This window comes from Dactylosporangium sp. NBC_01737 (assembly GCF_035963215.1).
Lineage (GTDB): Bacteria > Actinomycetota > Actinomycetes > Mycobacteriales > Micromonosporaceae > Dactylosporangium.
The window spans coordinates 5,257,609-5,315,279 of the sequence record NZ_CP109153.1; the positions used below are offsets into that span (position 1 = coordinate 5,257,609).

A 57,671-nucleotide genomic window follows, 5' to 3' on the forward strand; every position below is an offset into this window, starting at 1 on the left:
GAGGCCGTCCGGTCCAGCCGCTGCCCGTGGTCGAGGTAGGCCAGCGCCGTGCAGGCGAGCTCCCGATGGAACTCGTCGGCCGGTCGCAACGCGGCGAGCAGGGTGCCGCTGAGCACCGCGGCGAGGCCTGGTTGCAGTGTCAGCGCGGTCTCGCCGGCGAGGCCGGCAACGGTGTGCACCCCGCGCCGGCCGAACCTGCGCGCCGCCCCCAGTGCGGCGACGCACAGCCCGTGGGCGGCGCCGGCCTCGGCGAGCGGCACAGCCGGGGAGACCACCACCAGGACCTCCGGGTCAACCGACCCCACACCCGCTGCCGCGCCCGTGCCCGAGGGCGATGCCGGCGCCGGGGGGCGGGAGGTCAGGCCGGCGAGGCGGCCGTCCACGGTGCCGAACAGGCCGCCGCGGGCCGACCAGTGCTGTTCCAGGGCGCGGGCGTGGGCCGGGTCGGACACGTCGGCCACCAGGCAGTGATACCGGCCGCCGGGGTGCAGGCGGAAGCGTCCCAGGTCGCCGGTGGGGTCGCCGCGCAGCAGGCTGCGGAGCAGGGCGGTGCGCTCGTCCCGGCCGCCGCGGGCCAGTTCCAGCTCCGCGGTCCGGTAGCCGGCGATGACGTGACGTTCCAGGGCGCCGGCGTACCGGTCGAACTCCAGCGCCGCGGAGAGCAGGACCTCGTCGCGGATGCCGGCGGCCCGGCCGCGGCCGACGGCGATCTCGAACGCGCGGGTGCGGCCGGCCTGCACGGCGCTGAGCAGGGCACTGAGCGGCACGCCCTGCGCGGCCCGGTCCGCGCCGAGGCGGGTGGCCTCGGTGAAGTCGTGCGCGCTGGGGTCGGTGAGGCGCTCGAACGCGGCGAGCCCGGCCGTCAGCAGCAGCGCGATGTGGCGGCGGTTCTCCTCGGCGGGGAGCCGGGCCACCTCCGCCGAGACCGACCGGGCCGCCTCGACGAGGTCGTCGACGACGCGGGGGTCGCCGGCCAGGTCCCGCAGCAACGGCACCAGCGACATCGGCTCCGCCTCCCAGGTGCGTTTGTGGGCGGCGCACAACGCCCGGGCCGGGCGTTGCACCCGGACACCTATCGATGGATGTGCGCCCCGGCTTTTCTGTTACCGCAAGGTAACATCGCTTCCGCCGTCAGGAGAGCCCCGTGACACTCCAGCGAGCCCGCCGCGCGCTCGTCGCCGGTCTCGTCGTCGCCGCCACCCTCGTCCCCGTCGCCGGTGCCGTACCCGCCGCCGCCACCACCCTCCAGCAGGTGATGTTCGTCGGCAACAACTGGGACGGCACCGTCGACGTCATCGCGCCCAGTGGCGGATACGCCGCCCTGGGCCGCATCAACGTGGTGCCCGACCGGACCCAGCGCCTCTGGGAGATCTACCTCAACCCGGTCAAGCTCGCCTTCTACCTCGGCGTCCAGCAGGGCCCCGGCGAGGGCCACGACCAGCTCGTCGACGACATGTACACCACGCCGGACGGCTCCGCGCTCGTGGTGTCCCGGCCCAGCTTCGCCGACGTGGTCGCGATCGACCTGCGCACCGGCGCGCTGCGGTGGCGCTTCCCGGTGTCGGGGTTCCGCGCCGACCACATGGCCGTCTCGCCGGACGGCACCCGGGTCGCCGTGTCGGCCTCCACGTCCAACACGGTGCACGTGCTGGACATCGCCACCGGCCGGCAGGCCGGTTCGTTCGGCACCGGCGACAAGCCGCACGAGAACGTGTACACCGCCGGCGGCCGGTACCTGTGGAACATGTCGATCGGCGAAGTAAACACCGCCCTGGACGACCCGTGGCTGGACTGGACGAAGGGCGACCGGCACATCACGGTCGTGGACACCGCGACGTTCCGGACGGCCAAGGTGATCGACATGCGCCAGCGCCTGGACGCGTTCGGCCGGTCCGACCTGTCCGACGCGGTGCGGCCCGCCGTGTTCACCCCCGACGAGTCGACGCTGTACTTCCAGGTGTCGTTCTTCAACGGCCTCGTCGAGTACGACGTGGCCGCCGACCGGATCACCCGGGTCGCGACGCTGCCGAAGAACCCGGCCACCAGCGAGGACCGCACCACGTGGGTGAACGACTCCCGCCACCACGGCCTGTCGATGAGCCCGGACGGCACCAGAGTGTGCGTGGCCGGCACAATGGACGACTACGCCACCGTCGTCGACCGCGCGAGCCTCACCCCTGCCGCCCTCGTGCCGGCGAGCAAGCCCTACTGGGCGACGGTCAGCGCCGACGGCCGTGACTGCGTGATCTCTGAGTCGGGCGCGGACCGGGTCACCGCGATCAGCTTCGCGACCGGGCTGAAGGTGGCCACGGTCGCGGTCGGCGACCACCCGCAGCGGATCCGCCTCGGCCGGATCGCCACCGGCTGGACTGCGCCCCACTGAGCCACCCCACGTCAAGCCGTGCCGCGCCGCGCGGTGCTGCGCGGCACCGCGCCGGGCCGTGCCGGGCCGTGCCGGGCCGTGCCGGGCCGTGCCGTGCCGGGCCGTGCCGGGCCGTGCCGGGCCGTGCCGTGCCGGGCCGTGCCGGGCCGTGCCGTGCCGGACCGTGCCGGGCCGTGCCGGACCGTGCCGGACCGTGCCGGACCGTGCCGCGCCGCGCCGCGCCGCGCCGCGCGGTGCTGCGCGGCACCGCACCGCGCCGGGCCGTGCCGGGGCCGTGCCGGGCCGTGCCGTGCCGCGCCGGGCCGTGCCGTGCCGGGCCGCGCCGGGCCGCGAGAACCGTGCCGGACCGCGCCGCGCCGCGCCGCGCCGCGCCGGACCGTGCCGGGCCGTGCCGGGCCGCGCCGTGCCGGGCCGTGCCGCGCCGCGCCGCGTCGGACCGTGCCGGGCCGTGCCGGGCCGCGCCGGGCCGTGCCGGGCCGTGCCGTGCCGGGCCGCGCCGCGCCGTGCCGCGCTGAGCCGGACCGCACTGGACCGGACCGGACCGCGCTGTGCCGGGCCGTGCTGCGTTGTGCCGGATCGCGCCGGGCAGTGCCCGCTGACATTGACAGCCGTCAGGAACGGCGGCTACCGTCACGGCTTAGGAATGCGCTTTCCTAAGGCGTGTACACCCCGACAGTGACCACTACCCGGTTGCTGGCATGCCGGAGTGGCGCATGGACCCGCCGCCGTCCCCTGCGGTCGCGCCGCCCTGCCCGGGTGCGTGCGGCCGTGGTCCTTCATGGCAAGAGAGGTCCGCAATGGACACACGATCGCCCTCACGCCGCAGGTGGTGGTCCGCCGGCGCCGCCGCGGCGCTGGCCGTCACCGGCGCCGTCGTCCTCGCACAGACGGCCGACGCCGCCACCGCGTTCAGCGCCGACTTCGAGGACGGCAGCATCAGTGGCTGGTCCAAGTCGGGCGGCACCTGGGCCGTGGCCACCGACGGCTCGCGCGTGGCGAACCAGTCCAACACCGGCAGCGAGAACGCCCGGCTCTTCAACGCCGCCAACTCCCTCACCGACTACACCGTCCAGGCCAGGGTGAAGCCGCTGAACCTCGGATCCGCAAGCACCGCCGGCTTCGCCGCACTGCTGGCCCGGGCCGGCAGCGCGACGAAGTACTACCGCCTGGCGCTGCTGCCCGGCAACCGCGTCCAGTTGCAGGCCGTCAACGGCGGCACCGTCACCGTGCTCGGCGGGGTGTCCCGCACGGTGGCGACCGGCACCTGGTACACCCTGGCGATCGAGGTCAGCGGCAGCACCGTGCGCGGCACCGTCGACGGCGCGACCGTCGCCACCGCGACCAGCACGGTGTCGGCGGCCGGGCGGATCGGGCTGCAGACGTCGTACGCGTCGGCGTCCTTCGACGACGTCAGCGTCACCACCGGCGGCACCACGCCGCCCAGCCCGAGCCCGTCGAGCCCGAGCCCCACCCCGAGCACGCCGCCGACGGGCACGCCCGGCAACGGCGCCGGACTCACCGGGTTCGCCACCCTGACCGGCTACGGCCGGGCCGGCACCAACGGCGGCAGCGGCGGGCCCACCGTCACCGTCACCACCTACGCGCAGCTCGCCGCCGCCGTCGCCGACGACGCGCCGAGGATCGTGCGGGTGTCCGGCACCATCACCGGTACCGGCGCCGACATGCTCGACGTCGGCTCCAACAAGACGATCATCGGGGCCGGCGCCACCGCCACGATCAGCGGCTTCGGCTTCGACGTCAACGGCTGGGGGCCCGAGGAGGTCGCCTGGGGCGGCGACCTGTGCGACCCGGCGGAAAAGGACAGCTTCACCCACGTGCAGAACGTCATCATCCGCAACCTGACGTTCCGCGCGTCCGCCGACGACTCGGTCAACGTGCAGTGCTACTCCCACCACGTGTGGGTCGACCACAACACGTTCCACCCCGCGGGTGACGGGTCCGTGGACGTGAAGCGCGGTTCGGACCTGGTGACCGTGTCGTACAACCGGTTCGTCGGCACCGACAAGACGATGCTGCTCGGGCACTCCGACGGCAACGGCGCCCAGGACAGCGGCTACCTGCACGTCACCTACCACCACAACTGGATGGACGGCTCCAACACCCGCCACCCGCGGGTCCGGTTCGGCTACGCCCACGTGTACGCCAACTACGTCGACGTCACCGACTACTTCCTCGGCCTCGGCGTCGGCGGCCAGATCTACGCCGAGGCCAACTACGTCAAGGGCGCCAAGACCATCACCCAGGACTTCGGCGACACCCGCCTGACGTGGACGGCGAGCAACTTCTACGACCCCGCCACCATCACCCGGGCGAACGACAGCGGCAAGACGCAGGATGACTGGCTGCGGGCCGACGGTTCGGTCGCTCCGCCGCCGTACAGCGTCGCGGCGGGCTCGGCGTCGGCCACCCCACCGGCCGCCGGCGCCGGCACCACCGGCGCGGACACCGTGCCGTAGGCCACCCACCGGCCGCCGCCGTGCCGGAGGTCAGCCAACTGGCTGCCGTGCCGTAGGCCACGTCGTGCGGGCCCGCCCGGAGCGCGGGCGGGCCCGTACTGTCGGCAGCATGATCGACCGCAACGACGTCCTGGTGCTCGGCGGCGCCGGGGTCGACACCGTCGTGTCCGTGCCGAGCCTGCCGCTGCCGTTCGCCGACAGCTATCTTGTGCCGGCGATCCGGACCCGCGCCGGGCAGACCGGCGACGGTGTCGCCCTCGGCCTGCACGCGCTCGGCCTGCGCACCCACCACCTCGACGTGCTCGGCGACGACCCCGAGGGCGTGCTCGTCCGCGACCTGCACGAGCGGCACGGCGTGCCGTTCACCGCGGTGCCGACGCCCGCCGGCACCAAACGGGCGGTGAACCTCGTCGACCCCGCCGGCCGGCGGTTGTCGCTGTACGACGGCAGCCGCCAGGACGACACGGCCCGTTTCCCGGACGCGCTGCTGCGGGACCTCGCCGGCGCGGGCCGGCACGTGCACGTGTCGATCACCGACCCGTGCCAGCACGCCGCCGGGGTCCTCGCCGGGCTGCCGGTGACCGTGTCGACCGACCTGCACGACTGGGACGGCGTCAACGGCTACCACGAGCAGTTCGCACGCGGCGCCGACCTGGTGTTCATGTCCGCGGCGGCGCTGCCGGACGTGCCGGCCACGCTGCGCCGCGTCCTGGCGATGGGCCGCCCCCGCCTCGCCGTCGCCACCGCGGGCGCCGCCGGCGCGTACGTGCTCACCCGCGACGCGCCGGACGTGCTGCACGTGCCGGTCGCCGCGCTGCCCGCGCCGGCCGTGGACTCCAACGGCGCCGGCGACGCGTTCGTCTCCGGCTTCCTGTTCGGCTTCCTGGCCGGCGAGCCCGCACCCGCGTGCGCCCGGTACGGCACGGTCGCCGGGGCACACGCCTGCACGGTGCCCAGTACCCGCGTCGACCCGATCAGCCGCGCGGACCTGCTGCTGCGCGCCTGACGGGAAGCTTGACAGCGCGGGACCGCCCGACTTCGATGAGCGGACGGAACCGGACAGGGGGCGGGGTCAGCGGTGGAGCTCGGCGTCGACCTCGGCACGTCCAGCACCGTGGCGTTCCTGCGCCGCGGCGGCGGGCCGCCCGAGCCGGTCCTCTTCGACGGCGCGCCGCTGCTGCCGTCCGCGGTCTACGCCGATGACAGCGGCACCCTGCTCGTCGGCCGCGACGCCGTGTACGCCGCCCGCGCCCGGCCGGAACGTTTCGAAGGCAACCCGAAACGCCGCATCGACGACGGCATCGTGCTGCTCGGCGCGGAGGTGAGCGTCGAGGCGCTCCTCGGCGCGCTGCTGCGCCGCGTCGTGACCGAGGCGCAGCGCATCGGCGGCACGGCCGTCACCGGCGCCACCGTCTGCCACCCCGCCGCGTGGGGACCCGGCCGCCGGGCCACGCTGCTGCGGGCCGCCGCCGGCGCCGGGCTCGACGGGCCGGTGCGGCTGGTGCCCGAGCCGGTCGCGGCCGCGGCGTTCCATCTGCGCCGGCATGCACCCGGTCCGGCCGATCTCCTGGTGTACGACCTGGGCGCCGGCACGTTCGACGTCGCCGTCGTGCGCCACGCCCCGCCCGCGATCGGTGGCTCCGGCGGCGGGCGCATGGAGGTGCTGTGCAGCGCCGGGCTCGACGAGACCGGCGGGCAGGACGTCGACGCCGCGATCGTCGACCTGCTGCGCCGCCGCTCCGGAGCCCCCGAGCTGTGGGCGCGGCTGGACAACCCCGTCACCGTCGCCGACCGGGCCGCCCGCCGGCAGCTGTGGGACGACGTGCGCAACGCCAAGGAGATGCTGTCGCGGACCAGTTCGGCGCTGCTGTACCTGCCGCTGCTGGACACCGACCAGATCGTGACCCGCGAGGAGCTGGAGGCCCTGGCGGCGCCGCTCATCCAGCGTACGGTCACCGCGGTCGCCGCCACCCTCGCCGAGTGCCCGGTGCCGCTGCGCCCCCTCGGCGCCGTCATCCTCGTCGGCGGGGCGAGCCGGATGCCGCTCGTCGCGACGATGCTGCACCGCGCCCTCGGCATCGCGCCGACGATCATCGACCAGCCGGAGCTGGTGGTGGCCGCCGGCTGCATCGACCCGATGGTGACCGGCCTCGCGCCCGCCGCCCCGCCGCCGGCCGGGCAGCGGCCGATCGGCTGGACCGGCCCCGTGCCGATCTCCGGCGGCGGCGACACCTCCGGCGCCGTGCCGTTCTCCCCGGCGGCGCAGCACTCCCCGCCCGTGCCGCAGTTCCCGCCGGCGGCGAACGCCGCACCGTGGCCCGCGCCGCAACAACCGGCGCTGCAGCCAGCAGGGCCAGCGCAGCAGTTCCCGCCGGCGGCGAACGCCGCACCGTGGCCCGCGCCGCAACATCCGGCGTCGCAGCCGGCAGGGCCCGTGCCGCAGTTCCCGCCCGCAGCAGTTCCCGCCGGCGGCGAACGCCGCACCGTGGCCCGCGCCGCAACAACCGGCGCCGCAGCCGGCAGGGCCCGCGCAGCAGTTCCCGCCCGCGGCGAACGCCGCGCCGCAGCCGGGGTGCAGCAGCCGGCCGGGGCGGTGCCGCCACCCGCATGGCATCCGGTCCAGCAGCCGCCCGCCCAGCAGCCGCCCGCCCAGCAGCCGCCCGCCCAGCAGCCGCCCGCCCAGCAGGCGCCCGCCCAGCAGGCGCCCGCCCAGCACCCCTGGGGACATCCGCCACAGGCGCCGCCCGGCTGGCGGCCCGGCCCGCCGCCGCAGCAGTGGCAACCACCTCCGCCGCCGCAACAGCCGCAGCCGTGGCAGCAGCCGGTGCAGTGGCAGCGGCCGGGTGGGCAGGCGGTGTGGGTACCGCCGCCGGACGAGGACCGCACGGCGCTGATCAATGTCGAACTGCTCGAGCTCGCCACCCCGCGGCTGCAGGGCGTGACGCTGCGCGGTGAGCTGCGCGGCGGCTACGACGTGGTCGAGCACGTGTTCCCCGCCGACGCCGACGGCCGGCTGCTGGTCTTCGCCGACACGACGGCCCTCGCGCGGTACGCGGCCGCGGACGGCTCCGACCGCCTCATCGCGACGCCGCCGTGGCAGGTGCGCACCGACGGCGCCGACGAGCTGCGCTTCGACCTGGAGCTGCTGGTCGAGCACCTCAGCGGCCCGCCGCAGCGGTGGCTGCCGAGCTTCGTCTGCCGGTGCCGGGACCTGTGCGCGCAGCTCGCCGTCTACCTGGAGCTCGACGGCGTCGAGGACCTGCTCGGCGAGCACTCCACCATCGACCAGGTCGACGACGTGCTGCGCCGGCACCTCGGCGACGCCACCGCGGGCCGCGCCGCGCAGCGCCGCCTCGCGCGCATCGACCAGGCGCAGCTCGTGGAGGACTGGACCGACCTCATCGCCGCCATCGAGGCGGGCACGGTCACCGTCGCGTAGCTGTCAAGCCCTTTCGAAAGCTTCCGAAAACAGTTCCCGGGGCGGGAACCGGCGGTTATCAACAGAGCGCACCAGATCCGTCGAAGTCTATCGACGGCGCTCCCGCCATCCCCGCTCAGGAGGGCACGTGAAGCATGTGCACAGACGTCTTGCCGCCGTCGCGGCGGCCGCGGTGCTCGCCGCGGTCGGGGCCGCCGCGATGAACATCCCCGTCTCGCAGGCCGCCGCGAACTGCGCCAACGGGTACGTCGCCCTGACTTACGACGACGGCCCGACGTCCAGCACCGGTGCGCTGCTGTCGGCGCTGCAGTCCGCCGGGGCGCGGGCCACGTTCTTCAACATCGGCCAGCGGGCGCAGGCGAACCCGTCGCAGGTCCGGGCGCAGCAGACGGCGGGGATGTGGATCGGCAACCACAGCTGGACCCATCCGCACCTCACCCAGCTCGGCACCAGCCAGATCACGTCCGAGCTGACGCAGACCCAGCAGGCGATCCAGCAGGCCACCGGCACCGCGCCGAGGCTGTTCCGCCCGCCGTACGGCGAGACCAACGCCAACCTGCGCGCCGTGGAGTCGCAGCTCGGCCTCACGGAGGTCCTGTGGAGCGTCGACTCGCAGGACTGGAACGGCGCGAGCACCGCCCAGATCGTGCAGGCCGCCTCGAACCTGCAGGCCGGCGGCGTGATCCTCATGCACGACGGCTACAGCACCACCATCAACGCGATCCCGCAGATCGTCGCGAACCTCAACAGCCGCGGCCTGTGCCCCGGCATGATCTCCACCGCCACCGGGCGTGCCGTCGCCCCGGACGGCACCCAGACCCCGCCGCCGAGTGGTGGGACGACCCCGCCGCCCGGCGGCGGCACCAGCACCTGCACCGCCACCTACACCCAGACCCAGCGCTGGGGTGACCGGTTCAACGGCCAGGTCACCATCCGCGCCGGCAGCACCGCCATCACCAGCTGGACGGCGACCGTCACGGTCGGCTCCGGGCAGCGGGTCTCCGCCACCTGGAACGGCAGTCCCAGCTGGGACTCCAGCGGCAACGTCATGACGATGCGACCGAGCGGCAACGGCAGCCTCCCCGCCGGGGGCAGCACCACGTTCGGTTTCACGGTCATGGTCACCAACGGCAACTTCGCCGCCCCCGCCACCACCTGCCGTACCCCCTGACGAAACGGAGCACGGATGAGATTCCGGAGATTGATCAACGCGAGTGTCCTTGCCGTCGTGGCGGTGGGCTCGCTGAGCACCGTGGCCGCGTCGGCGCACGACGCGCGGCCGTCGAAGCCGCAGGACCAGAGCCTGCGGGCCCTCGCCGCCAAGCACGGGCTGTACTTCGGCACCGCGGTCGACCCGGCCGCCTACGCCGCCGACTCGACGTACAAGACGATGGTCGACTCGCAGTTCTCGACCGTCACCGCCGAGAACGCGATGAAGTGGGAGAGCCTCGAGCCGACCCGCGGCACGTACAACTGGGGCCCGGCCGACGCGCTCATCGACAACGCCGTGCGCAACCGGCAGCTGGTGCGCGGTCACGTGCTGGTCTGGCACAGCCAGCTGCCGGGCTGGCTCAACGACGGCATCAACGACGGCACCATCGACGGGCCGCAGCTGCGGGCGCTGCTCAAGAAGCACATCACCGACGTGGTGACGCACTTCAAGGGCCGGATCTGGCAGTGGGACGTGGTGAACGAGGCGGTCAGCGACCCCTGGGAGACGCCGAGCGCCATCCACCTCGGCGGTAACGCCGGGTCGTTCAAGCAGAAGTTCGCCGACCTGCTCGGCCCCGGGTACCTCGCCGACGCGTTCCGCACCGCCCGCGCCGCCGACCCGAAGGCGCTGCTGTTCTACAACGACTACAACGTCGAGGCGTTCGGCGACGGTGGCGCCGGCGACAAGACGCAGTTCGTCTACAACATGATCAAGCAGTTGCGGGCGGACGGCGTGCCGATCGACGGCTTCGGCAGCCAGGGGCACCTTGCCACGCAGTACGGCAACTACGACGTCTTCCAGGTCGCCGACGCCCTGCAGCGCTTCACCGACCTGGGTCTCGCGGCCGCCCTCACCGAGGTCGACGCGCGCAGCCTGATGAAGAACGCCGACGACCCGACCCTCGCCGCGAACGGCGCCGACGTCAACGCCAGGGACCAGGCGGCGGCGTACAACTACCACGTGCTGCTGCAGGCGTGCCTGCTGAACCGGCACTGCCTGTCGTTCACGGTGTGGGGCTTCACCGACAAGTACTCGTGGATCCCGAACTGGTTCAAGAACCCGCCGGAGGGTGCCGGCTGCCTCTGGGACGCCGCGTACAACCCGAAGAAGTCGCTGCGCACCGTGCAGGGCGACCTGGCCGCGGCCGGCCCGCCCCTGGTCGGCAACCGCATCCCGCAGGCGCCACGGCAGCTGCCGAGGCGCTGACGCCGAGCCCCCTGTCCGGCATCGCGGCGGCGGTGCCGGACAGGGTTCGGAGAGCGCTCTCTCAAGTTTGTCTTAGACTTTGATGAAGTCGCCGCCCCCAGGTTGACGGTGCGGTCACCCATCGGCGAGCTTGAGCGCATGAAGCTCCAACGCCGCACCCTGGCGATCCTCGTGACGGCCGCCACCGTCGCCGCGCTCGGCGTGCTCGGGCTGACCAGCGCCCTCGCGGCCACCGCCGGCCCGATCACCGGCATCGCCGGCAAGTGCGTCGACGTGGCCGGCGCCAACTCCGCCAACGGCACCGCCGTGCAGCTGTGGACGTGCAACGGCACCGGCGCGCAGCAGTGGACCGTCGAGTCCGACGGCAGCGTCCGGGCGCTGGGCAAGTGCCTCGACGTGACCGGTGCGTCCACCGCCGACGGGGCGAAGGTCCAGCTGTACGCCTGCAACGGCACCGGCGCGCAACGCTGGACGGCCGGCGGCGGGCGGCTGGTCAACCCCGGCTCCGGCAAGTGCCTCGACGCCAGCGGCAACAGCTCCGCCGACGGCACCCGCCTGCAGATCTGGGCGTGCACCGGCGGCGCCAACCAGGCATGGAAGCTGCCCTCCTCGTCGGCGTCCCCGTCGCCGTCCGCCTCGCAGCCGCCCACCTCGTTGCCGGCCGCCAAGAAGAAGGGCGTCAGCACCTGGTCGTTCCCGGGGCTGTCCTCGGCCGTCACGAACGTCGGCGCCGGCTGGTACTACAACTGGTCACCCAGCAACGACAGCATGCCCGCCGGCGCGGAGTTCGTACCGATGATCTGGGGCGCCGCCTCGGTCACCGACGCGACCCTGGCCAAGGCGAAGAGCGAGGGCACCGTGCTGCTCGGCTTCAACGAGCCGGACCTCGCCGGGCAGGCCAACATGAGCGTCGAGCAGGCGCTGAGCCTGTGGCCGCGGCTCGAGGCGACCGGCATGCGCCTGGGCAGCCCGGCCGTCGCCTACGGCGGCAACACCCCCGGCGGGTGGCTCGACCGGTTCATGACCGGCGCCCGCCAGCAGCAGCGGCGGGTCGACTTCATCACGCTGCACTGGTACGGCTCCGACTTCAGCGCCGCCGCGGCGGGGCAGTTCGCGGGCTACCTCAAGGCCGTCCACGACCGGTACAACCTGCCGATCTGGGTCACCGAGTACGGCCTGATGAACTTCACCGGCACGCCGAAGTACCCGAGCACGGCGCAGATCACCGCGTTCATCACCGCGACGACGACGCAGATGCAGGCCACGTCCTGGATCGAGCGCTATGCGTGGTTCTCGCTGCCCGCGGTCGGGGACTCCCTGCCGTACGGGCTGTACAAGGACGGCTCGACGCCGACGCCGGCCGGTGAGGCGTACCGCGCCGCCGGCTGACGGCTGCCTGGTGGCGGCGCTCACTCGTCCATGGCGGTGAGCGCCGCCTCGAGGGCCTGCTCGGCGGGGACCTTGAGGTCGGGGATCACGCCGGTGCCCTCCCAGTTCCCGCCGGTGACCGAGTCCACCACGTACGCCCGGGGCACGTGCGCCAGGACCGTCGGCGCGAGGCGGATCGGCAGCACATGGTCGGCGGCGCCGGGCGTGACCTCGCCCACCACGTACGCCCGCTCGCGGGCCTGCAGGTGATAGGCCAGGGCCTCGCCCGACGAGAACGTGCTGCGGCTGATCAGGACGCAGGCGTCCGCACGCAGCGCGCTGCCCCTGGCCCGGTCCGGCGTCCACCACTGCCGGCGCCACTCCCGGTCGACCACCTCCGACAGCTGGACCGCCTCGTCGCCCAGCAGCCACCCGGCGATCAGCGCGACCGTCGCCGGGTCGCCGCCGCCGTTGGCGCGCAGGTCGAGCACGATGCGCCGGGCGTCGCGGGCGTGCGTGAACGCGGCATCGACGTACGGCCGGGCCAGACCCACCTCGTCCAGCCCGTCGATGCGGATCAGGGCGGTGCCGTCGGCGAACCGGCGCGACTGCGACACCGACGCCGCGCGGGCCCGCACGGTCGCCGGGTCCTGCGGCGGCCACTGCCCGGCGTCGGTGTCCGCCGGTGCGGTGCCGTCCGGTTCGAAGATCAGTGCCACGTGCCGGGACACCCGCCAGGCGAGGCGCTCGACCTCGGCGCACAGCTCGGCGGTGACCGGACGGTCGTCCGCGGCGAAGCGGGCCAGCACGCCGGTGAGCGAGTCCCGCCGGTCGCCGGCGGGCATGAGCCGCTCCAGCCAGGCGGTGAGCCGGACGGTGACGTCACGCACGGTGGTCATCGTCCGACCGTAGAGCAACCCCGCCCCCGCCGGGTGTGAGGAGCCGTACGCCGTCGGCGAACCCAGACGGGTGATCCGAGAAAATCTGGTACGCCGGAACTAGATTTTCGTGGCGGTGCAGGGTAGCGTTTTGGGGGTCAAGAGAGACAGCAAACCACGCTGACGCATCCGCCCCCTCCGAGGGCGAAGGGACAGAGCCGCGCGACTGGTGCGACTCCGTTCGGCACCGATAGTGAAAGTGACGAGAGGAAGGGGAGGGCTCACACCGTTGGATCGCCCGCTGACGACCGTTGCACGAGGTCGGGCGAGCACCGCAGTGTCCATCGAACGAGAGGTGGTCTTCGGTCTGATAGATGCGATCCCCGTATGTGGCGCTGAACGTGGCGTCCGCTGCGGACATGACAATCCGGCATTCGTGCTGGTAGATGGTGTATAGACCCAAAACCCTGGGCCCCGGCGCACAAGCGCCGGGGCCCTCGACGTGGAGGTGACGTGGCACAACCTGACCACCCGCTGGACGACGACGATTTTCCCGCGTACACCATGGGTCGCGCCGCGGCGATCATCGGCGTCTCGCACGACTTCCTCCGCCGGCTCGGCGAGCTGAAGCTGATCACCCCGCTGCGTTCGCCCGGGGGGCACCGGCGGTATTCCAAGTACCAGCTGCGGCTGGCGATCCGGGCCCGCGAGCTGTGCGACCAGGGCACTCCCCTCGACGCGGCGTGCCGGATCATCATCCTTGAGGACCAGCTCGAAGAGGCGCTCCGCATCAACCGGGAGCGCCTGACGGAGATCGACTGACGGTGTCCGTTCCTGTGCCGCCGCCGCGGCGGCGCAGGGCAGCCCGTGCATGGGAGGCGGTCGATCGGGCCGCGGCGTACGCTGCGGTCGTGTACCGGCTCGCCATCGACCTCGGCACCTCCAACACGGTGGCGGTGCTGCGCGACGAGGACGGCCGGATCCGGCCCGTGCTGTTCGACGGCCGGGAGCAGCTGCCGTCGGCGGTCCACGCCGGCACCGGCGGTGCCCTGGTCGCCGGTCCCGACGCCGAGCGCCTCGCGCGCGCCGACCCGGCCGCGTTCGAACCCAACCCGAAGCGCCGCGTCGACGACGGCACCGTCCTGCTCGGCCGGCACACCGTGGACGTCGCCGACGTGCTCGCCGCGGTCCTGAGCGCGGTCGCCTCCCGCCTCCCCGCCTCCCCGGCCGAGGGTTGCGTGGTGCTGACCGTGCCCGCGGGGTGGGGCTCGCCGCGGCGGGAGGTCCTCGCCGGCGCCGCCGAGCGGGCGGGGCTCGGCGCGGTGGAGTTCCTCAGCGAACCCGTCGCGGCCGCCGCGTACTTCACCGCGACGCTTCCCCAGGACCTGCCACCGGGCGCGGCGCTGCTCGTCGTCGACCTCGGCGCCGGCACCGCAGACCTCGCCGTCGTCCGCGGCGGGCGGGTGGTCGCGCAGGGCGGCCTGGACGTCGGTGGCCTCGACGTCGACGCGGCCCTGGTCGGCGTCCTCGGCGACGTGGTGTCCGCGACCGAGCCCGAGGTGTGGCACCGTCTGGCGGCCCCGGCGACCGCCGCGGACCGCCGGGACCGGCTCCTGCTGTGGCAGGAGGTCAGGGCCGCCAAGGAGAGCCTGTCCCGGCTCAGCGTCGCGCCCGTGCACGTCCCCGGCTGCCGCAGCGACCCGCACCTGACCCGCGAGGAGCTGGAGGCCGCGGCCGCACCGCTGCTCGCGCGCATCGCCGACCTCGCCGCCGCCCTGACCGGCCACCAGCCCGTCGGCCTGCCCGCCGCCGGTGTGGTCGCAGACCCGGCCGGCACGGGCGGCAGCCTCGCCGCGTCCGGCGTGGGACCCGCCGCGCCCGCCCAGGGGTTCACCGCACCCGACGGTGGTTTCGCCGCACCCGCAGGCGAGCCCGCCGCGGTCGCCGGAGAGGCAGCCGGGCACGCCGGGGGCTGGCCGCGGTCTTTCTCGTCGGCGGGGGGAGCCGGCTGCCGCTGCTCGCCCGGCTCCTGCACGCCCGTCTCGGCATCGCGCCCACCACCGTCGAGCGTCCCGAGACCGTCGTCGCCGAAGGGCGCTGCACGCCACGGCGGCCGCGGCGCCGGAGGCCACCGGCGAGCCGGCAGAAGCGCCGGCGGACGTGCCGGGCGCCGCGGGGGGCGTACCGCGGCGGATGCCGTTGCGGCGGCGGTGGCGCAGTCCCGCGACGGTGCTGCTGGTACTGCTGTGTTTCGCGTTGCCGTTCGCGACCGTGTCGTGCGGGCTGCCCGACGGCTACGGCAGGGCGCAGCCCGGAGGGACGAGCGAGTACACAGGGTTCGACCTCGCGTCCGGCGGCGCGCCCGCCGTGCGGGAGGACCAGCTGCGCCCGCCCGGGCAGCGGCGTCCCGACCGGCTCGACCCGCAGCCGGCGCACGTCGCCGCGCTGCTGCTGCTCGCCGCGGTCCTCGGGGCCGTGGCGATCGGCAGCGACCGGCGCCGCCGGATGGTGACCGCCGCGCTCGGCGGGCTGGCGGCGCTCGTGCTCGTCGCCGGGCAGGTGCTCGTCCTGGACCGGCTCGCCGCCGCCGTCGTCGAGCAGAGCCGCCTGCCGGCCGGGAAGACCGCCGGTGACATGGTCGGCACCGGGCCCGGCTTCTGGCTGGCCGTCACGCTGCTGGGCCTGCTGACCGCCGCGAACGTGGCCGCGCTGGCACCGGCGAGGCGGCGGTCACTCAGTGGCCGCCGAACGGGTGGATGAGGCGGCTCATCCGCCGCTGCGAGCGGACCTGGTCCAGGTAGCCCTCCCACGACGCCGACCACGCCGGGCCGAACGCCGCGATGAGCTCGCCGACCCGCTGCAGCTGCCGGCTCGACGCGCGGGTCACCCAGCGCAGCACGGGCGCGGACAGGACCGGGCGCAGGCCGCGGCTCTCGGCGTTGTGCATGAGGTGGTACGCGATGACCGCGTGCCGCTCGTCGCCCGGCTTGCGCAGCAGCTCGCTGAGCACGGTGACGTAGTGCTCGACGATGCCGGGGTGGCGGCGCAGCACCGCGAGCAGCTCCCGCGGCGGCGCGCTGCGGGTCAGGGCCGCGACGACCGCGGTGGCGCGCAGCGTGACGAGCCGGGCAGGTAGTTCCTCGATCTCGTGCAGCAGCGCGACGGTCGGGCCCTGACCGCCGGGCGGTCCCGCGGTGAGCCGCTGCACCACCGTGCGCAGGACCCGGTCGTCGGCAAGGAGCTGGAACAGCAGGCGGTGCCGGGGTACCAGACGGGCGTCGACGAGCAGGTGCCCGATCTCGACGCCCTCGTCGGTGAGGGGTGCGTCGCCGACGAGCCGGCCGATGAGGGCGTCCAGGACCGCCGGGGGCAGCACGACCCCTTCCGGCGCGAGCCGCTTGACGAGGCGCAGCTCGGCGGCGGCCGGCGGGGTGCGGCCCCACAGCGCCGCCGCGGTCGACATGAACCGGTCCGGGTCGCGGCCCGCCGCGGTCAGCCGGCCCTCGACGAGCCCGGCGCGGTCCTCGCCGTGCAGGACCGCGGCCGCGAGGACCGCCTCGGCGAGCGCCGGATCCACGGCGTCGATGCGCGGCAGCAGCCACCGCCACCAGCCGTCGCCGACGTCGCGCCGCCGCCCGGGACGGCCTTGACCCGGCGGGTCAGTTCGTCGACGAGCGCCTGCGCGAGGCGGTCGCCGCACGGCCAGCGGTCCGGGTCGTAGCCGGCGGCGGGGTGGTCGGCCCAGAACTCGACGAGGTCGCGTCCCCGGTCGGCGAGGTCGGCCGGCTGGACGGCCATGCCGTAGCGGGACGCCACCCGCAGCAGCGCCTCGAACCCCTCCGGGGCCGGCCCGGCGTTGAGGGCGGCGAGCACGATGCGCCGGGCCGCGCTCGAGTCCCCGGCCGTCCACTCGCCGGCGGGCAGCGCGGGCGGCACGCGGTCGCTGACCTCGGCGCGCAACGCGGCGGCGTCGGCCTCGCCGCGCACCAGCGCGAGCCGGACGGCGGCCGCCTGCCCTGGAGGAGGTCGTCGCAGCCGGCGGCGTCCAGCAGCTCCAGGACCGGCACCGGCCATACCCTGACCGACCCGGTGAACGTCTCGGCGATCTGCCCGGCGTACGTGCCGCGCAGATCCGCGGGGCCGGTGCGCAGCCACCCGGCGACCGCCTCGGCGTGGCGCTGGTCGGGGTCCCGGCGCAGGACGGCGGCCAGGCCGAGCGCGGCGGCGGCCTCCGGGGGCTCCAGCCCGCAGTCCGCGGCGACGTCGAGGGCGGCGACCACGTCCCGCGGGTCCTGCTCGAGGAACAGCCCGACCCACCGCAGGGCGTGCGCGGTCGGGGCGGTGTCGGTGAACGCGCCGGTCGGCAGGTCGAACACGGCGTAGCCGGCGCGCTCGGCCGCGTCGGCGGTGAGGCCGGCGACGTCGTCGGGGTGCACGCCGACCACCGGGACGCCGGCGGTGGCGGGGTCACCGGCGAAGACCTTGAAACCGAGGGCGAGCGCCCGGGCCCGGGGCAGCAGCAGCGTCCCGGCGACCAGCCACTCGACGATCCGCGGGGCCTGCGCGCCGACGATGACCACCCGGGGGCCGTCCGGCAGGCCGGCCCGCTCCAGCGCCGACACCAGCGCGAGGAGCATCGCGGCGCCGCCCGGCTGGCTCAGGACGCACTCGCGGACCAGCGACGGGGTGAGGGTGGTCGTCAGGGCCTCGCGGGCCACCGGGTCGCCGGGGCGCCGGCCGCCGAGGCCCAGAACAGGGCGCCGAACAGCTGCGCCGGGCGCAGCGACCCGTAGTCGCCGGGGTCGCCGGTGACGATGCCGTGGGTGACGTGGCTGCCGTGGCCGGCGTCCCGCCCGACCGTGGTCGCGTAGGAGCCGCCGGTGGGCAGGTGCGCGAACGACGCCGGTGGCGGTCCCTCGGCGGCCGCCGCCGGCGGCTCGTACAGCAGGAACGTGCGCACGGCGGGTGCCGCCGCGGCCCGTGGGGGGCGGCTCGCCGTGTGGATGCGGGTCTCGATCCGGGGCGTGCCCGTGCCCGTGGCAGCGGGCCGCTCGTGACGCGCGTCGTCGTGCATGCCGTCGCTCCCATCCTGGCCGGACCCTGTCCCCGGCGTTCTCTGACGGACCGGTCCGTCGGGGGAGCACCCGGAACAGGGCGGCGGGGGAGCGCGCAGCCTCAGCGGTCCTCGACGATGGCGAGGACCGCGACCACGATGCGGGAGATCCTGTCCTGGTCGCGCAGGAGTCGCCCGACGTGCTCGCCGTCGGCGTCGCTCAGGTGCGCCGCGCCGTCCATGGCCGGTGCGGCGCCGTCGCCGAACGCGACGTTGATGACCTCGGCGACCACGGTGCGCGGGTCCTCGCCGGCGAGCAGCCGGGTCCGCATCGCGGTCATCGCCAGGTGCGCCAGCTCCCGCATGTACAGGTCGTCGCGCTCGCCCGCGTCGACCAGGCTCAGCGCGGGGGTGAGCGCGCTGTCGCCGGGGTTCTCCAGCGAGAACCGGGGCACCGGCACGTGCTTGTGGCCGAGCGGGCCCTCGACGTACCGCTCGTACCACTCCCGCTTCGCCCGCATGACCCGCAGCACCGTCTCGATGTCGTGGCGGACGTCGCCGGCGGCCGGGTCCCAGTCGCCGGTGAACCGGCAGCGCAGCGCCGTCCAGCTGTCGACCGGCCACACCTGTGAGCCCGCGGTCGCGGGGTTGCCGGCCCAGTTGAGCATCTGCACGGCGAGGTGGACCAGCCAGCGGTCGCCGCCGAGCCCGTCGACCAGCCACTTCGGGGCGCGGGGGCGCTGCAGGGCGCCGACCTCGCCGCGGCGGCGGCGGTGCCCGTTGACGGTCGCGGAGTTGATGAGCCCGCAGATCCAGGCGTCGAGATTGTCGATGGGGGCCGTTGCCCTGCGTACCACGTCGTGGACGACTGCCTCGACGTCGTCGTGGAAGCGGTCCAGGCAGTCGTCGGCGAGGTGCCGCACCGAGACGGCGCACGCCGGGTGTCCGCGGCGGCGCTCCAGGCCCTGCGTCAGCCCCGTGTAGACGACCGGGTACACGACGGAGTAGGTGCCGCCGGTCAGTCGCAGCCGCTGCGGCTCGTCGGCGTTGGCGACGGTCGTCGCGAGCGTCCCGAGCCTGGCCAGGCTGCGGACCTCGTCTGCGGCCGTCGGACTGCGTCGAGGCATGACGATTCCCTTTCAACAGTTTTCGATGCTGTGTGACGCGGGCATGTTGAGCACGGATGACGCGTCGAATCGCCTTGTTGAACGCTCCTGCCAGTCTGGCAGTGCAGAAACCAAAGGGAACGGGACTATCCGGCGAATCGCGGGTCGATCAGACCGATGTGGATCGACTTTCCGGGTCGAGTCTCCCGTCGATCCGGTACGGGGAACGTAACGGTTCGCCGTCCAGCGTTCGTGAACGAACGACCCTGCGAGGACGATCGCGGTGGTTTTGTCGGCCTATGCGCCCAGCCCCGGCCGCATCGAGCGATGCCATGAACCGGCACGCCGCTGGCCAATATCTGGCCAGTTCCGGCAACGCCGGATCGGATTCAATACAATCGTCAAACATCAATGTATTGACCATCCGGCGCCCGCCGGGGGTCCGCCCCGGTGCGCCGGCGACGTACGCGAATGCGGCGCGGGGCCGGGCCCGCCGCGGCAACCGTCCGTCAGGAACCGCCGGGCCGTGCGTCCACGCCCCATGGCCCAAGCGTGGAGGTCGACGTCATGCACAGTCCCACCCGGCCGGACACGCCCGGCGCCGCCGCCCGGCGGCCGCTCCCGACGACAGTCGCCCGTCCGGGCGCGGGTCTGGGAGCATAGGGTCATGGCCACTCCGCCCACCGACCCGCCGGCTGACCGGATCACCGAGCTGCTGCACCGGGAGCTGCGCACCGCGCGGTCGGCCGCGATGGAGGAGGGGTCCAGCCCCGACGAGATCACCGCGGACCTGACCGAACGGGTCCGCAGGCTGCGCCGCCTCAACGACGCCGGCTGGCGTCCCGGGGCCGCCGAGCCGGACGATCCCGGCACCGACGACGACCCCGCCGCATCCTGATCGCACGGATGCGGGCCTGTCCGTCAGGTACGTCTACAGGCAGTGCCGAGGGGGAGCCCGCCGCGGCCCCGCATCTGGCCGGATGCGGGTCCGCGGTTCCCCGGTCCCGCGGCGGCGCCGGGACCGCTCGCGCGGGGGTTCCCAGCGAATTCAGAGCAACGTCCGCGGGCCCGCGCCGAGCGCGGCGCACCGGCCCGCCCGCCCCGGCGGGGCCGGTGCTGACCTGCGACGACGCGCGGCGCGGCGGGTCCCGGCAGGCCCGGCCCGCCCGAGACGTTGATCAGGAGCTTGGGGTCGACCACTACACTCGCACATGAATTTCCGGTGCAACGGTCAGCTCCTGTCGTCAGCGGCTGCGCTGATCTGCGACGCTTTTCGCGGCAGTCGGCACGTCCATGGCGGCCTTTTGCGAGGTCCGGGGCAGTTCGGACCGTATTTACAGCCGCGGGGGTCCCCCGCATACCGAGTTGGAGGAGTTCGTGGGAGTCAGCCTCAGCAAGGGCGGCAACGTCAGCCTCACCAAGCAGGCGCCTGGTCTGACGGCCGTCACCGTCGGTCTGGGCTGGGATGTCCGGACCACGACCGGGGCCGAATTCGACCTGGACGCGAGCGCGATCGTCTGCGGCGAGTCGGGCAAGGCAATCTCAGACCAGCACTTCGTGTTCTTCAACAACCTGGCGTCGCCGGACGGCACGGTCAAGCACCTCGGCGACAACACGACCGGTGAGGGCGAGGGCGACGACGAGCAGGTCAACGTCGACCTGGCGGGCACCGCCGCCGACGTGACCAAGATCGCCTTCCTGGTGTCGATCTACGACGCGGAGGCCCGCAGCCAGTCCTTCGGGCAGGTGTCCAACGCCTACATCCGGGTCGTCGACCAGGCCACCGGCGCGGAGCTCACGCGCTACGACCTGTCTGAGGACGCCTCGACCGAGACCGCCATGGTGTTCGGTGAGCTCTACCGCAACGGCGGCGAGTGGAAGTTCCGCGCCGTCGGCCAGGGCTACGCCTCCGGGCTCGCCGGCATCGCCCGCGACTTCGGCGTCAACGTCTGAAACACACTGTTCACCGTTCGGTGCGGTGACGCTTTGTATTCGCCGTGTTGACTGATGTGCCCGGACGAGGTCCGGTTTCTTACACGAATCCGGCTCACGTTTGTCGGCTCAGTACCATCGCCGCGGGTCGCCCTTCCATACGGATGGACGGCCCGCGGTCCCGTACCCACCGGAAAACTACCAGCCGCAACCACAGCCTCACCCAGACTGTCGGAGGGCGTCCGTGCTCATACGCACCTTTCTCTCGTCCATCGTGCTCACGGTGGTCGCGCTCGTCGCGGCCCTGTGGCTCGGCGGACCCACGGCGCTGCTCCTGACCGCGGTCCTCATCGTCCTGGAGGTCTCGCTCTCCTTCGACAACGCGGTCATCAACGCCGGCGTGCTGCAGCGGATGTCCAGGTTCTGGCAGCGGATCTTCCTCACCGTCGGCGTCGCGATCGCCGTGTTCGGCATGCGGCTGGTCTTCCCGATCCTGCTCGTCACCTTCACCACCGGCCTCGGGCCGGTCGAGACGTTCCAGCTCGCGCTGGACAAGCCGGAGGACTACCGGGTCGCGCTGGAGGCCGCGCACCCGTCGATCGCCGCGTTCGGTGGCGTCTTCCTGCTCATGATCTTCCTCGACTTCGTCTTCGAGGAGCGTGACCTGCGCTGGCTGGGCCCGGTCGAGTCGCTGCTGGCGAAGGCCGGCCGGATCGGCCACGCCTCGGTCGTGGTCACGCTCGGCGCGCTGCTCGTCGTCGCGGAGACCCTGGCCGAGCACCCGCTGACCGTCATCTCCGCCGGCGTGATCGGCGTCGTGGTGTATCTGGTGGTGAAGGGGCTCGGCGACTTTTTCGAAACGGTCGGCGGCGGCACCGCGGTGCAGGCGGTCGGGCGCGCCGCGTTCTTCCTGTTCCTGTACCTGGAAGTGCTCGACGCCTCGTTCAGCTTCGACGGTGTCGTCGGCGCGTTCGCCGTCACCCAGAACATCTTCATCATCGCCGCCGGGCTCGGTGTCGGTGCGATGTTCGTCCGGTCGATCACCGTCTATCTGGTGAACCGGGGCACACTGGCCGAGTACGTGTTCCTCGAACACGGCGCGCACTGGGCGGTCGGCGCCCTCGGCGCGATCCTGCTGCTGACCGTCAAGTTCCACATCAACGAGGTCTTCACCGGTTTCATCGGCCTGTGCTTCATCGTCGCGGCACTGCTGAGCTCGATCGCGCGTAACCGCCGCACGGTCGCCGGCGGGCCCGACCCGGCACTGATCGAGGTCCGTTGAGGCGTGACCACCCCGGCCCGGGGGTAGAAGGCATAGATGCCAGCCCAGTTCCACCATGCCAAGCCGCTCGTACTCGCATACCTGGCCTAGGCCTGTCCGCAAGGATCTTCGCCGACCCGCGACGGACCCGGACGGCGCCCGGCCCAGCTGGGCGCCGTCCGACGTCATCGCGGTGGTGACACCGATCCCGCAGCACGCCGTTCCCCGCCCGGGTCAGAGAAGAAAGGACACCGAGTGCGCTACTTCTCCCACCTGGCCGGGACGCCCGTCGACGCGCTGTTCCACCGGCTGCCGACGGAGTTCTCCCAGGAGAGCCCGCCCGAGACCCTCGCCATGGCGCTCGGCGCCACCCTCTACTCCCCGGCGGTGCGCCCGCGCCTGGCCGAGGACATCGTGCGCTGCCACGCCGAAGGCGTGATGAGCATGGTCGGCTGCCTGGAGGACTCGATCCGCGACAGCGAGGTCGAGGAGGCCGAGCTCAACCTGGCCGACCAGCTGCGCCGGCTCGCGCGGATGGCGGCGGGCGGCCCGCTGGTCTTCGTGCGGGTCCGCAACACCGACCAGATCTACCGGCTCGCCGACCGGCTCGGCGACGACCTGCGCATCCTCAGCGGCTTCGTGCTGCCGAAGTTCCGGCCCGACGAGTCCGGCCAGGCCGGGCTGAAGGCGGTCCGGGAGGTCGCCGACGGCAGCGACGTGCCGCTGTACGCGATGCCGGTGCTCGAGACGCCGGAGATCGCCTACGTGGAGACCCGGATGCCGACGCTGCTCGCTGTCCGTGACATGCTCGACAGCAACCGCGACCGGGTCCTGGCAGTCAGGGTCGGCGCGACCGATCTGAGCAGCATCTACGCCCTGCGCCGCACAGCGGAGCTGACCGCGTGGGACGTGAACGTCGTGGCCGGCATCCTGACCGACATCGTCAACGTGCTGGCCCGCCGGGGCGGCAAGGGGTATGAGGTGACGGGTCCGGTGTGGGAGTACTTCTCCGGCGGGGAGCGGGTGCTCAAGCCCCAGCTTCGGGTCACGCCGTTCGAGGACCACGACCCCATGCTGCGCACGAAGCTGGTGCGCCAGTCGCTGGACGGGCTGATCCGCGAGATCGTGCTCGACAAGGCCAACGGCATGGTCGGCAAGACGGTCATCCACCCCAGCCACGCGGCGGCGGTCCACGCGCTGAGCGTCGTGAGCCACGAGGAGTACTGCGACGCCAAGGCGATCGTCGAGGACTACGCCGGCGACGGCGGCGGTGGCGTGCTGCGCAGCGTCTACATGAACAAGATGAACGAGGTGCGGCCGCACCTGTCGTGGGCCGAGCGGACCCTCGTGCGCGCCGAGATCTTCGGCGTGGCCGCGGAGGGCCTCGGCTTCGTGGACTTCCTCGACGCCTCCGTCAGCAGGGAGCACGTCGCGTGAACGCAGCGATCTGGCCGGGCACCTGGGTCACCGAACGTCTCGGGGTACGCCTCGTCGACGCCGGCGGGGGACCCCGGGTCGCGGACCTCGCCGGGCTCGCGGTCCGGCGCAACCCGCGCCGCGCGCACCTGGTGGTGTCGCAGGTGCTCGGCAAGCACGTGCCGGCCGACCCGCACACCATCTACGCCGCCGGCCGGCTGCTCGGCCTGCGGGCCGGCGCGGTCCTGGGCGCCGAGGACCCCGGCGACGACTGGGACATCTGGGGCCCCGAGGAGGACTTCCAGGAGGTGAAGCTGCCCGGCGGGCCGCCGCTCGTGGTCGGGTACGCCGAGACCGCCACCTCCCTCGGGCACGTCGTCGCCGACAGCTTCGCCGACGCCGACTACCTGCACTCGACCCGCCGCGCGGTGCCGGGCGTGGCGCTGCTCGGCCGCTTCGACGAGGCGCACAGCCACGCCACCGAGCACCTGCTCCTGCCCGCCGACCCGGCCTGGCTGGAGCGCGACGGCCCGCTGATCCTCGTCGACGACGAGCTGACCACCGGGCGCACCGCGCAGGCGACGATCCGCGAGCTGCACGCCGTCCGGCCCCGCGAGCGGTACGTCGTGGCCGCGCTGCTGGACCTGCGCCCCGCCGCGGACCGGCCCGGGTTCGCCGCGCTCGGCGAGGAGCTCGGGACCCGCATCGACGTGGCGTCCCTCGCCGCCGGGGAGGTCGACCTGCCCGCCGACGTCCTGGCCCGCAGCCGCGACCTGGTGGCGACGCTGGACGCGCCGCAGCCACCCGGCGCACCCGGGTCGGCGACGGTGACCAGGATCGACGCCGGCTGGCCCGCGGGGCTGCCGGAGGGCGGCCGCCACGGGTTCGCCGCCGTGCACCGCCCCGCGCTGCTGGAGACCGCCGACCGGCTCGCCGGGCAGGTCGCCGAGGGGCTGCCCGGCGACGCCCGGGTGCTGGTCCTGGGCAGCGAGGAGCTGATGTACGCGCCGCTGCTGCTGGCCCGTGCCCTCGCCCGGCTGCGGCCGGGGACGGTCCGGTTCTCCTCCACCACCAGGTCGCCGGTGCTGCCGGTCGACGACCCCGGCTACGCCATCCGCACCAGGCTGACCTTCCCGGCGCACGACGGGGTCGACACCGGCACGCCGCGGTACGCGTACAACGTGGCCGGCTTCGACCACATCGTGCTCGTCGTCGACCGGACCGGCGGGACTCCCGCACTCTGGGAGGACAGGGGCCTGGTGGCGGCGCTGCGCGGAGTCTGCCAAGGTGTCACGGTCGTGGTCATCCCGGACCTCCGGCCGGCTGTCACCCCAGCAACGGAAACCGCAGGAAGGTAACCGGTGAACGTCGAACCCCCATCGCCGCTGCACGGCCCGGAGTTCTCCTCCTACGCCGCGGCAGAGGTGAGCTGGCTGCTCACCGACCTCTCCCACGTCGCCCTCGAGGCGCCGGCGGAGCAGCGTGAGGCGATGATGCAGGCCAAGGCGGGCCACTACGCCGAGTCGCTGCCGATCGAGTACCAGCCGACGGGGGAGTACCTCGAGCTGTTCCACGAGGCCCTCGCCGCGTCGGCGGAGCGGGTCGCGCACGCCGTCGGCGTCGTCACCGAACTGGTCCTCGCCGCCCGGGACGGCGCGCCCGTCCTGGTGTCCCTGGCACGCGCCGGCACGCCCGTCGGGATCCTGATGCGCCGGTGGGCACAGTTCGCGCACGGCGTGCAGCCGCCGCACTACGCGGTGTCGATCGTGCGCGGCCGCGGCATCGACGGTGAGGCGATGCGGTACCTCGCCCGCCACCATGACCCGGCCCGGGTCATGTTCGTCGACGGCTGGACCGGCAAGGGCGCGATCTGCCGCGAGCTGACCGAGGCCGTGACGCTCATGGCGCAGGCCGGCGGCCCCGTGTTCGACCCGCAGCTCGCGGTGCTCGCCGACCCCGGCGGCTGCACCGGGGTCTTCGGCACCCGCGACGACTTCCTCATCCCGTCGGCCTGCCTCAACTCGACGGTGTCGGGGCTGGTGTCGCGCACGGTGCTCAACGACCGGTACATCGGCCCCGGCCAGTTCCACGGCGCGAAGTTCTACAAGGACCTCGCACCCGGGGACGTGTCGGAGCTGTTCCTGGACGCCGTCGAGGCCTGCTTCCCGGCGGTCGCCGCGCGGGTCGCCGCCGACTGGCCGGTCCTCGCGGCCACCGACCGCACCCCCGACTGGAGCGGCTGGAACATCGCGGTCCGGCTCGCCGCGCAGTACGGCCTCGACGACGTCAACCTGCTCAAGCCCGGCGTGGGCGAGACCACGCGGGTGCTGCTGCGGCGCAGCCCGTGGCGGGTGCTGATCCGCCCCGACGCCCGGGGCGACCTCGGCCACATCCTGCTGCTGGCGAAGGACACCGGCGTGCCGGTCGACGAGATCGACGACCTGCCCTACGCCTGCGTCGGCCTGATCCGCCCCCGAGGAGGTGCCCAGTGACGACGGTGGTCGCCACGGACCTCGACGGGACCGTGATCTTCTCCGAGAAGGCGATGTCGCACGGGCCCGTCCGGCCGGCCGACGAGGACCTGGTGCCGGTCGACGTCGACGGCGAGCGGATCTACGCGTACATGACGACCAGCGTCGTGCGGCAGTGGACGGGCCTCGCGGACGCGGGTGTCGTCGTGCCCGCCACGACCCGGTCCGTGGAGCAGTACCAGCGGCTGCGGCTGCCCGGGCAGCGCCCGCCGTCCGCGGTGGTCTGCAACGGCGCCCGGCTGCTGGTCGGCGGCGAGTCCGACGCGGGGTGGGAGCGGCACGTCAGGCGGCGCCTCGCCGACAGCGGCGCGTCCTTCGACACCGTGTGGCAGGAGGCGCAGCGCTGGCGGGACCAGCGCGGCTTCGACGCGGTCCGCGCGGTGGAGGACTTCTTCATCTACCTCACGGTCAAGCAGCGCGAGCCGTGGCTGTCGGTGTTCGCCGAGGAGGCCGCCGAGTGGGGCCGGGTCAACGGCTGGCGGGTCTCATTGCAGGGCAGGAAGCTGTATCTTCTGCCCACCGGCCTGGACAAGGCCGCAGCGGTGGCGCACGCCGCCGAGCGGCTGGGCGCGGACCGGGTCGTCGCCGGCGGGGACTCCCTGCTGGACGCCGACATGCTCCGGGCGGCGCACGCGGCGATCCGACCGGCGCACGGGGAGCTGCACCTCACCGGCTTCACCTCGCCGCACTGCCTGACCACGGCCTCCGCAGGAGCGGCGGCCGGCGACGAGATTCTCGACTGGTACGTGGCGCAGACCGGTGACGGTCGGCCTTGACGGACATCTGACAAGAGGAGAACAAAGCATGGCCACCGTGCTGGTGAAGGGCCAGAACACCGCGCTGACCGCCAACGACGTGCGCGTCGTGGTGGAGGTCGGCGTTGCCACCGACCTGTCCGCGCTGCTGGTGACGACGTCCGGCAAGGTGCGCTCCGACGCGGACTTCGTCTTCTACAACCAGCCGTCCGGCCCGGGCGTCTCGGTCAGCGACAGCGGCGGCGGCAAGTGGCAGGCCTCGGTCTCCACCGCCGCGATCCCGGCCGACGTCGACAAGGTCCGCGTCGTGGTCAGCGTCGACGGCACCGGGCAGCGGTTCGGGCAGTTCGCGCCGCCCGTCGCCCGCGTCTTCGACCAGTCCGGCGCCGAGCTGATCCAGTACGTGGTGAGCGGGCTGGACACCGAGAGCATCGTGATCGCGCTGGAGATCTACCGGCGCAACGCCGACTGGAAGGTCCGGGCCGTCGGCCAGGGCTACGCCGGTGGCCTCGCCGACCTGATCCGTGACCACGGCGTGTCCGTCGACGACTCGCCGGCCCCGGCGGCCACTCCCGCCCCGCAGGCCGCGCCGCCGGTCGCTGCGCCGCCGGTCGCCGCGCCACCGGTCGCTGCGCCGCAGCCCGCGCAGCCCACCCCTCCGCCGCCGCCCGCCGCGCCGGTGTACACGATGCCGGCGCAGACCGCGCCCGCACGTCGCGCCCCGCAGGAGACGCCGGCGTACGGGCAGAACGTGCCGCAGCACAACCCGCAGCAGGGCTACCCGCCGCAGACCCCGCCGGCGCCGCCCGGACCGCCGGCCTACGGTCAGCAGCCGCCGGCGCCCGCCTACGGTCAGCAGCCGCCGCCCCCGCCGCCGTACGGGCAGCAGCAGCCGCCGACGCAGCAGATGCCGCCGGTCGCGCCGCCGCAGCCCGCCGCCCCGCCGCAGGACGCGCCGGTGGGCGGCCCGGGCGGGCGCATCAACCTCAGCAAGGGCCAGCGGGTCTCGCTGCGCAAGCAGGACGGCACGTCGCTCAGCCTGGTCCGGATGGGCCTCGGCTGGGACCCGATCAAGAAGCGCGGGCTGTTCGGCAACCGCGAGACCGAGGTCGACCTGGACGCCTCGGCGATCCTGTTCGCCGACCACCAGCCGGTGGACATCGCGTTCTTCAACCAGCTGCGCAGCAAGGACGGCTCCGTCCAGCACGCCGGCGACAACCGTACCGGCGCGGGCGACGGCGACGACGAGTCGATCGTGGTGGACCTCAACCGCGTCCCGGCGCACGTCACCACGATCATCTTCGTGGTCACGTCCTACGAGGGGCACACGTTCGCGCAGATCGAGGCCGCGTTCTGTCGGCTGGTGGACGAGACGACCCGGGCGGAACTCACCCGCTATACGCTCTCCGGCGGCACGCCCAGCACGGGCATGGTCATGGCCAAGCTGCACCGCGACGGTGGCACCTGGAAGATGACGGCGATCGGTGAGCCGCAGAACGCCAAGCAGCCGCTGGAGATGATCCCGCAGCTGGCTCGCTTCCTGTAGGTCCAGCAGTCGATCCGTCGGTATCAGAAGGGGGAACAATGACGCTGGTCTTCGTCAAGGGGCAGAACGCACCCCTGACGGCGCAGCAGCTCAGGATCATGGTCGACGCCGCTGTCGCGGTCGACCTGTCGGCGTTGCTGCTCACCGAGACGGGCCGCGTCCGGTCCGACGGCGACTTCGTCTTCTACAACCAGCCGGCGGCGCCGGGGCTGACGTGGCTGACCGGCGGCGCCGGCGGGGCGCAGCGGGTCGAGATCGACCTGTCCGCGGTCCCCGCCGACGTCGAGCGGGTCATCGCCGTCATCAGCCCCGACGACCGCACGACGAAGTTCGGGTCCGGTCCGGCACCGGTCGCCCGGCTCGTCGAGGCCAACGGCGCGGAGCTGGGCACGTTCACCATGGACGGGCTCAGCGAGGAGCGTGCCGTCATCGCCTGGGAGTTGTACCGCCGCGCCGGCGCCTGGAAGGTCCGCGCCATCGGCCAGGGCTACTCGGGTGGCCTCGCGCAGCTGATCGCGGCCCACGGCGTCGACGTGGAGCAGGAGGAGCCGGCGCCCGCGCCGGTCACCTCGTCGCCGCACTTCCCCGGCACGTCGTCGCCGCACTTCCCCGGCACCGGCTCGTCGCAGGCGCCCGCCGCGTCCCAGCAGCCGCAGCCGGCCCAGGAGATCGGCGGCCCCCCGGAGGAACGCCTCTACCAGCAGGTGTGGTCGATCTTCCAGGACGCGGCACGGTCCACGTCCGCGCTGCGCTCCGCCGTGGGCTACGCCGAACAGCGGCGCGACAACGAGGTCGGCGAGCTGCTCAACGACCCGCGGCTGCGCAACTCGCCGCAGACCTCCGCGGCCCGCGCCGAGGCCGACCGGCGCCACGACGACCTCGTGCGCCGCGCCGAGGCGGACCGCCGCCGCGACGTCGACCAGCTCGTCGCCGAGCTCAACGGCCTCGCCACGACGCTGCCGGCGCCCATGGCCGCCTGGGACAGCCCGCGATGGCGGGACTGGCGCCTGCCGGAGACCACGACCGTCGGCATCCGCGTCGGTGACGTCCACGTGCCGGAGTCGCCGGAGCTGCGCATCCCGCTGCTGTTCCGGCTGCCGCTGATGCGGGCGCTGTGGATCGACTCGACCGGCGCCGACCGCACCGCCGCCGTGGCGATGGCCCGCTCCGTGGTGGTCCGGCTCCTCGCCGCGCACCCGCCGGGCCAGCTCAGCATCTCCGTCGCGGACCTCGCCGGCGGCGGCGCCGCGGCCCGCGCGCTCGACCTGGGCGGCAAGTTCGGCGGCGGGGCGTCGACCCCGGTCGCGGCGACCCCGCAGGGGCTCAGCGAGATGCTCGAACACCTCGTCGAGCGGGTCGACCTCGTGCAGATGGCGATGCGCGCCGGCGCCATGCCCACCTCGTATGACGGCTCGCACGAGATCGACGGCGGCCGGCGGCTGCTGGTCCTGCACGACTTCCCGTACGGCTTCGACGAGCGCTCCGTCGCGCACCTGCACTACCTGCTCAACGAGGGCCCCGAGGCGGGCGTGCATGTGCTGATGGTCGCCGACCCGGCCGACTCCTCCACGCTCGGGCCCCTCGTCGGTGCGGTGTGGCGGTCGATGGCGCGCCTGCCGGTCCTGTCCGGCGACCACATGGGCGACCCGTGGGTGGGCCTGACCTGGACGTTCACCCCTGACGTGACCACGGGAAGCACCGCCGTCGACGAGATCCTGGCCCGCCTCGCCCGTCAGGCGGACGGGCAATGATCCATCACTGTCGTACCCCACTTGTACGGTGTCGCTATAAGTTGATCGCAGACGCGCTGTCGTTGTAGCCGAGGAGAACACGTGTCTCAGACATTCACTCGGGGGCAGAAGAGCCCGATTTCGTCCTTCACCACGGGAGATGATCTGTATGTAGGCATCCAGTTGAACGCTCCCGGGATCACGTGGGACATCTCGTGCTTCGGGCTGGACGCCGACGACAAGCTTGCCGATGACAACTTCTTCATCTTCTTCAACCAACCGAAGTCGCCCGAAGGCTCGATCCAGAAGCTCGGCCCGCAGTCCGGTGACACGGACTCGTTCCGCGCGACGCTCAACGCCGTGCCGGAGAAGATCGCGAAGCTGTCGTTCTGCGCCGCGATCGAGACGTCGGGCACCGCCAGCCAGCTGCAGTCCGGCTACCTGCGCATCGTCGCGGGCGGCCAGGAGGTCATGCGCTACAGCTTCACCGGCGCCGACTTCGGCACCGAGCGGGCGATCATCATCGGCGACCTGTACCGCAAGGGCGTCTGGCGCTTCGGCGCGGTCGGCCAGGGCTTCGCCGGTGGTCTGGCGGACCTGATCCGTTCCTACGGCGGCAACGTCGACGACGAGCCCGCCCCGGCGCCCGCGGGTCCCGCGCCCGGGTTCGCGCCGCCGCCCGGCGGCCCGCCGCCCGGCGGCCCGCCGCCGCAGCAGGGCTTCGCGCCGCCCCCGCCGCCGCCCACACAGCAGTTCGCGCCGCCGCCGCCCACCCAGCAGTTCCCGCCGCAGCAGCAGCCCGCGTTCGCGCCGCAGGGTCAGCCGGGGTATCCGCCGCAGCAGCAGCCGGGTTATCCGCCGCAGCAGCCCGGGTATCCGCCGCAGGGCCAGCCCGGCTACCCGCCGCAGCAGCCCGGGTATCCGCCCCAGGGTCAGCCCGGCTACCCGCCGCAGGGCCAGCCGGGGTATCCGCCGCAGGGTCAACCCGGCTACCCGCCGCAGCAGGGCGACCTGCTGCCGTCGCAGGCGCAGCCGACCCCGCCGGGTGTGATGACGAGCCTCCAGAAGTACAAGGAGACGCCGACCACCGGCCGCTGGACGAAGCAGAACGGCAAGCTCGTCAAGGTGACCCTCGGCCCGGACGCGCACGCGCGGCGCGGCTCGATGGTCGCCTACCAGGGCAACGTCGACTTCGAATACAAGGGCTCCGGCGGCCTGAAGGCGATGTTCGAGGGCGCCATGACCGGGCAGGGCCTCAAGCTGATGACCATCAAGGGTCAGGGCGAGGTGTTCCTGGCCGAGAACGCGGCGGACCTGCACATCGTGGAGTTGCAGGGCCAGGCGCTGTGCATCAACGCCAACAACGTGCTCGCCTTCGACGCGAGCCTGCAGACCGAGGTCAAGCGGATCGAGAGCCCCGGCATCCCCGGCGGCGGCATGTTCCACCTGGAGGTCCGCGGTCAGGGCACCGTCGTCGTCATGACGAAGGGCACCCCGGTGACGCTGATGTGCCAGGGCCCGACCTTCGGCGACATGAACGCCGTGGTCGCCTGGACCGCCGGCATGCGGGTCGCGGTGTCCACGCAGGTCCGGGTGTCCCGGCAGATCTATGCCGGCGCCAGCGGCGAGTCCGTCGCGCTCCAGTTCATGGGAATGCAGGGCCACTTCGTCGTGGTCCAGCCCTACGAGGTCTGAAAGGGGACGCTGTGCAGAGTCCGCTGCTCCAACACTATGGCCAGACGCAGGTCCGGGACCGGATGAGCCTCCACGGCAGCAAGATCGCCAAGGTCATCATGGGGCCGGGTCAGGACGTGCTCGCCCGCACCGGGTCGATGATCGCCTACGAGGGCCTGATCGACTTCAACCCCAACCCGCCGCAGCTCGGTCAGATGGCCCGCTCGTGGGCCACCGGCGAGGGCGTGCCGCTGATGACCGCCACCGGCCAGGGCGAGCTCTACCTCGCCGACTACGGCAAGGAGGTCGTCGTGGTGCAGCTCGCCGGCGAGGGCCTCAGCGTCAACGGCAAGAACATCCTCGCCTTCGACTCCACCCTGTCGTGGAACATCGAGCGGGTCAAAGGCGTCAGCATGCTGTCGGGCATGGGCATGTTCAACGTCGTCATCCGCGGCAACGGCTGGGTCGCCCTGACCAGCAAGGGCACGCCCGCCGTGCTCGACACCCGCGAGGCACCCACCTATGTGGACACCGACGCGCTGGTCGCCTTCACCGACGGCCTGCAGATCAACCCCAAGCGCACCGCCCGCTTCGGCAGCCTCATCGGCCGCGGCTCCGGCGAGTCGTTCCAGCTCGGCTTCTCCGGGCAGGGTTTCGTGATGGTCCAGCCGAGCGAGGACGCGCGCCCCGCTTTCTCGGCACGGGGTTGAGGAGACCGACATGTACCAGAGCTCACTGCTGGCAAACCAGGAAGTTCAGAGCACCGAGCGATTCGTGCTGCAGAACGGCAAGATGCTGAAGGCCACCCTCGGCCAGGCCTCCGGCATGAACGAGTTCTACGCCCGCAAGGGCGCCATGGTCGCCTACCAGGGCGGCGTGAACTTCGACGCGCAATACCAGGGCTGGGGCTCCCACATCGCCCGGCACTTCACCGGTGAAGGCCTCAACCTCATGAAGGTCAGCGGCAGCGGCACCGTGTTCCTCGCCAACCAGGCCCAGGACGTCCACGTCCTGGACCTCACCGGCGACGCCCTGACCGTCGACGGCAACAACGTCCTGGCCTTCGAGACCGCGCTGCGGTGGGACATCGTCCGCATCGACTCGCAGGTCCAGATCGCCGGCGCCGGCGGCTACAACATCGAGCTCAACGGCCGCGGCAAGGTCGCCGTCACCACCACCGGCGCCCCCCTGGTCATGAAGGTCACGCCGAGCAACTACTACTTCGCCGACGCCGACGCCGTCATCGCCTGGACCTCCAACCTCCAGGTCAGCATGCAGGCGGCGGTCACCTCCTCCTCGGTGTGGCGCCCCCGCGGCAACACCGGCGAGAGCTGGCAGATGCAGTTCACCGGCGAGGGCCTGGTCGTCGTCCAGCCGGCCGAGCTCGTCCCGCCGTATGACGCCCTCGCGGGCACCAGCATGGCGGGCCGCTTCGGGCTCGGCCAGGGCGGCATGGCGGGCAACAACCCCTTCGGCGGCATGGGCCGCTGAGCGCACGTTCCTTCACCGGGGTCCCGGGCGGCATCACTTTTGCTGCCCGGGCCTCTTTTTGTGCGGGTCCTGCGTTTCGCCGATGCGCTTCTTACCTTCCGTCGCTGTTCGCGTGCGTGTTCGTCATCCCCGTAATAGAAAATCCATCACGGCTGCGGCCGTTTGTGGTTCCGCGCAGCCTGCGGCGGCGCGACGGGTAGCGCGGTCACCGTCCGTGCCGTCGTTGCGGTGATCCCAAGCCAGGTCCGCGCTCACATGATCCAGCGCCGTCGAGCGCATCATTCGGTGCTACAACACCGCCGTTGGTCAAAAAACGAAAACCATCGATCACTAGACCGGGTGGTGCCGGCGCTCGGACGGCGATCTTCCGCTCCGGCCCGTGATCGAAGGACGGCGGTGGTCGTCCGGACGGCCAGTCCGGTCCTTCGATCATGAGCGGGGCAGGCGCGGATCAACGCGGATCGGCGCCGTACGGCGGTTTGGGGGATTTGCGACGATTGGAGCTGCCGACAAGCTTGAGTTATGAACTTCGATCGCTAGACCGGGTGGTACCGGCGCTCGGACGGCGATCTTCCGCTCCGGCCCGTGATCGAAGGACGGCGGTGGTCGTCCGGACGACCACCGGGATCCTTCGATCAAGACGGGGGCCGGGCTGGATCTTGGTGCGCGCCTTGGGCGCGCTGTGATATGGGTGATTTGTTCGTGTTTTGAACCCAGTGACGGTGTGGCACCACCGAATGATGACCTCGACGGCGCTGGATCATGTGAGTGCGGACCTGGCTTGGCATCACCGTAAGACGGCACGGACGGTGACCGCGCTACCCGTCGCGCCGCCGGAGGCTGCGCGGAACCACAAGCGGCCGCAGCCGTGATGGATTTTCTATTACGGGGATGACGATCATGCACGCGAACAGCGACACAAGGAAGCCAGCGCATCAGGGCGGCGGCAGTTCGCCCGACCCCCGGACGATCAGGCGGGTCTCCACGAGATGCGTAGTGGGCTCCCAATCCTCACCGTCGAGGCGCCGGAACAGGATGTCCGCCGCGACCCGCCCCATCCGGTACGGGTCCTGCGAAACCACGGTCACCGCCGGCTCCAGCAGATCCGCCAACGGGAAGTCGTCGAAGCCGACGATCGCGACCCGGTGCTGCAGCCCCCGGGAGCGCAGCGCCCGGATCGCGCCGATGGTGATGAGGTTCTGCGCGCTGAAGCATGCCGTCGGCGGCGAGGCGGCGTCCAGCAGCCGGCCGAACGCGGTCGCGGCCGCCTCCGTGGTGTGCAGGTCGTGCACGATGTGTGACGGGTCCGGGCGGATGCCGTGGTCGCTGAGGGCCTCCTTGTACCCCTGGAAGCGGCGCTGCGCGGTCGCGATGGTGCGCAGGTCGCCAAGGTAGGCGATGTCGCGGTGGCCGTGGGCGAGCAGGTGGCGCACGGCGTCGGCGGCGCCGGACTCGTTGTCGACCAGGACGGCGTCGGTGTGCAGGCCGACGGGTGGGCGGTCGACGAAGACGAGCGGGGTGCCGCCGACGACCTCGCGCGTCAGGTACGCCTGGTTGTCGCTGGCCGGCACGATCAGCATCGCGTCGGCCTGGCGCATCGCGAAGGCGCGGACGAGGGCGCGCTCCCGGGCCGGGTCCTCCTCGACGCTGCCGGCGAAGACCATCACGTCACGGGCGTGGGCGACGTCCTCGAGGGCGCGGTACAGGGCCGAGGAGAACGGGTTGGAGACGTCCTCGAGCACGGCGGCGACGGCGGCGGTGCGGCCGCCCGCGCGGCGCAGGCTGCTGGCGGTGATGTTGGGCCGGTACTCCAGCTGCCGGATCGCCCGTTCGACGGCGCCGGCCTTCGACGGGCTGACGCCGGCCTCGCCGTTGACGACGCGCGAGACGGTCTTCGGGCTGACCCCCGCGAGCTGCGCCACGTCGCGCAGGGTCGGGCGGGCACGGGCGACGTGGTCCACGGCACTCCCTCGCGAAGATCGGCTCTCCATTATCGCCAGCGCCGCCAAGCTCGGAGCGCGCGGCTGACTTGACAACGATGTCAAGATTCTGGCGGTCCGGCAAGCCTCCGGGTCAAGAGCATCTTGTAGGGATTATTGACAATCATGATGAGGCTGGCTGACACTCCTTGACATCGTTGTCAAACGAAACCCTAGGAGCTGACATGTTCGAACGCAACCGGCTGCGGGCCGCAGGGTTGCTCGCCGTCGCGGTGGTCGCCGGCGGGCTCACCGCCGCGTGCGGCGATGACGCCGGCAGCGACCAGGTGTCGGTCTCGCTGATCACGAAGAACTCGACCAACCCGTTCTTCGTCACCATGCAGGACGGCGCCAAGCAGACCGCCGCGGCCGAGGGCGTCAAGCTGACGCTCGCCGCGGGCAAGGCCGACGGTGACGAGGCGGGTCAGGTGCAGGCGATCGAGGACGCCATCGCCCGCGGCGACAAGGGCATCCTCATCACGCCCAACGGGCCGGGCGTCAACCCGGCGATCAAGAAGGCCCGCGACGCGGGGCTGTACGTGATCGCGCTGGACACCCCGCCGGACCCGGCCAACACCGTCGACATCACGTTCGCGACCGACAACTTCAAGGCCGGTGAGCTGATCGGCAAGTGGACCGCGGCGACCCTCGCGGGCAAGCCCGCCACCATCGCCATGCTCGACCTGTTCAACGACAAGATCGTGTCGGTGGACTACAACCGGGACCAGGGCTTCCTGACCGGGATGGGGATCGACGCGAAGGACAAGAAGCGCAACGGCGACGAGGCCAAGACCGGCAGCTACTCCGGTGGCACGTACAGCATCGTGTGCAACGAGCCGACCAACGGCGCCGAGGACGGCGGGCGCACCGCGATGGAGCGGTGCCTGACGAAGAACCCGTCGGTCAACGTCGTCTACACGATCAACGAACCGGCCGCGGTCGGCGCGCAGAAGGCGCTCAAGGCCGCCGGTACCAAGGACGTCCTCGTCGTGTCCATCGACGGCGGCTGCGACGGTGTCAAGCAGGTCAAGGACGGGCTCATCAACGCGACGTCGCAGCAGTACCCGACGAAGATGGCCGAGCTCGGCATCAAGGCGATCAAGCAGATCGCGACCGGCGGCGCGAAGCCGACCGTCACCAGCGGCCTGGACTTCTTCGACACCGGCGTGACCCTGGTGACCGACAAGCCGGCCGCGGGCGCCGAGAGCATCGACAGCACCGAGGCCGCCAACCGCTGCTGGGGCAAGTCATGACGGCCGCGACGGCGCCGGCGAACACGGCCGCCGAGCAGTTCGCGCTGCGCCGCCGCTCACCGGTGCAGCGGGTCCAGCACGTGCTGCACTCGTACCCGGCGATCAGCCCGTTCCTGGTGCTCGTCGTGTCCTTCGCGGTCTTCTCGCTCATCAACCCCCGCTTCGCCCAGCCGAACTCGCTGTCGCTGGTGCTGCAGCAGGTCGCCGTCATCGGGGCCCTCGCCGTCGGGCAGACCCTGATCATCCTCACCGCCGGCATCGACCTGTCCGTCGGCGCGGTCACGATCCTGGCGATGATGCTGTCCGCGAAGCTCGCCGAGGGCCAGGGCATCCCCGGGATCCTCGCGGTGGCTGTCGGCATCGCCGTCGGTGTCGCCGCCGGCACGCTCAACGGCACGCTCGTCACCCGCATCGGGCTGCCGCCGTTCATCGTCACCCTCGGCACGCTCAGCGTCTTCACCGCCGTCGGGCTGCTGTACTCCCGGGGCCAGAGCGTGCAGTCCGTCGACCTGCCGGCGCTGCTGAACTGGACGGGGGAGACGTTCGCGATCGGCCGGTTCCGCATCACCGCCGGCGTGGTCCTCGTCGCCGTGCTGTACGTGGTCGTCGGCTTCGCCCTGGCCAACACCGCCTGGGGCCGGCACGTCTACGCCGTCGGCGACGACAAGGAGGCTGCCCGCCTCGCCGGCATCCGCGTCGACCGGGTCCTGCTCAGCGTGTACGTCATCGCCGGCGCGATCTACGGCCTCACCGCCTGGATCCTCATCGGCCGGGCCGGGGCCGCCAGCCCCAACGCGATCACCGACGCCAACCTGGAGAGCATCACCGCCGTCGTCATCGGCGGCACCAGCCTCTTCGGCGGCCGGGGCGCCGTGCTCGGCACGCTGCTCGGCGCGCTCATCGTCGGCTTCTTCCGCAGCGGCCTGTCCCTCGCCGGCGTCGACGACCAGTACCGCGTCCTCGCCGTCGGCATGCTCGTGCTCCTCGCGGTCGCCGTCGACCAGTGGATCAGGAGGGTCAGGGCATGACTCCCATCCTCTCCGCGCGGGGACTGGTCAAGACGTTCGGGCGGGTCGTCGGGCTCGACGGCGTCGACATCGACCTGTACCCCGGCGAGGTCCTCGCCGTCATCGGCGACAACGGCGCCGGCAAGTCGACGCTCATCAAGTGCCTCACCGGCGCGCTCGTCCCCGACGCCGGCGAGCTGCTCCTGGACGGGCAGCCGGTGCACTTCAAACGGCCGCAGGACGCCCGCGAGGCCGGCATCGAAACCGTGTACCAGACCCTGGCGGTCGCGCCCGCGCTCGACATCGCCAGCAACCTGTACCTCGGCCGGGAGCGCCTGCGGCCCGGCCCGCTCGGCTCGGTCCTGCGGATGCTGGACAAGAAGGGCATGCGCCGCGACGCCGGGCAGGCCCTCGCCGACCTCGGCATCGGCACCCTGCAGAACATGGCCCAGCCGGTGGAGACGCTGTCCGGCGGCCAGCGCCAGGCGGTCGCCGTGGCCCGCGCCGCCGCGTTCGGCAGCAAGGTGATCGTCCTGGACGAACCGACCGCCGCCCTCGGCGTCCGCGAGTCCAACCAGGTGCTCAAGATGATCAGCGAGGTCCGCTCCCGGGGCCTGCCGGTCATCCTGATCAGCCACAACATGCCGCACGTGTTCGAGGTCGCCGACCGCATCCACATCCAGCGACTCGGCCGCTGCGGCGGGCTCATCACCCCGCGCTCGCACACGATGTCGGAGGCGGTCGCCATCATGACCGGCGCCACCACCCTGGAGGAGACGCCCGGCAGGTCGGACAGCAGGCCGGAGGTCAAGGCGGACGGGGGTGGTGTGTGATCACCGTGGTCGGTGAGGCCCTGGTGGACCTGATCGAGGGTCCACCGGGCGGGCCCGTGGCGCACCCGGGCGGCAGCCCCGCCAACGTCGCCGTCGCCCTCGCCCGGCTCGGTGAGGACGCCGGCCTGCTGACCCAGGTCGGCGACGACCCGCACGGCCGCCTGATCCTGCGGTTCCTTCGCGCCAATGGGGTACGACTGGCGCCCGGCACCCTGCTGGACGCAACACCGACGAGTGCCGCGCACACGACGCTGCGCCCCGACGGCCAGGCCGACTACACGTTCGACATCGCCTGGCGGGCCTTCGAACCCACCGTATCCACCGTGTCCACCGGGCCCGCCGTGTCCACTGTGGACGGCGGGGTCGACTGCGTGCACACGGGTTCGATCGCGACGTTCCTCGAACCGGGCGCGGCGCACGTCGCGGCCCTGCTGCGCGCCGCCGCCGCGACCGCGACCGTCAGCTACGACCCCAACTGCCGCCCGTCATTGATGGGCGACCCGGAGACCGCCGTGCGGCGGGTCGAGGACCTCGTCGCCATGAGCGACGTGGTCAAGGTCAGCCAGGAGGACCTCGCCTGGCTGTACCCGGGCCGCCGGCACGACGAGATCGGCCGGGCCTGGCTCGCGCTCGGCGCCCGGCTCGTCGTGGTCACCCTCGGCGCGGACGGCGCGTGGGGCAGCACGGCCCGGGTCGCGGTGACGGTGTCACCGGTCCCGGTCCGCGTCGTGGACACCGTCGGCGCCGGCGACGCGTTCACGGCGGGGCTGCTGCACGCCTGCCGGACCGCCGGCCTGCTCGGCGCCGCCAACCGCGACCGCCTGGCCGGGGTCGACGTCCCGGCGCTCACCGGCATGCTCGCCTTCGCGTCCCAGGTCGCCGGCATCACCTGCGCCCGCCGCGGCGCCGACCCACCGACCCTCGCCGACCTGCCCTGATTCGTCCGCTGCGGCTGTTTCTTCCGCGGCGGCCGCCCCCGGGCCATGATCGCCGGACGGGCTGCTCCCGGTCGGCCCGGGGCGGCGCGCGGCAGAGCAACACGCACGCCGCCCACGACACCGCCGCGCCGCCGCTGCCCGGCCCGGCGGGAGGACGGGCCTGCCTTCGCGTCTCGCGCGAATGGCAGGCGAATGGGACGAAAGACCTGAGTGCCCCGAAACCTCGACCCCCGGTCTTTCAAATGCAACGCGCATGCGTGTGAGTCGGCCGCGCGAAGCGCAGGGCGTGCGAGCGAAGCGAGCATTGGGGGTGTGGGGTGAGAATCGCCCACTGCTCTTCCGGCCGAAGGCCGCCGCGGAAGAAACAGCCGTGCATCTTTCACTGCCGGCATCGCGGTGACCTGCGCCCGGGGCATCGGCGGGTTGTCCCGGGACATCGGGGCGTGCTGTCGTGGGCGCCGCCGCATCGACGGACCCTGGGAGCGACCAGCATGAACGACCCACACCGGCGCAACCGCGCCCGCCGTACCCGCATCGCCGGCATCGTCGCCGCCACGGTGACGCTGGTCGCGGCCGGCGCGACCGTGCTGCCCGCGCTCGCCGCGTCGGCGGGGCAGACCCTGGCGCAGGTCGCCACGGCCCGCGGATTCCACATCGGCACCGCCGCCGAGGTCAACAGCCTCGCCTCCAGCCAGTGGCGGTACGTGGCCGACACCCAGTTCAACTCGGTGACGATGGGCAACGAGGGCAAGTGGGACGCCACCGAACCCACGCAGGGGCAGTTCGACTTCGCCGCCGCCGACGCCATCGCCGACTACGCCGCCGCGACCGGCAAGCGGCTGCGCGGGCACACCCTCGTGTGGCACAACCAGCTGCCGTCGTGGGTGAGCACGGATCGCACCGCCGCCGCGCAACGGCAGGTCCTGGTCGACCACGTCACCGCGGAGGCCGGGCACTTCGCCGGTCGCGCCGCGCAGTGGGACGTCGTGAACGAGCCCTTCAACGAGGACGGCACGCTGCGCTCGTCCGTGTGGTACCAGCGGCTCGGCGAGTCCTACATCGCCGACGCGCTCACCGCCGCCCGCGCCGCCGACCCCGCCGCGAAACTGTTCATCAACGACTACAACGTCGAGGGCGTCAACGCGAAGAGCACCGGGCTGTACAACCTCGTGCAGCGCCTCCAGGCCGCCGGCGTCCCGATCGACGGCGTCGGGCTGCAGGCCCACCTGATCGTCGGGCAGGTCCCGTCGACGCTGCGGCAGAACATCGAGCGGTTCACCGCGCTCGGGCTGCAGGTGGAGATCACCGAGCTGGACGTGCGGATCCCGCTGCCCGCCGACACCGCCGAGCTCACCCAGCAGGCCGCGGACCACCGGGCGGTCGTGGGTGCGTGCGCCGCCGTCGCCGGCTGCACCGGGGTGACCACGTGGGGCGTCGGCGAGGTCGACTCATGGATCCCCGCGTTCTTCCCCGGGTACGGCGCGGCCCTGCTGTTCGACGAGCAGTGGCGGGCCAGGCCCGCGTACTCGGCGGTGGTCGAGGCGCTCGGCGGCACCGCGACCGTCCCGGACCCGCCGGCGGTGCCGAGCCTGGTGACGGTGGCGTCGTACCCGTTCGAGAGCGGCCTGACCGGCTGGGGTTCCCGCGGCGGCGAGACCACCACGCACGTCACGACGGCCGCGCACGGCGGCACCGGCAGCGTGCTGTCCTCCGGGCGGACCGCGACCTGGCAGGGCCCGACCCACCCGGTCCTGGACCTGCTCACCGCCGGGAAGCTGTACACGGTCACCGCCTGGGCGCGCACGGCGTCCGGCACGGGCACCGCACGGCTGAGCATGCAGCGGCAGAACGGCACCACCACCCGCTACGAGAACGTCAGCGCCAACACCGCGATCAGCACCACGTGGACGCGGCTCACCGGCGACTACCTGTTCCTGCCCGGAGTGACGGCGCTGTCGCTGTACCTGGAGACCACGGACACGACCGGCGACCTGTACCTGGACGACGTCACGATCGAAACGGAAGGGCTGCCGACGTCCGCGTCCCCGTCGGCATCGCGTTCCCCGTCCGCGTCGGTCTCGCCGTCCAGGTCGGCGTCCGCGTCGGCGTCGGTCTCGCCGTCCAGGTCGGTGTCGGTGTCGGTCTCGCCGTCGAGGTGGGCGTCCGCGTCAGCCAGTGGCGCGACGGCGTGCGCGGTGCAGTACACCACGAACGACTGGGGCGGCGGGTTCGTCGGCGACATCACGGTCACCAACACCGGCGCCACCGCCGTGAACGGGTGGACGCTGCGCTGGGCCTTCGCCGGTGACCAGCGGGTCAACCAGGCGTGGGGTTCGACGGTCACGCAGACCGGCACGGCGGTCGCCGCCGCCAACGCCGCCTGGAACGGCACCGTCGCGGCGGGCGCCTCGGTGAACTTCGGCTTCCTCGCCGGCTACACCGGCGCCAACGCCCGCCCGGCCGCCTTCACCCTCAACGGCACGGCCTGCACGCTCAGCTGAGATGCGCGACGTAGACGGTGTTCGCCGACTGCCGGCGCTGCAACGGGTTGTCGAACGTGACGACCTCGGCGCGGGCGCCGGCGAACACCTCGGCCAGGGTGGCGGTGAACGCGTCGTCCGGCGGGTCGTTGGACCACAGGCCGAACACGCCACCCGGGCGCAGGTGCCGGGCGAGGCGGCGCAGCCCGGCGGCGGTGTAGAGGCCGCCGTTGCCGGGGTGCAGCAGGTGCCGCGGCGAGTGGTCGATGTCGAGCAGGACCGCGTCGAAGCGGCGGCCCGGCTCGGCGGGGTCGTAGCCGTCGTCGCCGGCGGTGAGGGCGAAGAAGTCGCCGTGCACGAGCCGGCACCGAGGGTCACCGGTCAGCGCGGCGGACAGCGGCAGCAGGTCCTTGCGGTGCCAGCCGATGACGGCGTCCAGGTAGTCCACGACCACCAGCGAGCCGACCCGCGGGTCCTGGAGGGCGGCGTGGGCGGTGTACCCCAGGCCGAGCCCGCCGACCACGACGTGGAGGGGACCCGCACCCAGGCCGGCCAGCCCGAGCCGCGCGAGCTCGATCTCCGCGACGGTGAACAGGCTCGACATGAGGTATTCGTCGCCGAGCTTCACCTCGTACACCTCGACACCGAGGGACGGCTCACGCCGGCGGCGGAGACTGACCTCGCCGATCGGGGTCTGCTGCCAGTCGAGCTCTTCGATCCGCCGGGTCATCGGGGAACCGTATCGTGGCGCGGACCCCCCGGGTGGAGGAGACTGGGAACATGAGTGAATTTCCGGTCAAGTTCGGCGGGTACGACCGGGCGCCGGTCGACGCCTTCGTCACGAAGACCACGGCCGCGTTGGAGTCCGGCGACCCCGCCAAGCGCGCGGAGGCCCTTGCCGCCGCCAACGCCGTCAGCTTCCCGACCGCCGCATGGCGCGGCTACGACAAGGCGGCCGTCGACCACTACCTGCGCCGGGTGGCCAAGGGCCGCCCGGACGACAGGAGCTGAGGCCGCCCCGTGCTCATCCGACGCCGACCGGCTCCCGCTCGGGGGCCGGCAACGGCGTCCCGGGCGCGGTCCGGCGGTTGGGCAGCGCGAGGCGGAAGACCTTGGCCCACGCCGAGCCGACCTGCTTGGGCAGCGGGCCGCTGGTGTAGGTCAGCCCGTAGCGCTGGAACAGGTCCTGGATCCTCGGCGCGATCTCCTGGTACCGGTTGCTGGGCAGGTCCGGGAACAGGTGATGCTCGATCTGGAACGACAGGTTGCCGGTCATGAGGTGCATGAGCCGGCCGCCGGAGATGTTGGCTGAGCCGAGCATCTGCCGCAGGTACCACTCGCCGCGGGTCTCACCCTCGATCGAGGACTTCTCGAAGGTCTCCACCCCCTTCGGGAAGTGCCCGCACATGATGACGGAATGGGTCCACAGGTTGCGGACCAGGTTCGCGGTCGCGTTGGCCGCGATGGTGTGCAGGAACGACGGGCCCGACAGCAGCGGGTGCAGCACGTAGTCCTTCGCCACCTGGCGGCCGATCTTGCGCAGGACCGCCTTGGCCCGGGCCTTGAACTGCGGGCTGCTGCGGCGCTTCCTGGTCGCGAGGTTCTTGCCGAGCTCCAGGTCGTAGGCGGCGATGCCGTATTCGAAGAAGCATGCGTTGACGAAGTTCCACACCGGCTGGCCCAGGTGGATCGGGTGCCACCGCTGGTCCTCGTCGACCCGCATGATGCCGTAGCCGAGGTCGTTGTCGCGGCCGATGACGTTGGTGTACGTGTGGTGCAGCTCGTTGTGCGAGTGCTTCCACTGCTCCGACGGCGACGCGTTGTCCCATTCCCACGTCGTGGAGTGGATCTTCGGGTCGCGCATCCAGTCCCACTGGCCGTGCATGACGTTGTGGCCGATCTCCATGTTCTCGAGGATCTTCGCCACCGACAGGCCCGCGGTCCCGACCAGCCACGCCGGCGGCAGGATCGAGAACAGCAGCACGCCCCGGCTGCCGAGCTCCAGCCAGCGCTGCACCTTGATGACCCGCCGGATGTAGGCCGCGTCGCGCTCACCGCGGCCGGTGATGACCTCGTCGCGGATGGCGTCGAGCTCGCGGCCGATCGCCTCGATGTCCCCGGCGGTGAGGTGGCCGACCGGGTTGACGGGCTTGCGTTGCAGCGTGGTCACGTGGGTCCTTTCGGTGGCGTTCAGACGTCGAGCCGGCAGTCGCCGGCGGCGGCGGAGACACACGTCTGGACCAGCACGTTGTCGCCTTCGGTGGCCGTGGTGAGGCGCCCGTCGCGCAGGTCGCGCACGGCGCCCTCGCGCAGGGGGAGCACGCAGCTGAAGCAGATGCCCATGCGGCAGCCCGACGGCATGAGGACCCCGGCGGCCTCGCCGGCCTCCAGCAGCGGGGTACCACCGCCGGCCTGTGCCGTTCTGCCGGAGCGCAGGAACGTCAGGGTGCCGCCGTCGCCGGTGTCTCCCGTGATGGTCGCGGGGCGGAACCGTTCGACGTGCAGCCGGTCGGTGTGGCCGGCGTCGCTCCAGTACGCGGTGAGCTCGTCGAGCATGGCATTGGGGCCGCAGGCCCAGGTGTGCCGCTCCGCCAGGTCCGGCACCGCCTCGTGGAGGTCGGCGGGGGACAGCCGGCCGCCGGTGCGGGTGTGCCGCTCGACCAGCCGGATCTTCCGGTCGCGGGCGAGGGCGCGCAGCTCGCCGCCGAAGAGCACGTCCCGCGCCGTGGGCGCGGAGTGCACCACCACGACGTCGCTCAGGCTCGCCGAGCGCAGGATGCCCATCACGGGGGTGATGCCGCTGCCGGCGGTCACGAAAAGGATCTTCTCCGGCGCCTGCCCCGGCACGACGAAGTCGCCGGCGGGACGCTCGAGGCCGAGGAGCATGCCGGGCCGGGCCTTGCCGATGAGGTGCCGGCTGACGGCACCGTCGTCGACCGCGGTGACCGTGACCGTCAGCAGCCCGTCGGGCCGGTGGGGCGCGCTGGTCAGCGAGTACGCCCGCCACAGCCGGACCCCGTCGACGTCGACGCCGAGCCGCAGGTACTGCCCGGGCTCGTGCCGCCGCCAGCCGCGCCCCGGGCGCAGCGTGAGGGTGACCGCCCGGTCCGTCTCCGGGTGGACCGCCACGACCTTGGCCCGCAGCACCTCGCGGTTGCGCAGCGGCGCGACCACGTCGAGGTAGTCGGCCGGCACCAGCGGCGTCGTCAGGAGCTCGACGACCCGCCAGGCGCCGGCGCGGAGGGCTTGGGTAGCGGCCATACATCCAGCATGATGGAGGCTGGAGCACAAAATCATGACCGTTCCGCGTGAATCGAGGCGCGATTCTTGTTCGCTGAGGACAAAGCAAGCGCACTGGGCGCCTTCCGGCTCTCCACCGGCGCTGCCGAGTCGCTGCGCCACGCCCTGCCGGACGTCGCCGGCCACGCGGTCGCCGCGATCGTCGCGGAGGTGCCCGCCTACGCCGGCGCCCTCACCGGCGAGATGGGCACCAAGATCGAGATGGCCGTCCGGGCCGCGCTCGGCGGGTTCCTCAACCTTGCCTCACGCAAGGCGGGCCCCTCGCCCCTGGCGTCGTCGCTGGAGGGTGCGTACGCCCTCGGCCGTGGCGAGGCACGCTCCGGCCGCAGCCTCGACGCCCTGCTCGCCGCCTACCGGGTCGGCGCCCGCGTCGCCTGGCGCGAGCTGGCCGCGGTCACCGTCGCCGCCGGGATGGCCGCGCCGGTCGTCGCCCGATTCGCCGAGCTGACCTTCGCGTACATCGACGAGCTGTCCGCGGCGAGCGTCACCGGCCATGCCGATGAGCTCGCGACCTCCGGCCGGGCCCGCCGCCGCGCCCTGGACCGGCTCGCCCAGAGCCTCCTGGCGGGCGAGCCGGCGCAGGCCGTCGCCGCGGCCGCGGTGGCCGCCGAGGCCGCCGACTGGGCCGCGCCGCAGACGTTCACCGCGGTCCTGCTGCCCGACCGGGCCGCCCGGCCGGTCCTCGACCTGCTCGACCCGCGGACCCTGCAGACCACCGTCGAGCACCTGCGCGACACGTCGGTGCTGCTCGTGCCCGACGCGCACGGCACCGCCCGCGGTCATCTCCTGCGGGTGGTCGCCGGCCACGGCGCGGTCACCGGCCCGCCGGTGGCGTGGTCCCTGGCCCGGCACTCCTTCGACCGGGCCGTGCGCGTGTCCCGGCTGTTCCCCGTCGGCGCGTCGGTGGACACCGAGGAGCACCTGGTCGAGCTGGTCGTCACCGCCGACGCCCGCGCCCTGGCCGACCTGCGGGCGCAGGCCCTGGCACCGCTGGCCGGCGAGCGGGCCTCCACCGTCGCGAAACTGGTGGAGACCCTGCGCAGCTGGCTGCTGCACCAGGGCCGCCGCGACGAGGTGGCCGCCGAGCTCTTCGTCCACCCGCAGACCGTCCGCTACCGCGTGGCGAAGCTGCGCGACCTGTACGGCGACCGCCTCCGCGACCCGGAGTGGCTCCTGCTGCTGACCGTCGCGCTCAGCGTTGCCCCCGTCACCGAGTGAGATGACTGCGAGTCGCCGTGACGGTGGGGTATTACAGTGGGTGTCGGGACGGTATGGCGATTAGGAACGATGCGCTACGGTCGTGATGCAGCCGAACGCCGGGACCGGAACCGTTCCGTGGTGCCGTTTCCGCCTCAACGCTGCGGTTGCCAGCCGGTGCCTCAACGCTGCGGTTGCCAGCCGGTGAGGTAGGCGTCGATGGTGGCGCCGGCCGCCTGCTCCGCGGTCAGCTGCGGGCGGTCCGCGGTGACGGCCGCGCCGGGGCCGCGGTTGTGGAACTCGGCGTAGCGGGCGTCGCGCCACGACCAGGTGCCGAAGTCGGTCCAGGGTGCGGCGCCGATGTGGGCGCCGATCGTGGAGTCGCGGATCACCGTCTGGCCGATCGCGTTCGGGTCGTTGCTCGGGTGCCATGGGCGGCCGAGGAAGACCGTGCCGGCGGGTGCGTCGCTGGTCAGCTTGCTGCCGACGATGAGGAAGCCGAACGGGTTGGCGATGGACGTGCTCGCCGCGGTCACGTAGCCGTTGTTGGTGGCCGAGCCGCGGTTCAGGGAGCGGATCTCGCAGCGGTCGAAGACGGCGGTGGCGCGGCCGAAGATGAAGTCGACGTCGCCCTCGACGTAGCACTTGCGGAAGTAGACGCGGCTGACGGTCGCGGCGTCCGGGCTGTTCACGTACAGGGTGTCCTGGTTGCCGAGGAAGCGGACGTTGTCGAAGACGAGCCGGTCGGCCCGGGTGAGGACCGCGACCGCCTGCTTCGAGGTGATCTCGGGGTGGGCGGCCTCGTCGAAGTCGTTGGCGAAGGTCAGGTTGCGGGCGTAGAAGTCGTCGCCGGAGATGGTGACCGACGCGCTGCCGGAGGTGCCCCAGGTGCCGCCCTCGGGCTTCGGGGTGCCGTTGGCGCGGTTGTCGGTGATCACGACCTGGGTGGGGTCGGCGCCCTGGCCGCGCAGCGTGATGTGCGGCTTGTCCGCGGGGATGATCACCTGCCCGCGGTAGATGCCCGGCTTGAGCTTGATCGTGAACGGGCCGGGGTTGCCCGGCGGCACGGCGTCGACGGCGGCCTGGACGCTGGTGAAGTCGCCCGAGCCGTCGGCGGCGACGGTCACGTACGGGCCCGGCCAGGCGGCGGCGGGCACGGCGGCGATCCCCGTGGCGGCGCTGCCGGCGACCGCGCACAGCACGGCGGTGATGAGAGTACGGCGGGAGCTCATCCATCGAGCTTTGCAAACCTTTGCAGCTCCGCGCAAGATGTAACGACGCAGGAATGCGCTTTCATAAGGGGTTTCCACGCGCGACTGACGTTGTCATAGCATCGGGCGACGGCCCGCCACGGGATTACCCACCGGTAGCAAGGCGGCTCCAGACTTGCCTGGCATTTACCGATGCCAATATGAGGGAGCCCGCCATGCCCCACCTCAAACGGCTGACCCTGCTCGCCGTCACGGTCCTCGCCGTGACGTTCGGCGGCCAGGTCACCCCCGCGCTCGCCGCCAACCCGTACGAGCGCGGGCCCGCGCCGACCGTCGCCTCGATCGAGGCGGCCAGAGGCTCGTTCGCCGTCGCGCAGAGCACCGTCGCCCGCAGCAGCGTCAGCGGCTTCGGCGGCGCCACCATCTACTACCCGACCAGCACCACCGCCGGTACCTTCGGCGCCGTCGCGATCTCGCCCGGCTACACGGCGTCACAGTCCAGCGTCGCGTGGCTGGGTCCCCGGCTCGCCTCGCAGGGCTTCGTCATCATCACCATCGACACCCTGTCCACACTGGACCAGCCGGCCAGCCGCGGCCGGCAGCTCCTCGCGGCCCTGGACTACCTGACCGCCAGCAGTTCGGTGCGCACCCGCATCGACGCGACCCGCCTCGGCGTCATGGGGCACTCGATGGGCGGCGGCGGCAGCCTCGCCGCGGCGAGCACCCGGCCGGCCCTGCAGGCGGCGATCCCGCTCACCCCGTGGAACACCACCAAGACCTGGTCGTCGGTGAGCGTGCCGACCCTCGTCATCGGCGCCGAGAACGACAGCGTCGCGCCCGTCGCCTCGCACTCCGAGCCGTTCTACACCAGCCTGCCCGCCAGTCTCGACAAGGCGTACCTGGAGCTGAACAACGCCTCGCACTCGGCGCCCACGTCCAGCAACGTGACGGTGGCGAAGTACAGCATCTCGTGGCTCAAGCGGTTCATCGACAACGACACCCGCTACGAGCAGTTCCTGTGCCCGAAGCCGGCCGGTTCCGCGATCCAGGAGTACCGCGACACCTGCCCCCATTCAGGCTGACGAATTCCTGTCCGTCAGTACACGAGCAGGACCCGCCGGGAGGGGGGAAACATTCCCGGCGGGTCCGTCCGTCGACCGGGCAACGGCGCTACGGCAGCGTCACCCGCTGCGCGTTGGTGCCGTTGCAGTCCCAGATCTGCAGCTGGGTGCCGTCGGTGGTGCTGCCGGCCGGGTCGTCCAGGCAGCGGCCCGACTGCGGGTTGCGCAGTGCCTGGCTGCCCGACACGTACGTCCACTGCTGCGCCCCGGTGCCGTTGCAGTCCCAGAGCTGGACCTTGGTGGCGTTGGCGGTGCCGCTGGCGGAGACGTCGAGGCACTTGCCGAGCGCCCGGACCGTGCCGTCACCGGGCAGGGTCCACTGCTGGGCGCCGGTGCCGTTGCACGACCAGACCTGGACCCTGGTGCCGTTGGCGGTGGCGCCGGCGTTGACGTCGACGCACTTGCCGACGCCGATCAGCGTGAGCGGGCCACCCGTGCCGCCGCCGCCCCCGCCGCTGGTGATCAGGAAGCGGTTGTTGGCCGTGTTCCAGTGCGTCGCCAGGTAGGAGCCGGCCGGCGGGCTGGTGTTGAAGTAGTCGTTCTTGTTGCAGTCCAGGCGGCTGTCCTGGGCCTGGTCGCCGCAGACGATCCGGATCACCGTGCCCGGCCCGTCGTTGTAGCACATGATGTCGTAGTCGTCGGTGCAGTGGCCGTACGCGGTGTGGTTCGGCGACGAGCTCATCACCGCGCCCATGGCGTGGGTGAGCTCGTGCGCGGCCGGGCCCGCCGACCAGCAGCCCGAGTCGACCCGGCTGAAGGACGCGCCGGAGTTGTTGGCGTTCTCCTGCCCCGGCCGGTCGTCCAGCGTGACGTACGCGACGCCGCACAGCGCGGTGGCGTCGACGTACATGAGGTACTTGCGGTCGGTGCGGTTGTAGCCGAGCGCCTTGATCGCGTTGACGGAGTTGCCGAAGTCGCTCAGCGCGCTGTTGGCGATCGCCACGTTCGACACCGCGATGTTGCAGCCGCTGTCGGTGACGAACCGGATGTGGCGGGTACCGCCGGTCTGCGCGGCGGAGGCGCTGTAGATGTCGTCGACGGCGGAGGACCAGGTGCGGATGGAGGCCAGGTACTGGTTGTACCGGTCGGCGTTGCCGGAGCCGCGCACGTACAGCACCTGGACGCGGTTGCCGGACTGCCCGTCGCCGTCGCAGACGACGCTGAGCGGGTTGACCGCGAGCCCCGTCAGCGGCGGCACGGACTTCGTCACGTCGAGGCCGGGGAACGGCGCGTCGGGCCCGTGGGTGCAGGCGCCGGGGACGGCCTTGACCTCGAGCAGGCCGGCGCAGCGGCCGGTGCCGGTCTTGAACCCGCCGTAGACGAGACCCCGGGCGGGGTCGTCCGCGGGCACGGCCGCGGATGGGACGTCGGCGGGGACGGCGGCGGGGACGGCGGCGGAGGACGGCGCGCTCAGGCCCGCCGTGGCCAGCACGAGTGCGGCGGCGGCGAGCAGGAGGCGGTGGGGATGGGGGACATGACGGTTCATGGACTCTCCCGGTGGCGGCCGGATGGTGACATCGTTGTCACCCGATCCCGCCAGTGTCGTCCTGACCATCACATTGGTCAATGCGTCGGGGTGCGCGAGGACCCGGGGGTAGGGGTTTCCCCACCACCGGGAGCAAGGCCCGCCGTGTGTCGCCGCGGCACCGCCTCGACCAGGCTCGACGTCATGAGAAACGACGCGGTCGTCGAGGTGCTCGACGTGACGAAGACCTATCCCGGCGGCGGTGCCCGCGCCCTGGACGGCGTGTCGGTGGCGTTCGCCGCCGGGACGTTCTGCGCGGTGATGGGTCCGTCGGGATCGGGCAAGTCGACCCTGCTGCACTGCGCCGCCGGGCTCGACCGGCCCGACACCGGCCGGGTCGTGCTCGCCGGCGAGGAGATCGGCGCGCTGCGGGAGCCCCGGCTGACCCAGGTCCGCCGCCGGCGGGTCGGCTTCGTCTTCCAGAGCTACAACCTGATGGACTCGCTGTCGGTGTGGCACAACGTGCTCCTGCCGCAGCGGCTGGCAGGTGTACGACCGGACCGCGGCTGGGCCAGGGACGTCATCCGCAGGGTCGGCCTGGCGGGCCGCGAGGACGACCGGCCCGCCCGGCTGTCCGGCGGCCAGCGCCAGCGGGTCGCCCTCGCCCGGGCCCTCGCCGGCCGTCCCCAGGTCATCTTCGCCGACGAGCCGACGGGTGCCCTGGACCTCGCCACCGGCCGGGAGGTCCTCGCCCTGCTGCGGGAGGCGGTCGACGGGCTCGGCGCCACGATCGTCATGGTGACCCACGACCCGGCCGCGGCGGCGTGGGCGGACCGGGTCGTGTTCCTCGCCGACGGCAAGGTCGCCGGCGAGCTGAGCGCCCCCACCGCGGAGCAGGTCGCGACGCGCATGACGGCGGTGAGCGCCCGATGATCCGCCTCGCCATCGGCACGCTGCGCCGGCACCGCGGCGCGTACGCCGGCACGTTCCTCGCCGCGCTGCTCGCCGTCGCGCTGCTGTCCGGCGGCGGGCTGCTGCTCGCGTCGGTCCTCACGGCGCAGCCGCCGGCGGACCGGTTCGCCGCCGCGGACGTCGTCGTCTCCGGCGAGCGGGCCGTCACCGTCGAGACCGTCACCCACAAACGCAAGAAGGACAAGGACAAGACCAAGCGGAAGGTCAAGACGGAGCGGCTCGCCGGCGCCGGCACCCTGCCCGCGGACCTCGCCGCCCGGCTCGCGGGCCTGCCCGGGGTCGCGTCGGCGGTGCCGGACCTCGCGTTCCCCGTCGAGGCGACGGCGGCGGGCCGGCCGCTGCGGGGCGCCGACGGCGCTCCCGTCGTCGGCCACGGCTGGGCGTCGGCGGTGCTCACCCCGTACACCCTGCGCACCGGCAACGCACCGGGACCCGGCGAGGCCGTCCTGGACGCCGACCTCGCCATCCGCGCCGGACTGGGCGTCGGCGGCGAGGTCACCGTCACCAGCCGCACCGGCGTGCGGACCCTGCGCGTCGCCGGGATCGCGGCACCCACCGGCCGGGACGCGCTGGCCGCGCAGGGGCGCTGTTCGTCGCCGACGCCGAGGCCGCCGCGCTGTCCGGCCTGGACGGGCCGACGGCGATCGGCATCCTCGCCGCTCCCGGCGCCACCGATGTGCGCGCCGCCGTCCAGCGGGCCGTCGACGGCGCGGTGCCGCCCGGTGGCACCGCCGGCGGGGGCACCCTCATCGGCACGGTCACGGTCCTGACCGGCGGCGACCGGGTCCGCGCCGACCTGCCGGGCGCGCTGCCGGACTACGTCGCCCCGATCTCGATCTTCGGATTCCTCATCGGCATCACCGCGTTCGCCGCCGTGTTCGTGCTCACCGGCACCGTGACCCTCGGCGTGCGGCAGCGGCTGCGGGAGCTGGCGCTGCTGCGGACGGCCGGTGCGACCCCCGGGCAGCTGCGCCGGCTGCTGAACCTGGAGAGCCTGCTGCTCGCCGGGTGCGCGGCGGTCCCCGGCGCGCCGCTGGGCATCGTGGTCGCCGAGGCCGTCGCGGAGCGGTTCCGCCGGCTCGGCGCCGTCCGCCGCAGTTCACCGTCCACGGCAACGCCCTGGTCCTCGTCGCCGCCGCGGCCGCCGGGCTGCTGGTCACGTCCGTCGCGGCCCGCGTCGCCGGGCGGCGCGCGGCCCGCATCGCCCCGACCCAGGCGCTGGCCGAGACCGCCGTCCAGCCCGCGGGCGGATGGCTCGCCAGGGTCCTCGCCGCGGTCGTGGCGGCCGGCGGCGCCGTCGCCGTGCTCACGTTCGTGCCGCTCGGCGGGCCGTTCGGGATGGGCATGAGCTTCGTGTCCTGCGCGCTGCTGCTGTGCGCGGTCGCCGCGCTCGGCCCCTGGCGGTGCGCCCCTCGTGGCCGTCGTGTCGCGCCTGCACGGCGCCGGCCCGGTCGGCCGGCTCGCGGGGCAGGTCACCAGGGCCGAGCCGCGCCGGGTCGCGGCCGTCGCGGTGCCCCTGGTGCTGATGTTCGCGATCAACGCCACGATGCTGCTCAACAGCCGGATGCTCACCGACGTCACCGCCGCCGAGCAGGCCGCCCGGACCGCACCCGCGACGGCCCAGGTGACCGCCGCGCAAGGGCTCGCCCTCGGCACCGCGCAGACGATCATGGCGGTCGGCGGCGTCACCGGCGCCGCGGCGAACCTGCCGACCCGCATCGTGGTCGTGGCCGGCGGCAAACCCGAGGACCACCCGGCGCAGGGCCTGCTCACCACCGGTTCGCAGGCCGCCCTGGACCTGGGGTTCAGCGCCGGCGCCACCGGCGGGGAGGGCACGTTCGCCGCCAGCCGGTACCTGGCCGGTCTGTACGGCTGGACCGTCGGGCAGGCCGTCGACCTCTGGCTCGCCGACGGGCACCGGGTCCGGCTGCGCCTCACCGGCGTCTACGAACGCTCCCGCGGCTTCGGCGACGCCGTCCTGCCCGCCGCCCTCGTCGCCGCGCACGACCCGCGCGGCCTGGTCCGCGGCATCGCCGTGCGCACCGGCGACGACGGCACCGCCGGCCGGATCCGTGCCGCCGTGCCCGGCGTGCTCGTGACCCCGGCGACCGGCGCGGCCGCGGCCGGCGACGCGCAGGAGCAGCAGGGCGCCTGGGAGCTCATGGTCGCCGTGTCGCTCGGGTTCACCGCGATCGCGATCCTCAACACGTTCGCCATCGCCACCGCCGGGCGCCGCCGCGAGTTCGCCGACCTGCGCCTCGCCGGCGCCACCACCGGCCAGCTGCACCGGCTCGCCGCGCGGGAGGCCCTCGTCGCCGTCACCGCCGGGCTCGTCCTCGGCGCGCTCATCACCGGCGTGGTCGTGGGTACGTTCAGCGTCGCGCAGGACGGCACGTTCCGGGTAATCGTCGACCCGGCCACGTACGCGACGATGGCCTTCGGCGTCGCCGCCCTCGGCCTGCTCGCCGGCGTCCTGCCGGCCCGCGTCCTGCTGCGCCGCCGGGCCCTGCCGGCCCTCGCCGACGACCAGTGACCGGGCGTGCGGTGACCGGGCGTGCGGTGATCTTGGTGGTCCGTGGCGCCGGTAGCATCGCGGGGATGCTGCGAGCGACGCTGCGGGCCCTGGCCTACCTGCTCACCGGCGTCGTCGCCGGGGTCGCGGGGCTGCTGTGGAGCCTCGCCGCGACCGTCGTCGTCGCCGTCCTGTCCGTCACCCAGCTCGGCGGCCCCGTGTTCCTCGCCGCGAGCTGGGTGACGCCGCCTCGCCGGCCTGGAGCGGCGGCGGGCAGGTTGGGTGGCCGGCGCCCCGATCGAGGCGCCGTACGTCCCCGTCACCGGCACGGTCCGCGGCCGGGCGGTGGCCGTCGCCGCCCAGCCCGCCACGTGGCGGGACCTCGCGTGGCTGATCGTGCTGTTCCCCCTCGGGCTCGCGTGCGGCATCGCCGCGGTCGTCGCCACCGCCGTCGACCTCGGCGCCGTCACCGCCCCGCTGTGGGCGTGGGCGGTGCCGAACCCCAGGGCGCCGTTCCCCGCCGACCCGCTGATGACCACCACGGCCGGCCGGATCGCCCTCGTCCCCATCGGGCTGCTGCTCCTGCCGGCCGTCGCCTGGCTCGACCGCACCCTCGCCCGGGTCCAGGCCGGCGCCGCCCGGATCCTGCTGCGGCCCGGTGCGCACCGGCGCCTGGTCGAGGAGACGGCCCGCCTCACCGAGACCCGCCGCCGGGTCGTCGACGCCCAGGCCGCCGAGCTGCGGCGGATCGAACGCGACCTGCACGACGGTGCCCAGGCGCGCATCGTCGCGGCCGGCATGACCCTCGCCCTGGCCGCCCGGCGGCTGCGGACCGGCGGCGGGTGCGCCGGCCGCCGCCGCCGACGTCGACCTCGCGCGGCGGCAGCTCGACGACGCCCTCGCCGAGCTGCGCCGCCTGGTGCGCGGCATCCACCCGCCGATCCTCGGCGACCGGGGGCTGCACGCCGCCCTCGCCGCGCTCGCCGGCGACAGCCCGCTCACCGTCGAGATCCACGGCGACCCGGCCGCCCGGTACCCCGCCGCGGTGGAGTCCGCCGCGTACTTCGTCGTCGCCGAAGGCCTCACCAACGCCGCCAAGCACGCCGGCGCGACCGCCTGCATCGTCAGCACCGGCACCACCGGCACCACGGTCACCGTCACCGTGACCGACGACGGCCGCGGCGGCGCCGACCCGGCAGGGTCCGGTCTCGACGGGCTCCGCCGCCGCGTCGAGGCCCTCGACGGCGAGCTCACCGTCACCAGCCCACCCGGCGGCCCGACCGTCCTGCGAGCGGAGTTCCCATGCGCATCGTGATCGCCGAAGACCTGCTGCTGCTGCGCGAGGGGATGGTCCGGCTGCTCACCGACACCGGGCACACCGTCGTCGCCGCCGTCGGCACCGCCCCGGCGCTGCTGGACGCCGCCGCCGAGCACCGGCCCGACCTGTGCGTCGTGGACGTCCGGCTGCCGCCCGGCTTCCGCGACGAGGGCCTGCGCGCGGCGCTGAGGCTGCGGGCCGGCGACCCGTCGGCGCGCGTGCTCATCGTCTCGCAGTACGTCGAACGCGCCTACGCCGCCGAGCTGCTCGCCGACGGCCGGGGCGGCGTCGGCTACCTGCTCAAGGACCGCGTCACCGCCCTGGACGACTTCCTCGACGCCGTCGAGCGGGTCGCCGGCGGCGGCACCGCCCTGGACCCCGAGGTCGTCCGGCAGCTGTTCGCCCGGGGCAGCCGCGACCGCGGCATCGACGGGCTCACCCCGCGCGAGCGTGAGGTCCTCGGGCTGATGGCGCAGGGGTTGTCCAACTCCGCGATCTGCGCGGCCCTGCACCTCGCCCCCGTGTCGGTGGAGAAACACATCACGAGCATCTTCGTGAAACTGGACCTGCCGCCCGCCGACGACGCCAACCGGCGGGTCCGGGCCGTCCTCGCGTACCTCAACGAGCGCTGACGACCGCATCCTCGGGCCGCGGCGGTGCGAGCGGCCGGATCCGGCCGCCGGGCGGCTTCGGCGGTGCCGGGCGGCGGACCGGCCGGAGCAGACGCATGCCCCGTACATCGGCAAATCGGGCGTCGACGTGAGCGGTGACGGAGCGCTACCCTGTCCGCACGCGATACCGCTCAGCTCGGCACCACACCGGCCGAACAGGACGTCGACCGGGAAATCCACCGGCACGTGACGAGGCGGTGAGGTCAGGCGTTGGACGAGCCGGAGCGGCACCCGAGCGCGCTCGCCGACGGCGCCCGTCGGTTGCTGCTGCTCTACGCCCCGCTCTTCGCCGTCGCGCTCGGCTGGGCCGTCGCCCGGGCCGCCGGGTATGACGGCGCGACGATCCTCGGCTGGCTGCCCGGCGCGCTGTCCCTCGCCGTCGCCTCGTGGTTCCTGTTCCAGGCGTCCCGCCTGGACCGGCTCGCCCCCGCCGGCCGGCGTTTCTGGCGGCTGATGGGGATCGCCGCGCTGCTCATCGCGCCGGCCACGAAACCCCTCACCGAGGCGAGCCTCGGCGGGCGCAAGTCCGGTCCCGTCCTCACCGGCGCGGTGCTGCTGCTCAGCGTCGCGTTGCTGCTGGTGCTGTGGGGGCTGCTGCGGCTGCCGACCCGCAGCCGCAGCCGCGGGGACTGGCTGCGGCTCGGGCTGGACGCCGCGACGGTCCTGGTGTGCTCCGCGACGTTCCTGTGGCAGTTCGTGCTCGAACCCATCTCCGACGCCCGCGCCGACGTGCCCCGCGCCCTGGGCCTGCTGGTGCTGAGCCTGCTGTGCCTGCTCGCGGTCCTCGCCGTGGTGAAGCTGATCCTGGTCGGCACCGACGCCGTCGACATGCTCGCGCTGCAGTCCCTCGCCGGCGTCGTCGTGCTCGGCGCGGCCGGCTCGGCGCTGGTGCCGGTGCTGCAGAACCCCCGGCACGCCGGGATCTCCGACATCATCACGACGCTCGAGGGCATCATGGTCGGCCTCGCCGGGGCCGTGCAGCTGCGCCGTGCCCGCCCGGCGGCCGTGGCACCGAAGCGGCGCCGCCCGTACAGCGTGCTGCCCTACTTCGCGCTCGCCGCCGTGTACGCGCTGCACATCTCCAACAGCGGCGACGGGCCCGTCCTGGCCGGTGCGGTCGCCGCGACGACGGCGGTCGTGCTGCGGCAGCTGCTGGCGTTCCGCGACAACGAGGCGCTGCTCGGCACGGTCCGCGACCACCAGCGCCTGCTGCACGAGCAGGCGACCCACGACGCGCTCACCGGCCTGCCCAACCGGGCGCTGTTCAACGACACCCTCGACGAGGCGTTCCACGGCGCGGCGATCCTCGTGGACCTCGACGACTTCAAGACCGTCAACGACACCCTCGGCCACCACGTCGGCGACGGCCTGCTCGTGGAGGCCGGCCGCCGGCTGCGGGCCGCGGTGCGCCCCGGCGACCTGGTCGCCCGCCTCGGCGGCGACGAGTTCGCGGTGCTGCTGCCGGGTGCGGACGACCGGGCCGCCGGTGAGGTCGCCGAGCGGATCCTCGCCGAGCTCGCCAACCCCGTCACGACCCACGGGCACCTGCTGACCGTCAACGCGAGCGTCGGCGTGGCGGAGCGGCTCGCCGACGACGACCCGCAGGCGCTGCTGCGCCACGCCGACATCGCCATGTACGCGGCGAAGCAGCGCGGCAAGGGCCGCCACGCCCGCTACACCCCGGACCTGGCGGGGCTGCTCGCCACGCCCGCGCAGCGCGCCGACGAGCTGCGCGCCGCGATCGGCGCGGGCCGGGTCGAGCTCACCGGCGAGCCGATCGCCCGGCTCGCCGACGGCGTCGAGGTCGAGCGGTGCCTGCGGGCCCGGTGGCCGTCGGTCGACGTCGCGGACCTGTCGGTGCCGCTGGTGCGCTGGTCCCTCGCCGAGGCGTGCCGGGTCACCCCGCCCGGGCGCGCGTTCACCGTCGAGGTGAGCCGCTCGGCGCTGCTCGCGCC

General features: G+C 73.3%; 48 protein-coding genes and 2 pseudogenes (2 of these 50 only partly in view). 37 read left to right on the top strand and 13 right to left on the bottom strand.

Features of this window, described 5'->3' with window-relative positions; all coding sequences use genetic code 11:
* Nucleotides 1–1,064 carry the 5' portion of a PucR family transcriptional regulator gene (locus OHA72_RS23725; protein ID WP_327009976.1) on the bottom strand. 187 nt of this gene lie to the left of the window's left edge, so the window shows 1,064 of its 1,251 coding nt (coding positions 1–1,064); its start codon is at nucleotides 1,062–1,064; its stop codon lies off the left edge, out of view.
* A gap of 80 nt (nucleotides 1,065–1,144) precedes the next feature.
* On the opposite strand from OHA72_RS23725, the gene OHA72_RS23730 reads away from it, so the two are divergent.
* Nucleotides 1,145–2,383, top strand: coding sequence for a YncE family protein (locus tag OHA72_RS23730; protein WP_442788670.1), 1,239 nt, complete (start codon nucleotides 1,145–1,147; stop codon nucleotides 2,381–2,383).
* Here the strand turns inward: OHA72_RS23730 and OHA72_RS23735 are convergent.
* Nucleotides 2,280–3,017 (bottom strand): hypothetical protein, encoded by a 738-nt coding sequence (locus OHA72_RS23735; RefSeq protein WP_442788671.1) that lies wholly within the window; start codon nucleotides 3,015–3,017, stop codon nucleotides 2,280–2,282. The genes OHA72_RS23730 and OHA72_RS23735 overlap by 104 nt on opposite strands.
* 163 nt (nucleotides 3,018–3,180) lie before the next feature.
* On the opposite strand from OHA72_RS23735, the gene OHA72_RS23740 reads away from it, so the two are divergent.
* From OHA72_RS23740 to OHA72_RS23765, 6 genes are all read left to right on the top strand, one after another.
* Entirely contained in the window at nucleotides 3,181–4,860 is a 1,680-nt protein-coding gene (locus tag OHA72_RS23740) for a pectate lyase family protein (RefSeq protein WP_327009978.1), read from the top strand.
* Between the two features lie 109 nt (nucleotides 4,861–4,969).
* A complete protein-coding gene (locus OHA72_RS23745) occupies nucleotides 4,970–5,866 on the top strand; it encodes an adenosine kinase (RefSeq protein WP_327009979.1) in 897 nt (298 codons plus the stop codon).
* Between the two features lie 72 nt (nucleotides 5,867–5,938).
* Nucleotides 5,939–8,299 (top strand): Hsp70 family protein, encoded by a 2,361-nt coding sequence (locus OHA72_RS23750; protein ID WP_327009980.1) that lies wholly within the window; start codon nucleotides 5,939–5,941, stop codon nucleotides 8,297–8,299.
* A gap of 127 nt (nucleotides 8,300–8,426) precedes the next feature.
* Entirely contained in the window at nucleotides 8,427–9,470 is a 1,044-nt protein-coding gene (locus OHA72_RS23755; RefSeq protein ID WP_327009981.1) for a polysaccharide deacetylase family protein, read from the top strand.
* A gap of 15 nt (nucleotides 9,471–9,485) precedes the next feature.
* Nucleotides 9,486–10,718: an endo-1,4-beta-xylanase gene (locus OHA72_RS23760; protein ID WP_327009982.1), complete on the top strand. Its 1,233-nt coding sequence runs from the start codon at nucleotides 9,486–9,488 to the stop codon at nucleotides 10,716–10,718.
* Between the two features lie 138 nt (nucleotides 10,719–10,856).
* A complete protein-coding gene (locus OHA72_RS23765) occupies nucleotides 10,857–12,107 on the top strand; it encodes a glycosyl hydrolase (RefSeq protein WP_327009983.1) in 1,251 nt (416 codons plus the stop codon).
* 20 nt (nucleotides 12,108–12,127) lie between these two features.
* Here the strand turns inward: OHA72_RS23765 and OHA72_RS23770 are convergent, their stop codons facing one another.
* A complete protein-coding gene (locus tag OHA72_RS23770) occupies nucleotides 12,128–12,985 on the bottom strand; it encodes a S41 family peptidase (protein WP_327009984.1) in 858 nt (285 codons plus the stop codon).
* A gap of 543 nt (nucleotides 12,986–13,528) precedes the next feature.
* On the opposite strand from OHA72_RS23770, the gene OHA72_RS23775 reads away from it, so the two are divergent.
* Both OHA72_RS23775 and OHA72_RS23780 read left to right on the top strand, forming a co-directional pair.
* Entirely contained in the window at nucleotides 13,529–13,786 is a 258-nt protein-coding gene (locus tag OHA72_RS23775; protein WP_327011648.1) for a helix-turn-helix domain-containing protein, read from the top strand.
* A gap of 89 nt (nucleotides 13,787–13,875) precedes the next feature.
* Complete coding sequence (locus OHA72_RS23780; RefSeq protein ID WP_327009985.1) at nucleotides 13,876–15,597, top strand: rod shape-determining protein; 1,722 nt, start codon at nucleotides 13,876–13,878, stop codon at nucleotides 15,595–15,597.
* 101 nt (nucleotides 15,598–15,698) lie between these two features.
* Here the strand turns inward: OHA72_RS23780 and OHA72_RS64820 are convergent, their stop codons facing one another.
* The 4 genes and pseudogenes from OHA72_RS64820 to OHA72_RS23800 form a co-directional block, all read right to left on the bottom strand.
* The gene (locus OHA72_RS64820; protein ID WP_442788740.1) at nucleotides 15,699–17,435 is read right to left on the bottom strand and encodes a GTPase-associated protein 1-related protein; all 1,737 of its coding nucleotides are present in this window, start codon (nucleotides 17,433–17,435) and stop codon (nucleotides 15,699–15,701) included.
* A pseudogene (locus OHA72_RS64825) lies at nucleotides 17,386–17,601 on the bottom strand (GAP1-M domain-containing protein); the annotation flags it as partial. The pseudogene OHA72_RS64825 and the gene OHA72_RS64820, both read right to left, overlap by 50 nt.
* A gap of 62 nt (nucleotides 17,602–17,663) precedes the next feature.
* Nucleotides 17,664–18,038 carry a GAP1-N2 domain-containing protein gene (locus OHA72_RS23795; RefSeq protein WP_327009988.1) on the bottom strand — a complete coding sequence of 125 codons (375 nt, stop codon included), beginning with the start codon at nucleotides 18,036–18,038 and terminating at the stop codon, nucleotides 17,664–17,666.
* 101 nt (nucleotides 18,039–18,139) lie between these two features.
* Complete coding sequence (locus tag OHA72_RS23800) at nucleotides 18,140–19,144, bottom strand: hypothetical protein (protein ID WP_327009989.1); 1,005 nt, start codon at nucleotides 19,142–19,144, stop codon at nucleotides 18,140–18,142.
* Nucleotides 19,145–19,790: 646 nt separating this feature from the next.
* Here OHA72_RS23800 and OHA72_RS23805 point away from each other — a divergent pair.
* The 12 genes from OHA72_RS23805 (at nucleotide 19,791) to OHA72_RS23860 (ending at nucleotide 33,459) form a co-directional block, all read left to right on the top strand.
* Nucleotides 19,791–20,021, top strand: coding sequence for a hypothetical protein (locus tag OHA72_RS23805; protein ID WP_327009990.1), 231 nt, complete (start codon nucleotides 19,791–19,793; stop codon nucleotides 20,019–20,021).
* Between the two features lie 479 nt (nucleotides 20,022–20,500).
* Nucleotides 20,501–21,076 carry a TerD family protein gene (locus tag OHA72_RS23810; RefSeq protein WP_327009991.1) on the top strand — a complete coding sequence of 192 codons (576 nt, stop codon included), beginning with the start codon at nucleotides 20,501–20,503 and terminating at the stop codon, nucleotides 21,074–21,076.
* 223 nt (nucleotides 21,077–21,299) lie between these two features.
* Nucleotides 21,300–22,337, top strand: a complete 1,038-nt coding sequence (locus OHA72_RS23815) for a DUF475 domain-containing protein (RefSeq protein ID WP_327009992.1) — start codon at nucleotides 21,300–21,302, stop codon at nucleotides 22,335–22,337.
* Nucleotides 22,338–22,571: 234 nt separating this feature from the next.
* The gene (locus OHA72_RS23820; RefSeq protein WP_327009993.1) at nucleotides 22,572–23,753 is read left to right on the top strand and encodes an HpcH/HpaI aldolase/citrate lyase family protein; all 1,182 of its coding nucleotides are present in this window, start codon (nucleotides 22,572–22,574) and stop codon (nucleotides 23,751–23,753) included.
* Nucleotides 23,750–25,090, top strand: coding sequence for a phosphoribosyltransferase family protein (locus OHA72_RS23825; protein WP_327009994.1), 1,341 nt, complete (start codon nucleotides 23,750–23,752; stop codon nucleotides 25,088–25,090). The genes OHA72_RS23820 and OHA72_RS23825 overlap by 4 nt, the downstream gene beginning before the upstream one ends.
* A 3-nt stretch (nucleotides 25,091–25,093) precedes the next feature.
* Complete coding sequence (locus tag OHA72_RS23830; protein WP_327009995.1) at nucleotides 25,094–26,224, top strand: cysteine protease StiP family protein; 1,131 nt, start codon at nucleotides 25,094–25,096, stop codon at nucleotides 26,222–26,224.
* Nucleotides 26,221–27,039, top strand: coding sequence for a Cof-type HAD-IIB family hydrolase (locus OHA72_RS23835; RefSeq protein ID WP_327009996.1), 819 nt, complete (start codon nucleotides 26,221–26,223; stop codon nucleotides 27,037–27,039). The genes OHA72_RS23830 and OHA72_RS23835 overlap by 4 nt, the downstream gene beginning before the upstream one ends.
* A 28-nt stretch (nucleotides 27,040–27,067) precedes the next feature.
* A complete protein-coding gene (locus OHA72_RS23840; RefSeq protein ID WP_327009997.1) occupies nucleotides 27,068–28,564 on the top strand; it encodes a TerD family protein in 1,497 nt (498 codons plus the stop codon).
* 38 nt (nucleotides 28,565–28,602) lie between these two features.
* Nucleotides 28,603–30,315 carry a TerD family protein gene (locus OHA72_RS23845; protein WP_327009998.1) on the top strand — a complete coding sequence of 571 codons (1,713 nt, stop codon included), beginning with the start codon at nucleotides 28,603–28,605 and terminating at the stop codon, nucleotides 30,313–30,315.
* 81 nt (nucleotides 30,316–30,396) lie between these two features.
* Nucleotides 30,397–31,989: a TerD family protein gene (locus tag OHA72_RS23850; protein ID WP_327009999.1), complete on the top strand. Its 1,593-nt coding sequence runs from the start codon at nucleotides 30,397–30,399 to the stop codon at nucleotides 31,987–31,989.
* A gap of 11 nt (nucleotides 31,990–32,000) precedes the next feature.
* Nucleotides 32,001–32,678 carry an AIM24 family protein gene (locus tag OHA72_RS23855; protein ID WP_327010000.1) on the top strand — a complete coding sequence of 226 codons (678 nt, stop codon included), beginning with the start codon at nucleotides 32,001–32,003 and terminating at the stop codon, nucleotides 32,676–32,678.
* Nucleotides 32,679–32,688: 10 nt separating this feature from the next.
* Nucleotides 32,689–33,459, top strand: a complete 771-nt coding sequence (locus tag OHA72_RS23860) for an AIM24 family protein (protein WP_327010001.1) — start codon at nucleotides 32,689–32,691, stop codon at nucleotides 33,457–33,459.
* Nucleotides 33,460–34,394: 935 nt separating this feature from the next.
* On the opposite strand, the gene OHA72_RS23865 is transcribed toward OHA72_RS23860, so the two are convergent.
* Nucleotides 34,395–35,420, bottom strand: a complete 1,026-nt coding sequence (locus OHA72_RS23865) for a LacI family DNA-binding transcriptional regulator (protein WP_327010002.1) — start codon at nucleotides 35,418–35,420, stop codon at nucleotides 34,395–34,397.
* 203 nt (nucleotides 35,421–35,623) lie between these two features.
* Here OHA72_RS23865 and OHA72_RS23870 point away from each other — a divergent pair, with 203 nt between their 5' ends.
* The 5 genes from OHA72_RS23870 to OHA72_RS23890 all read left to right on the top strand — a co-directional run bounded on the left by OHA72_RS23870 (nucleotide 35,624) and on the right by OHA72_RS23890 (nucleotide 41,970).
* Nucleotides 35,624–36,691 (top strand): substrate-binding domain-containing protein, encoded by a 1,068-nt coding sequence (locus OHA72_RS23870; protein ID WP_327010003.1) that lies wholly within the window; start codon nucleotides 35,624–35,626, stop codon nucleotides 36,689–36,691.
* Nucleotides 36,688–37,719: an ABC transporter permease gene (locus tag OHA72_RS23875; protein WP_327010004.1), complete on the top strand. Its 1,032-nt coding sequence runs from the start codon at nucleotides 36,688–36,690 to the stop codon at nucleotides 37,717–37,719. Before OHA72_RS23870 ends, OHA72_RS23875 begins: the two co-directional genes overlap by 4 nt.
* Nucleotides 37,716–38,531 (top strand): ATP-binding cassette domain-containing protein, encoded by an 816-nt coding sequence (locus OHA72_RS23880; protein WP_327010005.1) that lies wholly within the window; start codon nucleotides 37,716–37,718, stop codon nucleotides 38,529–38,531. Before OHA72_RS23875 ends, OHA72_RS23880 begins: the two co-directional genes overlap by 4 nt.
* Nucleotides 38,528–39,469 carry a carbohydrate kinase family protein gene (locus OHA72_RS23885; protein ID WP_327010006.1) on the top strand — a complete coding sequence of 314 codons (942 nt, stop codon included), beginning with the start codon at nucleotides 38,528–38,530 and terminating at the stop codon, nucleotides 39,467–39,469. The genes OHA72_RS23880 and OHA72_RS23885 overlap by 4 nt, the downstream gene beginning before the upstream one ends.
* 491 nt (nucleotides 39,470–39,960) lie before the next feature.
* The gene (locus tag OHA72_RS23890) at nucleotides 39,961–41,970 is read left to right on the top strand and encodes an endo-1,4-beta-xylanase (protein ID WP_327010007.1); all 2,010 of its coding nucleotides are present in this window, start codon (nucleotides 39,961–39,963) and stop codon (nucleotides 41,968–41,970) included.
* Here the strand turns inward: OHA72_RS23890 and OHA72_RS23895 are convergent.
* The gene (locus tag OHA72_RS23895; RefSeq protein WP_327010008.1) at nucleotides 41,963–42,679 is read right to left on the bottom strand and encodes a polyamine aminopropyltransferase; all 717 of its coding nucleotides are present in this window, start codon (nucleotides 42,677–42,679) and stop codon (nucleotides 41,963–41,965) included. The genes OHA72_RS23890 and OHA72_RS23895 overlap by 8 nt on opposite strands.
* Before the next feature lie 50 nt (nucleotides 42,680–42,729).
* Between OHA72_RS23895 and OHA72_RS23900 the strand changes: the two genes are divergently transcribed.
* A complete protein-coding gene (locus tag OHA72_RS23900; protein ID WP_327010009.1) occupies nucleotides 42,730–42,960 on the top strand; it encodes a DivIVA domain-containing protein in 231 nt (76 codons plus the stop codon).
* Between the two features lie 13 nt (nucleotides 42,961–42,973).
* Here the strand turns inward: OHA72_RS23900 and OHA72_RS23905 are convergent, their stop codons facing one another.
* Entirely contained in the window at nucleotides 42,974–44,119 is a 1,146-nt protein-coding gene (locus tag OHA72_RS23905; protein ID WP_327010010.1) for a fatty acid desaturase family protein, read from the bottom strand.
* Nucleotides 44,120–44,139: 20 nt separating this feature from the next.
* On the bottom strand, nucleotides 44,140–45,210 hold the full coding sequence (locus tag OHA72_RS23910) for a ferredoxin reductase (protein WP_327010011.1): 1,071 nt from the start codon (nucleotides 45,208–45,210) through the stop codon (nucleotides 44,140–44,142).
* A gap of 66 nt (nucleotides 45,211–45,276) precedes the next feature.
* Here OHA72_RS23910 and OHA72_RS23915 point away from each other — a divergent pair, with 66 nt between their 5' ends.
* A complete protein-coding gene (locus OHA72_RS23915; protein WP_327010012.1) occupies nucleotides 45,277–46,467 on the top strand; it encodes a PucR-like N-terminal domain-containing protein in 1,191 nt (396 codons plus the stop codon).
* A 161-nt stretch (nucleotides 46,468–46,628) separates the two neighbouring features.
* Here OHA72_RS23915 and OHA72_RS23920 read toward each other — a convergent pair whose 3' ends face one another.
* Nucleotides 46,629–47,678 (bottom strand): pectinesterase family protein, encoded by a 1,050-nt coding sequence (locus OHA72_RS23920; RefSeq protein WP_327010013.1) that lies wholly within the window; start codon nucleotides 47,676–47,678, stop codon nucleotides 46,629–46,631.
* 194 nt (nucleotides 47,679–47,872) lie between these two features.
* Here OHA72_RS23920 and bdeA point away from each other — a divergent pair, with 194 nt between their 5' ends.
* Entirely contained in the window at nucleotides 47,873–48,739 is an 867-nt protein-coding gene (gene bdeA / locus OHA72_RS23925) for a bis(hydroxyethyl) terephthalate hydrolase (protein ID WP_327010014.1), read from the top strand.
* Between the two features lie 88 nt (nucleotides 48,740–48,827).
* On the opposite strand, the gene OHA72_RS23930 is transcribed toward bdeA, so the two are convergent.
* Nucleotides 48,828–50,264, bottom strand: coding sequence for a ricin-type beta-trefoil lectin domain protein (locus tag OHA72_RS23930; RefSeq protein ID WP_327010015.1), 1,437 nt, complete (start codon nucleotides 50,262–50,264; stop codon nucleotides 48,828–48,830).
* A gap of 183 nt (nucleotides 50,265–50,447) precedes the next feature.
* Between OHA72_RS23930 and OHA72_RS23935 the strand changes: the two genes are divergently transcribed.
* The 8 genes and pseudogenes from OHA72_RS23935 to OHA72_RS23970 form a co-directional block, all read left to right on the top strand.
* Nucleotides 50,448–51,176: an ABC transporter ATP-binding protein gene (locus OHA72_RS23935; protein ID WP_327010016.1), complete on the top strand. Its 729-nt coding sequence runs from the start codon at nucleotides 50,448–50,450 to the stop codon at nucleotides 51,174–51,176.
* The gene (locus OHA72_RS23940; protein ID WP_327010017.1) at nucleotides 51,173–51,985 is read left to right on the top strand and encodes a hypothetical protein; all 813 of its coding nucleotides are present in this window, start codon (nucleotides 51,173–51,175) and stop codon (nucleotides 51,983–51,985) included. Before OHA72_RS23935 ends, OHA72_RS23940 begins: the two co-directional genes overlap by 4 nt.
* The gene (locus OHA72_RS23945) at nucleotides 51,928–52,563 is read left to right on the top strand and encodes an FtsX-like permease family protein (RefSeq protein WP_327010018.1); all 636 of its coding nucleotides are present in this window, start codon (nucleotides 51,928–51,930) and stop codon (nucleotides 52,561–52,563) included. The genes OHA72_RS23940 and OHA72_RS23945 overlap by 58 nt, the downstream gene beginning before the upstream one ends.
* Before the next feature lie 66 nt (nucleotides 52,564–52,629).
* Nucleotides 52,630–53,748 carry an ABC transporter permease gene (locus OHA72_RS23950; RefSeq protein WP_327010019.1) on the top strand — a complete coding sequence of 373 codons (1,119 nt, stop codon included), beginning with the start codon at nucleotides 52,630–52,632 and terminating at the stop codon, nucleotides 53,746–53,748.
* Nucleotides 53,749–54,009: 261 nt separating this feature from the next.
* Nucleotides 54,010–54,318 (top strand): annotated as a pseudogene (locus OHA72_RS23955) (sensor domain-containing protein); the annotation flags it as partial.
* A gap of 328 nt (nucleotides 54,319–54,646) precedes the next feature.
* Nucleotides 54,647–55,042, top strand: coding sequence for a sensor histidine kinase (locus OHA72_RS23960; protein WP_327011649.1), 396 nt, complete (start codon nucleotides 54,647–54,649; stop codon nucleotides 55,040–55,042).
* The gene (locus OHA72_RS23965; protein WP_327011650.1) at nucleotides 55,030–55,677 is read left to right on the top strand and encodes a response regulator transcription factor; all 648 of its coding nucleotides are present in this window, start codon (nucleotides 55,030–55,032) and stop codon (nucleotides 55,675–55,677) included. Before OHA72_RS23960 ends, OHA72_RS23965 begins: the two co-directional genes overlap by 13 nt.
* A 249-nt stretch (nucleotides 55,678–55,926) precedes the next feature.
* Nucleotides 55,927–57,671, top strand: the 5' portion of a protein-coding gene (locus OHA72_RS23970) for a diguanylate cyclase domain-containing protein (RefSeq protein WP_327010020.1). The gene runs 436 nt beyond the window's last position; only the first 1,745 of its 2,181 coding nucleotides appear in the window; it begins with the start codon at nucleotides 55,927–55,929; its stop codon lies beyond the right edge, outside the window.

Bases quoted from the DNA above. Each gene is read 5' to 3' on its own strand.
- OHA72_RS23800 (WP_327009989.1), bottom strand. From the start codon at position 19,144: ATGCCTCGACGCAGTCCGACGGCCGCAGACGAGGTCCGCAGCCTGGCC.
- OHA72_RS23745 (WP_327009979.1), top strand. From the start codon at position 4,970: ATGATCGACCGCAACGACGTCCTGGTGCTCGGCGGCGCCGGGGTCGAC.
- OHA72_RS23880 (WP_327010005.1), top strand. From the start codon at position 37,716: ATGACTCCCATCCTCTCCGCGCGGGGACTGGTCAAGACGTTCGGGCGG.
- OHA72_RS23760 (WP_327009982.1), top strand. From the start codon at position 9,486: ATGAGATTCCGGAGATTGATCAACGCGAGTGTCCTTGCCGTCGTGGCG.
- OHA72_RS23805 (WP_327009990.1), top strand. From the start codon at position 19,791: ATGGCCACTCCGCCCACCGACCCGCCGGCTGACCGGATCACCGAGCTG.
- OHA72_RS23875 (WP_327010004.1), top strand. From the start codon at position 36,688: ATGACGGCCGCGACGGCGCCGGCGAACACGGCCGCCGAGCAGTTCGCG.
- bdeA (WP_327010014.1), top strand. From the start codon at position 47,873: ATGCCCCACCTCAAACGGCTGACCCTGCTCGCCGTCACGGTCCTCGCC.
- OHA72_RS23740 (WP_327009978.1), top strand. From the start codon at position 3,181: ATGGACACACGATCGCCCTCACGCCGCAGGTGGTGGTCCGCCGGCGCC.
- OHA72_RS23965 (WP_327011650.1), top strand. From the start codon at position 55,030: ATGCGCATCGTGATCGCCGAAGACCTGCTGCTGCTGCGCGAGGGGATG.
- OHA72_RS23920 (WP_327010013.1), bottom strand. From the start codon at position 47,678: ATGAGCTCCCGCCGTACTCTCATCACCGCCGTGCTGTGCGCGGTCGCC.
- OHA72_RS23910 (WP_327010011.1), bottom strand. From the start codon at position 45,210: ATGGCCGCTACCCAAGCCCTCCGCGCCGGCGCCTGGCGGGTCGTCGAG.
- OHA72_RS23765 (WP_327009983.1), top strand. From the start codon at position 10,857: ATGAAGCTCCAACGCCGCACCCTGGCGATCCTCGTGACGGCCGCCACC.
- OHA72_RS23845 (WP_327009998.1), top strand. From the start codon at position 28,603: ATGACGCTGGTCTTCGTCAAGGGGCAGAACGCACCCCTGACGGCGCAG.
- OHA72_RS23890 (WP_327010007.1), top strand. From the start codon at position 39,961: ATGAACGACCCACACCGGCGCAACCGCGCCCGCCGTACCCGCATCGCC.
- OHA72_RS23930 (WP_327010015.1), bottom strand. From the start codon at position 50,264: ATGAACCGTCATGTCCCCCATCCCCACCGCCTCCTGCTCGCCGCCGCC.
- OHA72_RS23900 (WP_327010009.1), top strand. From the start codon at position 42,730: ATGAGTGAATTTCCGGTCAAGTTCGGCGGGTACGACCGGGCGCCGGTC.
- OHA72_RS23940 (WP_327010017.1), top strand. From the start codon at position 51,173: ATGATCCGCCTCGCCATCGGCACGCTGCGCCGGCACCGCGGCGCGTAC.
- OHA72_RS23770 (WP_327009984.1), bottom strand. From the start codon at position 12,985: ATGACCACCGTGCGTGACGTCACCGTCCGGCTCACCGCCTGGCTGGAG.
- OHA72_RS23860 (WP_327010001.1), top strand. From the start codon at position 32,689: ATGTACCAGAGCTCACTGCTGGCAAACCAGGAAGTTCAGAGCACCGAG.
- OHA72_RS23840 (WP_327009997.1), top strand. From the start codon at position 27,068: ATGGCCACCGTGCTGGTGAAGGGCCAGAACACCGCGCTGACCGCCAAC.
- OHA72_RS23935 (WP_327010016.1), top strand. From the start codon at position 50,448: ATGAGAAACGACGCGGTCGTCGAGGTGCTCGACGTGACGAAGACCTAT.
- OHA72_RS23895 (WP_327010008.1), bottom strand. From the start codon at position 42,679: ATGACCCGGCGGATCGAAGAGCTCGACTGGCAGCAGACCCCGATCGGC.
- OHA72_RS23795 (WP_327009988.1), bottom strand. From the start codon at position 18,038: ATGCACGACGACGCGCGTCACGAGCGGCCCGCTGCCACGGGCACGGGC.
- OHA72_RS23870 (WP_327010003.1), top strand. From the start codon at position 35,624: ATGTTCGAACGCAACCGGCTGCGGGCCGCAGGGTTGCTCGCCGTCGCG.
- OHA72_RS23775 (WP_327011648.1), top strand. From the start codon at position 13,529: ATGGGTCGCGCCGCGGCGATCATCGGCGTCTCGCACGACTTCCTCCGC.